The sequence below is a fragment of the Curtobacterium sp. MEB011 genome, assembly GCF_030209655.1.
Lineage (GTDB): Bacteria > Actinomycetota > Actinomycetes > Actinomycetales > Microbacteriaceae > Curtobacterium > Curtobacterium poinsettiae.
On the sequence record NZ_JARVRN010000007.1, the window covers coordinates 395,991 to 438,912 of the forward strand.

39 protein-coding genes and 1 tRNA gene are annotated in these 42,922 nt (G+C 70.7%); 31 read left to right on the top strand and 9 right to left on the bottom strand.

Annotated features, from left to right (window positions below; translation table 11 throughout):
• Positions 1-187 precede the first annotated feature (187 nt).
• From mtrA to secA, 6 genes are all read left to right on the top strand, one after another.
• Entirely contained in the window at positions 188-862 is a 675-nt protein-coding gene (gene mtrA, locus QRN30_RS11300; protein ID WP_017888813.1) for an MtrAB system response regulator MtrA, read from the top strand.
• Positions 863-867: 5 nt separating this feature from the next.
• Complete coding sequence (gene mtrB / locus QRN30_RS11305) at positions 868-2,574, top strand: MtrAB system histidine kinase MtrB (protein ID WP_017888814.1); 1,707 nt, start codon at positions 868-870, stop codon at positions 2,572-2,574.
• Complete coding sequence (locus tag QRN30_RS11310) at positions 2,574-4,256, top strand: LpqB family beta-propeller domain-containing protein (protein ID WP_052481756.1); 1,683 nt, start codon at positions 2,574-2,576, stop codon at positions 4,254-4,256. The genes mtrB and QRN30_RS11310 overlap by 1 nt, the downstream gene beginning before the upstream one ends.
• A 97-nt stretch (positions 4,257-4,353) precedes the next feature.
• Positions 4,354-5,016, top strand: a complete 663-nt coding sequence (locus tag QRN30_RS11315) for a ComF family protein (protein ID WP_259552770.1) — start codon at positions 4,354-4,356, stop codon at positions 5,014-5,016.
• 159 nt (positions 5,017-5,175) lie between these two features.
• Positions 5,176-5,892 carry a ribosome hibernation-promoting factor, HPF/YfiA family gene (hpf, locus tag QRN30_RS11320; protein ID WP_284761097.1) on the top strand — a complete coding sequence of 239 codons (717 nt, stop codon included), beginning with the start codon at positions 5,176-5,178 and terminating at the stop codon, positions 5,890-5,892.
• Between the two features lie 171 nt (positions 5,893-6,063).
• Positions 6,064-8,844 (top strand): preprotein translocase subunit SecA, encoded by a 2,781-nt coding sequence (secA, locus tag QRN30_RS11325; protein ID WP_284761098.1) that lies wholly within the window; start codon positions 6,064-6,066, stop codon positions 8,842-8,844.
• Positions 8,845-8,933: 89 nt separating this feature from the next.
• Here the strand turns inward: secA and QRN30_RS11330 are convergent, their stop codons facing one another.
• Entirely contained in the window at positions 8,934-9,374 is a 441-nt protein-coding gene (locus QRN30_RS11330; RefSeq protein WP_052481754.1) for an Rv3235 family protein, read from the bottom strand.
• Between the two features lie 118 nt (positions 9,375-9,492).
• On the opposite strand from QRN30_RS11330, the gene QRN30_RS11335 reads away from it, so the two are divergent.
• Positions 9,493-10,995 (top strand): sensor histidine kinase, encoded by a 1,503-nt coding sequence (locus QRN30_RS11335; RefSeq protein ID WP_042538784.1) that lies wholly within the window; start codon positions 9,493-9,495, stop codon positions 10,993-10,995.
• 173 nt (positions 10,996-11,168) lie between these two features.
• On the opposite strand, the gene QRN30_RS11340 is transcribed toward QRN30_RS11335, so the two are convergent.
• On the bottom strand, positions 11,169-11,417 hold the full coding sequence (locus QRN30_RS11340; protein ID WP_017888820.1) for a WhiB family transcriptional regulator: 249 nt from the start codon (positions 11,415-11,417) through the stop codon (positions 11,169-11,171).
• 261 nt (positions 11,418-11,678) lie between these two features.
• Between QRN30_RS11340 and QRN30_RS11345 the strand changes: the two genes are divergently transcribed.
• Positions 11,679-12,110, top strand: a complete 432-nt coding sequence (locus tag QRN30_RS11345; RefSeq protein WP_284761099.1) for a hypothetical protein — start codon at positions 11,679-11,681, stop codon at positions 12,108-12,110.
• A 79-nt stretch (positions 12,111-12,189) separates the two neighbouring features.
• Here the strand turns inward: QRN30_RS11345 and bcp are convergent, their stop codons facing one another.
• Positions 12,190-12,660 carry a thioredoxin-dependent thiol peroxidase gene (gene bcp / locus QRN30_RS11350; RefSeq protein WP_017888822.1) on the bottom strand — a complete coding sequence of 157 codons (471 nt, stop codon included), beginning with the start codon at positions 12,658-12,660 and terminating at the stop codon, positions 12,190-12,192.
• Between the two features lie 95 nt (positions 12,661-12,755).
• Between bcp and QRN30_RS11355 the strand changes: the two genes are divergently transcribed.
• Positions 12,756-12,828, top strand: a tRNA-Lys gene (locus QRN30_RS11355).
• A gap of 138 nt (positions 12,829-12,966) precedes the next feature.
• On the opposite strand, the gene QRN30_RS11360 is transcribed toward QRN30_RS11355, so the two are convergent.
• Positions 12,967-13,617: a YigZ family protein gene (locus QRN30_RS11360; protein ID WP_056071084.1), complete on the bottom strand. Its 651-nt coding sequence runs from the start codon at positions 13,615-13,617 to the stop codon at positions 12,967-12,969.
• Between the two features lie 100 nt (positions 13,618-13,717).
• Between QRN30_RS11360 and QRN30_RS11365 the strand changes: the two genes are divergently transcribed.
• The 7 genes from QRN30_RS11365 (at position 13,718) to QRN30_RS11395 (ending at position 18,846) form a co-directional block, all read left to right on the top strand.
• The gene (locus tag QRN30_RS11365; protein WP_017888824.1) at positions 13,718-14,158 is read left to right on the top strand and encodes a hypothetical protein; all 441 of its coding nucleotides are present in this window, start codon (positions 13,718-13,720) and stop codon (positions 14,156-14,158) included.
• Positions 14,155-14,616 carry an ImmA/IrrE family metallo-endopeptidase gene (locus tag QRN30_RS11370; RefSeq protein ID WP_159556636.1) on the top strand — a complete coding sequence of 154 codons (462 nt, stop codon included), beginning with the start codon at positions 14,155-14,157 and terminating at the stop codon, positions 14,614-14,616. The genes QRN30_RS11365 and QRN30_RS11370 overlap by 4 nt, the downstream gene beginning before the upstream one ends.
• Complete coding sequence (locus QRN30_RS11375; RefSeq protein ID WP_274008063.1) at positions 14,613-15,539, top strand: hypothetical protein; 927 nt, start codon at positions 14,613-14,615, stop codon at positions 15,537-15,539. The genes QRN30_RS11370 and QRN30_RS11375 overlap by 4 nt, the downstream gene beginning before the upstream one ends.
• 157 nt (positions 15,540-15,696) lie before the next feature.
• Entirely contained in the window at positions 15,697-15,909 is a 213-nt protein-coding gene (locus QRN30_RS11380) for an SCO4848 family membrane protein (RefSeq protein WP_017888827.1), read from the top strand.
• A gap of 149 nt (positions 15,910-16,058) precedes the next feature.
• A complete protein-coding gene (locus tag QRN30_RS11385; RefSeq protein WP_284761100.1) occupies positions 16,059-16,736 on the top strand; it encodes a response regulator transcription factor in 678 nt (225 codons plus the stop codon).
• On the top strand, positions 16,729-18,138 hold the full coding sequence (locus QRN30_RS11390; RefSeq protein WP_159556632.1) for a sensor histidine kinase: 1,410 nt from the start codon (positions 16,729-16,731) through the stop codon (positions 18,136-18,138). Before QRN30_RS11385 ends, QRN30_RS11390 begins: the two co-directional genes overlap by 8 nt.
• A gap of 48 nt (positions 18,139-18,186) precedes the next feature.
• On the top strand, positions 18,187-18,846 hold the full coding sequence (locus QRN30_RS11395) for a PepSY domain-containing protein (RefSeq protein ID WP_284761101.1): 660 nt from the start codon (positions 18,187-18,189) through the stop codon (positions 18,844-18,846).
• Between the two features lie 10 nt (positions 18,847-18,856).
• Here the strand turns inward: QRN30_RS11395 and QRN30_RS11400 are convergent, their stop codons facing one another.
• Positions 18,857-19,156 carry a hypothetical protein gene (locus tag QRN30_RS11400; RefSeq protein ID WP_284761102.1) on the bottom strand — a complete coding sequence of 100 codons (300 nt, stop codon included), beginning with the start codon at positions 19,154-19,156 and terminating at the stop codon, positions 18,857-18,859.
• 79 nt (positions 19,157-19,235) lie between these two features.
• A complete protein-coding gene (locus tag QRN30_RS11405) occupies positions 19,236-20,780 on the bottom strand; it encodes an amino acid permease (protein ID WP_284761103.1) in 1,545 nt (514 codons plus the stop codon).
• Positions 20,781-20,918: 138 nt separating this feature from the next.
• Between QRN30_RS11405 and QRN30_RS11410 the strand changes: the two genes are divergently transcribed.
• On the top strand, positions 20,919-22,088 hold the full coding sequence (locus tag QRN30_RS11410) for a mechanosensitive ion channel family protein (RefSeq protein ID WP_056070955.1): 1,170 nt from the start codon (positions 20,919-20,921) through the stop codon (positions 22,086-22,088).
• A 188-nt stretch (positions 22,089-22,276) separates the two neighbouring features.
• On the opposite strand, the gene QRN30_RS11415 is transcribed toward QRN30_RS11410, so the two are convergent.
• On the bottom strand, positions 22,277-22,465 hold the full coding sequence (locus tag QRN30_RS11415; RefSeq protein WP_042538771.1) for a hypothetical protein: 189 nt from the start codon (positions 22,463-22,465) through the stop codon (positions 22,277-22,279).
• A 93-nt stretch (positions 22,466-22,558) separates the two neighbouring features.
• On the opposite strand from QRN30_RS11415, the gene QRN30_RS11420 reads away from it, so the two are divergent.
• Complete coding sequence (locus QRN30_RS11420) at positions 22,559-23,710, top strand: SLC13 family permease (protein ID WP_042538770.1); 1,152 nt, start codon at positions 22,559-22,561, stop codon at positions 23,708-23,710.
• Between the two features lie 18 nt (positions 23,711-23,728).
• On the opposite strand, the gene QRN30_RS11425 is transcribed toward QRN30_RS11420, so the two are convergent.
• Together QRN30_RS11425 and QRN30_RS11430 are read right to left on the bottom strand one after the other, a co-directional pair.
• Positions 23,729-24,700 (bottom strand): magnesium transporter CorA family protein, encoded by a 972-nt coding sequence (locus QRN30_RS11425; protein WP_284761104.1) that lies wholly within the window; start codon positions 24,698-24,700, stop codon positions 23,729-23,731.
• 114 nt (positions 24,701-24,814) lie between these two features.
• Complete coding sequence (locus QRN30_RS11430; RefSeq protein WP_284761105.1) at positions 24,815-27,568, bottom strand: zinc ribbon domain-containing protein; 2,754 nt, start codon at positions 27,566-27,568, stop codon at positions 24,815-24,817.
• A 238-nt stretch (positions 27,569-27,806) separates the two neighbouring features.
• Between QRN30_RS11430 and otsA the strand changes: the two genes are divergently transcribed.
• The 13 genes from otsA (at position 27,807) to QRN30_RS11495 (ending at position 42,536) form a co-directional block, all read left to right on the top strand.
• Entirely contained in the window at positions 27,807-29,399 is a 1,593-nt protein-coding gene (otsA, locus tag QRN30_RS11435) for an alpha,alpha-trehalose-phosphate synthase (UDP-forming) (RefSeq protein ID WP_017888838.1), read from the top strand.
• Positions 29,392-30,174, top strand: a complete 783-nt coding sequence (gene otsB / locus QRN30_RS11440; RefSeq protein ID WP_284761106.1) for a trehalose-phosphatase — start codon at positions 29,392-29,394, stop codon at positions 30,172-30,174. The genes otsA and otsB overlap by 8 nt, the downstream gene beginning before the upstream one ends.
• 70 nt (positions 30,175-30,244) lie before the next feature.
• Entirely contained in the window at positions 30,245-31,939 is a 1,695-nt protein-coding gene (gene ilvD, locus QRN30_RS11445) for a dihydroxy-acid dehydratase (protein ID WP_017888840.1), read from the top strand.
• Positions 31,940-31,984: 45 nt separating this feature from the next.
• The gene (locus QRN30_RS11450) at positions 31,985-33,808 is read left to right on the top strand and encodes an acetolactate synthase large subunit (protein WP_262117723.1); all 1,824 of its coding nucleotides are present in this window, start codon (positions 31,985-31,987) and stop codon (positions 33,806-33,808) included.
• A complete protein-coding gene (ilvN, locus tag QRN30_RS11455; RefSeq protein WP_017888842.1) occupies positions 33,805-34,305 on the top strand; it encodes an acetolactate synthase small subunit in 501 nt (166 codons plus the stop codon). The genes QRN30_RS11450 and ilvN overlap by 4 nt, the downstream gene beginning before the upstream one ends.
• Before the next feature lie 70 nt (positions 34,306-34,375).
• Positions 34,376-35,401 carry a ketol-acid reductoisomerase gene (gene ilvC / locus QRN30_RS11460; protein ID WP_017888843.1) on the top strand — a complete coding sequence of 342 codons (1,026 nt, stop codon included), beginning with the start codon at positions 34,376-34,378 and terminating at the stop codon, positions 35,399-35,401.
• Between the two features lie 209 nt (positions 35,402-35,610).
• On the top strand, positions 35,611-36,801 hold the full coding sequence (locus tag QRN30_RS11465) for a mannitol-1-phosphate 5-dehydrogenase (RefSeq protein WP_017888845.1): 1,191 nt from the start codon (positions 35,611-35,613) through the stop codon (positions 36,799-36,801).
• A 73-nt stretch (positions 36,802-36,874) separates the two neighbouring features.
• Positions 36,875-37,339, top strand: coding sequence for a hypothetical protein (locus tag QRN30_RS11470; RefSeq protein WP_042538764.1), 465 nt, complete (start codon positions 36,875-36,877; stop codon positions 37,337-37,339).
• Positions 37,336-37,716 (top strand): hypothetical protein, encoded by a 381-nt coding sequence (locus tag QRN30_RS11475; protein ID WP_262159635.1) that lies wholly within the window; start codon positions 37,336-37,338, stop codon positions 37,714-37,716. Before QRN30_RS11470 ends, QRN30_RS11475 begins: the two co-directional genes overlap by 4 nt.
• Positions 37,717-37,933: 217 nt before the next feature.
• Complete coding sequence (gene serA / locus QRN30_RS11480; RefSeq protein WP_071252124.1) at positions 37,934-39,523, top strand: phosphoglycerate dehydrogenase; 1,590 nt, start codon at positions 37,934-37,936, stop codon at positions 39,521-39,523.
• A gap of 13 nt (positions 39,524-39,536) precedes the next feature.
• Positions 39,537-40,610 carry a 3-isopropylmalate dehydrogenase gene (locus QRN30_RS11485; RefSeq protein WP_284761107.1) on the top strand — a complete coding sequence of 358 codons (1,074 nt, stop codon included), beginning with the start codon at positions 39,537-39,539 and terminating at the stop codon, positions 40,608-40,610.
• Positions 40,611-40,625: 15 nt separating this feature from the next.
• On the top strand, positions 40,626-41,735 hold the full coding sequence (locus QRN30_RS11490; protein ID WP_284761108.1) for a branched-chain amino acid aminotransferase: 1,110 nt from the start codon (positions 40,626-40,628) through the stop codon (positions 41,733-41,735).
• 30 nt (positions 41,736-41,765) lie between these two features.
• A complete protein-coding gene (locus QRN30_RS11495) occupies positions 41,766-42,536 on the top strand; it encodes a fumarylacetoacetate hydrolase family protein (RefSeq protein WP_017888851.1) in 771 nt (256 codons plus the stop codon).
• The last annotated feature ends 386 nt before the right edge of the window (positions 42,537-42,922 follow it).

Genomic DNA, 42,922 nt, shown 5'->3' on the forward strand with positions numbered 1-42,922 from the left:
CTGCTGCCCACCGCCCGGTGTGTGCCAATCGGACATGACTCCAGCCCCCTCGTCGTGTCGGACCGTGCCAGCGATGCACGTCCCACCCCCATCCTGTCGGAAAACCCCGCGCGGCGGGGCCTCGGCTATCGTGTGGGGACACGTGCCGACCACGGCACTCCCGCACGCCACCCGGAGTCCAGATCACATGACACCGCGCATCCTCGTCGTCGACGACGACCAGGCCCTCTCCGAGATGATCGGCATCGTGCTCCGCTCCGAGGGGTACGAACCCGAGTTCAGCGCCGACGGCAACGACGCCGTCGACGCGTTCCACGCCACCAAGCCGGACCTCGTCCTGCTCGACGTCATGCTGCCCGGCATCGACGGCATCGAGGTGTGCAAGCGCATCCGTGCCGAGAGCGGCACGCCGATCATCATGCTCACCGCGAAGAGCGACACCGCCGATGTCGTCCTCGGGCTCGAGAACGGCGCCGACGACTACGTCGTGAAGCCCTTCAACCCGAAGGAGCTCGTCGCGCGCATCCGCACCCGGCTGCGGCCCAGCGCATCCGACGCCACCGTGCTGCACGTCGGCGACGTCACGGTCGACGTCGCCGGGCACGAGGTGCGCCGCGGCGACACCGTGATCGCGCTCACGCCGCTCGAGTTCGACCTGCTCCGGGCGCTCGCCGAGAAGCCCAACCAGGTCTTCACCCGCGAGATGCTGCTCGAACAGGTCTGGGGCTACCACTACAAGGCGGACACCCGGCTGGTGAACGTCCACGTGCAGCGGCTCCGCGCGAAGATCGAGCACGACCCGGACAACCCGAAGACCGTCACCACGGTGCGCGGCGTCGGGTACCGCGCCGGAGGAGCCTGAGCACCGTGCCGCCCTCGACGCGCCCGTCGGGCCCGGCCCGCGGTGTCAGCGGCGCCACGGTCTCGATCGGTGTCGTCGACCGTGGCCGTCGCCGGATGCGGCGCTGGCTCCGACGGGGCTGGCGCCCGATCGCGTACCTGTGGCGGCGCTCGCTCATGTTCCGCTCGGTCGCCATCACCGTGATGACGACGGGGCTCGCGGTGGGGATCATCGGCACCGCGGTCATGGTGAGCATCTCGACGAACGTCTACTCGCAGCGCCGTGACCAGATCGAGTCGGAGTCGGCCCGGGCCACCATCGTCGCCCAGGGGATCTTCGACGCGGCGACCGCGGCCGAGGACAACAACCAGTCCGAGCTCGAGACCCTGCAGAACGAGGCGCAGCAGGCGATCCTGTCGAACACGACGAGCCCCGGCGGGACGAGCATCGCGATCGAGCGGAGCCCGGGCCAGTCCACCCCGCAGACGCTGCAGACCATCGCCAGCCAGGACTTCCCGGACGCGGTGATCACCGACGACCTGCGGAAGGAAGTGGGGCAGAACACCGGTCGGCTCAGCCTGCAGCCCGTCCAGCTCGACGACGACGGGCGCCGCGTGCCGGGGCTCGCCGTCGGGTCAACCCTGCAGATCCCGAGCGCCGGGCAGTACGAGCTCTACCTGGTCTACGACCTCTCGGACGCGCAGCAGACCCTGGACTTCGTGTCCCAGACGCTGTCCATCGGCGGTGTGGCGCTCATGGTGCTCATCGCCCTGGTCACCTCGCTCGTCGTCCGGCTCGTCGTCGTGCCGATCCGCGGTGCCGCCGAGACGAGCCGGAAGATCGCCGCTGGTCGCCTCGACGAACGCATCCCGGTGCGCGGCCAGGACGACCTGGCGACCCTGGCGCGGAGCTTCAACGGCATGGCCGAGGCGGTCAGCCGCCAGATCACCCAGCTCGCCGAGCTCTCGCGCGTGCAGCAGCGGTTCGTCTCCGACGTCTCGCACGAGCTCCGCACCCCGCTCACCACGATCCGGCTCGCCGGCGACATGCTCTACGACTCCCGGCACGCGTTCGAACCGTCGGTCGGTCGGTCCGCCGAGCTCCTGCACGCCCAGGTGGAGCGCTTCGAACTGCTCCTCGCCGACCTGCTCGAGATCTCCCGCTACGACGCCCAGGCGGTCCAGCTCGACACCGCGCCCGTCGTGCCGGCGTCCATCGCCGCGGACATCGTCGACGAGTTCCGTCCGCTGGCCGAACGCGCCGGCATCGACCTGCAGCTCGCCACGCCCGGCGGCCACACCACCATGCGGCTCGACGCCAAGCGCGTCCGCCGGATCCTCCGCAACCTGGTCGGCAACGCGATCGAGCACGGCGACGCCAAGCCCGTGCAGGTCGTCGTCGACAGCGATGCGCGCACCGTCGCCATCGCCGTCCGTGACCAGGGGGTCGGCATGCCGCCGGAGGACGCTGGACGGGTGTTCGACCGTTTCTGGCGCGCCGACCCGAGCCGCAAGCGCACCATCGGCGGCACCGGGCTCGGTCTCGCGATCAGCCTCGGCGACGCCAAGCTCCACGGTGGCCGCATCGACGTGTGGTCCCGGCCGGGCGAAGGGTCGACGTTCGTGCTGACCCTGCCCCGCAACGAACAGGGGACGACCGCCACCTCGGCCATCCCGCTGCCCGAACTCGACGAGTCGTACGACGGCCCCCGCGCCGTGCGAGAGGAGTCCTGATGCGCCACCGGATCCGCCACGTCCTCGCCGTCGCGCTCGCCGCGGTCAGCCTGTTCGCGGTCACCGCCTGCGCAGCGATCCCCACCGACGGCGCCGTGCGCACCGGGCAGACCATCAAGGACGAGTCGCTCTCGGGCGTCGACTTCCGGCCGGACAAGCCGATCACCGGATCCGACCAGACGGCCATCCTCCGCGGGTTCATCGCCGCGGCCACCGGCGCCCAGGACAACTACGCGATCGCCCGGCAGTTCCTGGCGGACGACTTCGCCCAGCGGTGGAACCCGCGGCAGGGCGTCACGATCCGCGACGGCAGCGGCACCGTCGAGCGCGCCGACGACCGTGAGCTCACGTACACGATGACGGCCAGCGCCACCGTGGACGCCGAGGGGGAGTACACCCAGGCCGTCCGCCCCACCTCGTCGACGCTGACGTTCCAGTTCGTCCGCGAGGACGGCGAGTGGCGCATCGCCTACGCCCCGGACGGCATCATCCTGTCGCCGGTCAGCTTCGAGTCGGTGTTCCAGCCGCACGCGCTGTACTTCTACGACCCCACCTACCGCTTCCTCGTGCCCGACCAGCGCTGGTTCCTCGCCCGGTCCTCCACCAGCACCCGCATCGCCAGCGCCCTGCTCGCCGGTCCCGCCGACTGGCTGAAGGGCGCCGTCGTCTCGTCGTTCCCGGAGGGCACCCAACTGTCCCTCAACGCGGTGACGATCGACAGCGGCACGGCCCTCGTCGACCTGTCGAGGGACGCCCTGGGCGCGAGCACCATCGACAAGGTCCGGATGCGCGAACAGCTCAGCAAGTCCCTCGCCTCGGTCGCCACCATCTCGTCGGTGTCGATGACGATCGAGGGCGCGACGCTGTCGGTGCCGGACTCCGGGGGAGCGGACGCCCAGCAGAACCCCGACGTCGACCCCAGACCCCTGGTCGAACACGACGGCGTCGTCGGCTACGCAGCCTCGGGCACCGGCAAGGTCGCCGAACTCGGCAGCGGCGTCGGTGCGGCGATCGCCGGCCTCGACCCGACCTCGATCGCCCTGTCGGCATCCGGCACCACCGCGGCCGTCGGCAACCGGGACGGCGCCGTCGTCGTGCGCGGCAAGGACCGCCTGCGCGTCGACGCACGCGAGGACCTCGTCGCCCCCGCCGTCGACGACCTCGGCTTCGTGTGGGTCGGAGAACAGTCCGACACCCGCCGCATCACCGCGTACGGCCTCGGCGGCGACCCGCACGAGGTCCGCACCACCCTGCCGCGCGGCGACCTCGTGTCGTTCCAGGTGTCCCGCGACTCCACCAGGGCGCTCGCGCTCATCGAGACCGCCGACGGACCCGGCCTGTACGTGATGGCGATCATCCGCGGGTCCGACCGGTCACCCAGCTCGTTCGGTGCCCCCGTCCGGGTGCAGGCCGCCAGCGGCACCGCCGTCGACGCCACGTGGGTGAACGACACCGACGTCGCCTCGGTCGGACAGACCACCAGCGGCCCGAACATCGTGCGCACGACCATCGGCGGCAAGTCGAGCACCCTGCCGAAGCCCGACGGCCGCGCGACCGCGATCAGCGGGGGCAGCGGCGGGGCGCTGCTGCTCCGGATGTCGAGCGGTGACGTCCTGCAGTCCACCGGTGGTGGCTGGGACACGACGGGCGTCACCGCCGACGTGCTCGGCGTCCAGCGCTGACGGCACCCTCCTCCACACCGCACCCGGCCTGGAGGCCCGTCCACAGCCCGGCACACCGGCCCACCGCCGTCGTCCGGTCACCGCCACGATCGTGGTCGTGCCCCCTGACGACGCCCCCACCCCGTGGCGTGACGCCCTGCTCGCCGTGCTCGGACTGTTCCTCCCCGTCGCCTGCCTGGGCTGCGGCCGCCCGGACCGCGCACTCTGCCGGCCGTGCCGCGCGGCGCTCGACGCACGCCCCGGGCGCGTCCGGCTCGTCGCCGGCGTCCGGCTCGACGCCGCCTTCGAGTACGAGGGGCTGGTCCGCACCCTGGTCCTCGAGCTGAAGCTGCGCGGCCGGGTCGACGTCGCCCGTCCGCTCGGTGGCCGGTTCGGTGCACTCGTCCGGACGGCGCTCGCCGCGGCACCGGACGGCACCGTGGTGCTCCGCGTCCCGCCGTCCCGTGCGGGTGCCCGGCGCCGCGGGTTCGACCCGGTGGTGCTCCTGCTCGCCCGCGGCGGTGTCCGGCGGACGGGGCGGCTCGTCCGGACCCGGGCCGGACGCCGGGGTGCGGGGCCCGGGCAGAAGGAACGATCGGCGGTGGAGCGGGTCGCCGCCACCGTCGGCACCCTGCGCGCGGTCGGGGTCGCCGGCCGCCACGTGGTGCTCGTCGACGACGTCGTCACGACCGGCGTGACGATGGCCGAGGGTGTCCGCGCCGTGCGGTCGGCGGGTGGTCGGGTGGTGCGCTGCGTCGCCCTGGCGAGCGTCGACGACTGACGGCTCCGTGAACACCCGGTGTCCACTGTGCGTCCGGTGAGTGTCCGACAGACTCGCCGACGCCCCGTGACGCCGAGGGTGCGCCGGGTCTAGCCTCGCGGCAAGGCGTTCGGGTCGCCGGACGGAGGCGACGCGCCGACACTGGATGGGAGCCGCCACATGGACGTGACGATCACGGGCCGGAACGTCGGGGTCACCGACCGTTTCCGCACCTACGTCGAGCAGAAGTCCGAGAAGATCGACGTGCTCGCCGACCGCGCCCTCGCCTTCGAGGTGCGCATCAGCCGCCACCACGAGAAGTCGAGCGGCAGCCAGGGCGAGGACCGCGTGGAGCTCACGCTGATCGGGCCGGGGCCGCTCGTGCGGGCCGAGTCCGCGGCGTCGGACAAGTACGCCGCCTTCGACCTCGCCTTCGCGCGGATCATGGAGCGCCTCCGTCGGGCGCGTGACCGCCGCAAGGTGCACCACGGCCGCCACCGTCCCACCTCGGTCGCCGAGGCCGCCGGCAGTGCGTTCGACGGCATGGGTGTCGTCCCCGCCGACGGCAAGCTCATCGAGGAGGTCGCGACCGGTGCGGTCCCGGTCGTCGACCAGGACACCGCCGAGGACGAGAACGAGGTCTACAGCCCGGTCGTCATCCGGCACAAGGTGTTCGAGGCCGCCCCGATGACGGTCGACGACGCCCTGTACTACATGGAACTCGTCGGGCACGACTTCTACCTGTTCCTCGACGCGGAGACCCGTCGTCCGAGCGTCGTCTACCGACGCAAGGGCTGGGACTACGGCGTGATCGGGATCGACGAGGTGCCCGCCGGCCAGGCGCAGGCCTCGGCCACGGCGGACTCCGACGCGGAGCGCGCAGCGGCGATCGCCTGACGTCCTCGCGGAGCCTCCGGTTCCGCTCCGTGTGCGCGGTCCGTTCGCGGGCCGCGCACACCCGTGTCCGCGACAGCCGCGGCGCTCACAGCGCCGAGCGTTCGCGGGTTGCTAGCATGACTGGTCGATCGGGCGTGCAGGTCGCGCGCGACGACCCCGTAAGGAGTTCACGTGGCAAACGTGCTGGAGAAGGTCCTCCGCATCGGCGAAGGACGAACCCTCCGTCGGCTGAAGGCGTACGCCTCGGCCATCAACGACCTCGAGGACGACTTCTCGAGCCTCACCGACGAGGAACTCCACGACGAGACCAAGGAGCTGCGCGAGCGGTACGCCAACGGCGAGACCCTCGACGACCTCCTGCCCGAGGCGTTCGCCGCCGTGCGTGAAGCCGCGAAGCGCACCCTGGGCATGCGGCACTTCGACGTGCAGCTCATGGGTGGCGCGGCCCTGCACCTCGGCAACATCGCCGAGATGAAGACCGGTGAGGGCAAGACCCTCGTCGCGACGACCGCCGCGTACCTCAACGCGATCCCGTCGCGCGGCGTGCACGTCATCACGGTCAACGACTACCTGGCCTCGTACCAGTCCGAGATCATGGGCCGCGTCTTCCGCGCGCTCGGCATGACCACCGGCTGCATCATCGCGAACCAGAGCCCGCCCGAGCGTCGCGAGCAGTACGCCGCCGACATCACCTACGGCACGAACAACGAGTTCGGCTTCGACTACCTGCGCGACAACATGGCGTGGCAGGCCTCCGACATGGTGCAGCGCGGCCACTTCTTCGCCGTCGTGGACGAGGTCGACTCGATCCTCATCGACGAGGCCCGGACGCCGCTCATCATCTCCGGTCCGTCGTCGGGCGAGGCCAACCGGTGGTTCACCGAGTTCGCCTCGATCGCCACGCGCCTGACCCCGGGCGAGGACTACGAGGTCGACGAGAAGAAGCGCACCGTCGGCGTCCTCGAGCCCGGCATCGAGAAGGTCGAGGACTACCTCGGCATCGACAACCTGTACGAGTCGGCGAACACCCCGCTCATCTCGTTCCTGAACAACTCCATCAAGGCCGTCGCCCTGTTCAAGAAGGACAAGGACTACGTCGTGATGAACGGCGAGGTGCTCATCGTCGACGAGCACACCGGCCGCATCCTGATGGGCCGCCGCTACAACGAGGGCATCCACCAGGCGATCGAGGCCAAGGAAGGCGTCGAGGTCAAGGCCGAGAACCAGACCCTCGCCACCGTCACGCTGCAGAACTACTTCCGCCTGTACCAGAAGCTCTCCGGCATGACCGGTACCGCCGAGACCGAGGCGGCCGAGTTCATGTCGACCTACAAGCTCGGCGTCGTCGCCATCCCGACGAACAAGCCGATGCAGCGCATCGACCAGACGGACCTCGTCTACAAGAACGAGAAGTCGAAGTTCGAGCAGGTCGCCGAGGACATCGCGGAGCGTCACGAGAAGGGCCAGCCCGTCCTCGTCGGCACCACGAGCGTCGAGAAGTCCGAGTACCTGTCGAAGCTCCTCGCCAAGCAGGGTGTGAAGCACGAGGTCCTCAACGCGAAGAACCACGCCCGTGAAGCCGCGATCGTCGCCCAGGCCGGTCGCTTCGGCGCCGTGACCGTCGCGACGAACATGGCCGGTCGTGGTACCGACATCATGCTCGGTGGCAACGCGGAGTTCCTCGCCGTGCAGGAGATGCACGCCAAGGGCCTGTCGCCGACCGAGACCCCCGACGAGTACGAAGCCGCGTGGGACGACGTGTTCGCCCGCGTCAAGGCCGAGGTCGAGGAAGAGGGCGACAAGGTCCGCGCAGTCGGCGGCCTGTACGTGCTCGGCACCGAGCGCCACGAGTCGCGACGCATCGACAACCAGCTGCGTGGTCGTTCCGGCCGCCAGGGTGACCCGGGCGAGAGCCGCTTCTACCTGTCGCTGACCGACGACCTGATGCGCCTGTTCAACTCCGGTGCCGCCGAGAGCCTGATGGGCCGCTCGAACGTCCCCGACGACCTGGCGATCGAGAACAAGCTCGTCGGCCGCGCGATCCGGTCCGCCCAGGCGCAGGTCGAGGGCCGCAACGCCGAGATCCGCAAGAACGTCCTGAAGTACGACGACGTCCTGAACCGTCAGCGTGAGGCGATCTACAGCGACCGCCGCCACATCCTCGAGGGCGACGACCTGCACGACCGCGCGCAGGCCTTCCTCAAGGCGGTCATCGACGACGTCATCGACACCCACACGGGCGAAGGCTCCCCGGACGACTGGGACCTCGACGCCATGTGGACCGAGCTCGGCACCCTCTACCCGATCTCGATCTCCATCGACGAGGTCATCACCGAGGCCGGCTCGAAGGGCAAGGCGTCGCGAGACTTCCTGGCCCGCGAGATCCTCTCCGACGCCAAGCTGGCCTACCAGCGGCGTGAGGAACTCCTCGGCGACGAGGCGATGCGCGAGCTCGAGCGTCGTGTGGTGCTCTCGGTGATCGACCGCCGCTGGCGCGACCACCTGTACGAGATGGACTACCTGAAGGACGGCATCGGCCTCCGCGCGATGGCGCAGCGTGACCCGCTGGTCGAGTACCAGCGCGAGGGCTACGCACTGTTCCAGACGATGATGGGGCAGATCCGCGAAGAGTCCGTCGGCTACCTGTTCAACCTCGAGGTCCAGGTGCAGTCCGACGGCGAGAACGCGGTCATCGAGGCCAAGGGGCTCGGCGAGGACGAGGTCTCCGGCCTCGAGTACTCGGCACCGTCCATCGACGGCGAGGTCGAGGTCCGCGACGAGAAGGGGCGCCTCGAGCAGGCCGCCACCGCTCGTGCGCAGCGCGCCCAGGCCGAGGCCGAAGCGGCTGCCGAGCCGGAGCAGGGCTCCGCGTTCGGCAACGCGGCCACGGCCTCCGGTCAGGCCGCGGCGAGCAACCGCGCCGAGCGTCGACAAGCCACCAAGAAGAACTAGCGTCCCGCGCGCGAGCGCTGCGTGCCGCCTGCCGGATCGGAGGCCCGTGGCGGCGCCGCCACGGGCCTCCAGGTCGGCAGCGGGCGCGCCTACAGGACGCCGATGGCGGTCGCCTGCCACCGACCGTGCCGCGTCTCGAGCCGCATCGCGACCGCTCGCGCGTGGCTGCGCGTGTGCACGATGACCGTTGCCTCTGCGACGCCGTCCGCGGGGCGGCAGACCCGGACGCTGCCGACCCGGAGCACCGGGCGCCCTCGGGCCCGCTGGCCGGATCCCCGGGCGTGCGCCGCCACCGCGGCCCGCTGCTGCAGGTGTCGCTGCACGTCGTCGCTGATCCACCGGGCGATGCTGTCGACCTCGCGTGCCCCGGTGAGCACCTCGGCGACGCAGAGCCCGAGCGCCCGAGCGGTCGACTCGGGCTCCGGGGGACCGGACGCCGCGGCTGGTTCCGGTGCCGGTTCCACGATCCGCAGGGGCGGTGGGTGCACCGCCGTCGTCTCGTGATCGATGCGGCGTGCCTGCTCTGCCACCCCTGCCCCTTCCGTCGTTGGAGCGAGCGTATGGGGCGTACGACATACGAAATACAACGCTGTCTACCCTGTGGAGAGGGCGACGTTCTCCACAAGGCGGCGGACCTAGACTGGCTGGGTGTCGACCCTCAGTGACCTCGTCCTCGCGCAAGGCCGTTCCTCGGAAGCAGACGTGGAGTGGCTCCACCTGCTCGTGGGGGACTGGCAGCTCCTCGCCGACCTGTCCTTCGCCGACATGGTGCTCTGGGTCCCGACCGCCGAGGACGGCTCGTTCGTGGCCGTCGCGCACGCCCGCCCGAGCTCCGCGGCGACGCTGTTCTACCGGGACATCGTCGGGCAGGAGATCCGCGAGGAGTGGCGCGGCCAGGTGACCGAGAGCTTCGCTGGTTCCCGCGTCGTCGACTCCGCCGAGCCGGACTGGTACGAGGACACCCCGACCCGCGTCCGCGCGATCCCGGTGCTCCGCCGCCTGAGCCCGAAGAGCGCCGAGACCACCGAACGGCCGATCGCCGTCGTGACCCGGCACTCCAACCAGGACGAGATGCGGACCCCGAGCCGCCAGGAGCTCAACTTCACCGCGAGCGCGAACGACCTGTTCGGCATGATCGCGACCGGTGACTTCCCCGACCTCGGCGCACCGGCGGGCCCCCGCCGTGGGGCGCCCCGCGCCAGCGACGGCCTGCTGCGCCTGGACACCGCCGGCACCGTGACGTTCGCGAGCCCGAACGGCCTGAGCGCCTTCAACCGGATGGGCTTCGAGGGGGAACTCGAGCGGAAGTCCCTCGCCGAGGTCACCACCGAGCTCATCGGCGCCCAGCTCGACGTCGACGAGTCCCTGCCGCTCGTGGTCACCGGCCGGGCGCCGTGGCGGGCCGACATCGAGTCGAAGGGCGTCACGGTGTCGCTCCGCTCGATCCCGCTCCGCGACCACGGTGAGCGCATCGGCGCCATCGTGCTCTGCCGCGACGTGTCCGAGCTGCGGCACCAGGAGCGCGAGCTCATCACCAAGGACGCCACGATCCGCGAGATCCACCACCGCGTGAAGAACAACCTGCAGACCGTCGCCTCCCTGCTGCGGATCCAGGCACGACGCACACACTCGGACGAAGCGCGGACCTCGCTGCAGAACGCCATGCGCCGTGTCGCCGCCATCGCCGTCGTGCACGACACGCTGTCGAGCGGCCTCAGCCAGACGGTGGACTTCGACGAGGTGTTCGACTCGGTCCTCAAGTTGGTCACCGAGGTCGCCGCGTCGCACAACACGACCGTGCACCCGAAGAAGACCGGTGAGTTCGGGGTGCTGCCCTCCGAGGCCGCGACGCCGCTCGCCCTCGGCCTCACCGAACTCGTGACGAACGCCGTCGAGCACGGGCTGGACGGCCGCGACGGTGAGGTCGAGATCGTCGCCCGCCGTTTCGACGACCACCTGGAGATCGAGGTCCGCGACAACGGCGTCGGGCTCCCCGAGGGCAAGGTCGGGTCGGGCCTCGGGACGCAGATCGTCCGCACGCTCATCCAGGGTGAGCTCGGCGGCACCATCGACTGGCACACGCTGACGGGCAGCGGCACCGAGGTGACGATCAGCATCCCGTTCCGCTGGCTGACCGCCCCCGCCGCCTAGTCCGAGCGCCGCACAACACCGGTGTTCACCGGTCGAACACCCGTGTCCGGGTGTTCGATGCGTGAACACCGGTGTTTTGCATGACGACCCCCGCGCATGCCGATCCCCGCGCGCACGACGACGCCCGCCGTCCCCGAAGGGACGACGGGCGTCGTGGTGTCAGACGATCGGGGTCAGGACGCGCGGCGGGCGCGAGCGGCGCGACGCTTCAGCGCACGACGCTCGTCCTCGCTGAGACCACCCCAGACACCCGAGTCCTGGTTGTTCTCGAGTGCGTACTGCAGGCACATCTCGGTGACCGTGCAACGCGCACAGACCGACTTGGCCTTCTCGATCTGGTCGACGGCGGGCCCGGTGTTCCCGACGGGGAAGAAGAGCTCGGGGTCTGCGGTGAGGCAGGCAGCCTTGTCACGCCAGTCCATGTGTGGTGCTCCTTGATGTCGATGCTCGAACGGCAGGCCGGGGCCGTGGTTCGGGGGATCGGAACGCTGACCATGCATGCGGCATGGAGGGGACAACTGTGGGGAGGAGTCCGCATGAAGCGAATCTGACGCCCGCGAGACGCTCGGGGGAGGAGCGATGAACCACGGGAGACGCACACCACATCGTGCCGTCCAAACGACCTCCAATATCGTTCCATACTGGTAGGGCCAAATCAAGGGTTCCGATGCTGGAGGATCACTGTGCACGACGACACCCCGAACGACACCGAACCCTCCGCCCCCTTCGCGCGCCGGTCGCCGGCGATGCTGGGGTTGCTCGTCGTGGTCGGCCTCGAGTTCCTCGCACTGGCGGTCGTGACCGTCGTGTTGGTCGTCGAACTGCTCGTCGCGCCGGCCACGAGCATCGCGTCGGGCATCGCCCTCACCGTCCTCGTCGCCATCGCTGCGCTCTGGCTCGGTGCGCTGCTGAACGGCCTGTGGCACGGCCGGTCGTGGGTGCGCTCGGGCATCATCGTCTGGCAGGTCCTGCAGGGCGCCATCGCGATCGGAGCGTTCCAGGGCGTCTTCCGGGTCGCCGCGGTCGGCTGGGTGCTGCTCATCCCGGCCCTGCTCGGCATCACGCTGGTGCTGTCGCGGTCGGTGACGGCCGCGCTCGCGCGCCCGGTCGAGTAGACGGTCTGGTCCGCCACACACAGGAGGCCCGGTGCCGGTTCTCGGAACCGGCACCGGGCCTCCGGTGCGTGGCCGGCTCTCAGACCAGGCCGAGCTTCTTCCGCAGGCTCGCCACGTGCCCGGTGGCCTTGACGTTGTAGAGCGGCAGCTGCACGGCGCCGTCCTCGCCGACCACGATCGTGGAGCGGATCGTGCCGGTGACGATCTTGCCGTAGTTGTTCTTCTCGCCCCAGGCTGCGTACGCCTTGTGCACGGCGAGGTCGGGGTCGCTCAGCAGCGGGAAGGTCAGCGCCTGCTCGTGCTGGAACGTCTTGAGCTTCGCCTGGTCGTCCTTCGAGACGCCGAGCACCTCGTAGCCGGCGGCCTGCAGCGAGGACATGTTGTCGCGGAAGTCACAGGCCTCGGTGGTGCAGCCCGGGGTGGAGGCCGCCGGGTAGAAGTACACGATGACCTTCTTGCCGCGCAGGGCGGCCAGGGAGTGCTGGACGCCGTCCTGGTCGGGCAGCGTGAAGTCGGGGGCGGTGTCGCCGGGGACGAGACGGTCGGTCATGGTGCTCCTGTTCGCGTCGTGCGCCCGCGAGTGGTCGTGGGCGCGCGAAACCCATGCTATTGTTGATTCCCGTTGCGGCACGGAAGCCGGAACATGCACCTCTAGCTCAATTGGCAGAGCAACTGACTCTTAATCAGTGGGTTCTCGGTTCAAGTCCGAGGGGGTGCACCGCAGGACGAACGCCCCGGCTCATCGAGTCGGGGCGTTCGTGCGTTCCAGGGGTCTTCGCGCTCCGGCACCTGGACACGCCCGAGGTGCGCCGGAGCGCAGAAGTCAGTCCGGACCGGGCTTCGGTCGGACCGGACGTCAGCCGGTGGGGACGTTAACGATCCGTTCCTCGCCGACGACGGGTTCGAGCGCGCCGGCCGACGCCGCGGCGAGGTCGGCGGTCAGCGCCCCGAGCGCGTCGTGGGGGACCCACACCTCGAAGGTCGCCGCCTGCCCGTACTCGGTCGGGCCGAGCGTCGCGTGGTGGTGCCGGACCCAGTCGCGCAGCACGTTGTCGAGCCGCCCGGCATCGGCGTGGTCGACGTCGAAGCGCACCTGCGTCAGGGCCTCGCGACGAACGGGCACGGCGGTGTCGAGCGCTTCGGAGACCGAGGTCGAGTAGGCCCGGACGAGCCCGCCCGCGCCGAGCTTCACCCCGCCGAAGTAGCGCGTGACGACCACGACGACGTCGGTCAGGTCGCGGCGGCGCAGGACCTCGAGCATCGGGACGCCGGCCGTGCCCGAGGGTTCCCCGTCGTCCGAGGAGCGGGCCTGGTCACCGAGCACGCCCGTGACCATCGCCGTGCAGTTGTGCCGGGCGTCCCAGTACCGTCGGCGGACCTCGGCGATCACGCGGTCGGCGTCCTCGACGCCGGACACGGGCGCCACGGTGGTGATGAAGCGCGACTTCGTGATGACGATCTCGTGCTCGACGCGTGCCGCGACGGTGGCGGGGAAGCGGCGGGGCATGCCCACGAGGGTAACGGCGCGGTGTCGGGTGTCCGCGCTAGCATGGCGTCCACGCGCCGGACCGACACCCCGCGCGGACACGGCTGGGGAGGAGTCCGAGATGGACACGGGTGATCTGAAGGGCGGGGCGCTCGACGCCGCCGAGCTCGCGCGCCGCCTCAACCTGCTCCTCGACTTCGAGGAGTCCCAGCGCGGTGCCCCCGTGCCGTTCGCCTCGATCGAGGAGTACGTCGCGGCCCACGGCGGCTCCCTGTCCCGGGCCAAGTGGACCTACATGCTCTCCGGCGACGGCCGCCGCAACCGCGACACCGAGCTCCTGCGCCTGCTGGCCGGGTTCTTCGAGGTCGACGAACGCTTCCTGCTCGAGGACAGCGAGGTACCGGAACGCATCGGCGCCCAGCTCGCCCTCGTCCGGTCCCTGCGGTCCGCCCGCGTGAGCGGCTTCGCGGCGCGGACCTTCCCCGGCGAACTGTCGCCCGACGCGCTCCGACGCATCGCCGAGGTGCTCGAGGAGGAATCGCAGCGGGGGAGCGTCGCATGACCGACGCGCTCGTCGACGCGTTCTGGGCTCGTGGTGCGGCAGAGGGCTGGTCGGACGTCGACCAGGCCGTCGCTGCCGCGGCCGACGTCGTCGGCAAGCCGATCGTGGTGCGCGAGGAGTCGTTCCTGGCTGCCGAGCCCGTCTGCGGCTTCGTGGCCACGCTCGACCACGCGCACCTCGTGATGATCTCGCCGACCGCGTCGCCGACCTTCCGGTCGTTCGTCATCGGCCACGAGCTCGGCCACGTCCTGCACCGGCACCAGGAGCACGCCCCGCAGAGCGCCTACATCCGCGACGTCATCCCCGACCTGCCCGAGTACAAGGTCGAACGGGCGCTGGCCCGTGGGCTGTTCTCGAACACGTACGAGCACGAGGCCGAGGTCTTCGCCGACCGCCTGGCCACCGTGATCCGCCAGCACCGCGGCCGCCCGAGTGCCTTCCGCGGGGTCTTCGGGTGATCATCGCCGTCGTCCAGGCGGTGCTGCTCCTCGTCGGGACGATCGTGCTGCTGGTCCTGCAGCGCGGGCAGGACCGCACCCTCGCGTTCACGTTCCTGCTCTTCGCCGCCACCATCGTCACGAACGTCGACCCGCTGTACCGCTGGCTCGATCCGCGGCTGGGTGGGTTCAACGTCGTGACCGTGATCAGCGACTGCCTCATGGTGGCCGGCACGAGCACGCTGCTGTGGGGCGTGGCGAAGGCGGTCGGGGCGGCACGACCCTGGCTCCGGAACGCGGTCCTGGTGTCCTTCGTGGTGGTGATCGTGGTGGTCCTCGTCGCGTTCACCGTGCTCGACAAGCCCGCGACCACGACGACCTTCATGCTCGACGCCGGTTCGCACCCGGCGGCCACGGTCTACTCGATCGCGCAGACCGTCTACCTCGGTGTGGCACTCGGCGCGACGGGGTTCATCTGCGTGCTGCGCCTGCGTGAGGCCCGGACGACCACGGACCTGGTGGGGTTGTGGGTCCTGATCCTCGGCGGTGTCCTCGGGGTCGTCCGCATGGTCGTGGTCGTCGTGATGGACGTCGCCCACGTCGTCGGCGACCTGCAGGTCACGCACGCGCTCTCGCTGCCCTACGACGTCACCACGCCGGGAGCGGTGCTGTGCGTGGCGTCCGGGATGCTCCTGCTCGTGTTCGGGCACCGGATCTCGCGCCGACGCCGTGCCCGCAGGGTGGACGCCGCGCTGCAGCGTCTGGCGCCCCTGCACGAGCGGCTCGGGGTGGACAACGCCTACCCGCCGACCGACGACCCCGCGACGCTCCTCAGCCGCCGCATCGTCGAGATCAACGACGGGGTCCGCGGTGCACGGGCGTCCCTGACCGAGTCGGAGCGTGCCGTCCTCGCCGATGCCGAGGCCGCCCTCGAGACCGCGTAGCCGTTCGGTGCTCGACGCTGTGGGGCATGCCGTGTACAGTCTGTAGCAAGTGCTACAGATCCTGTGGCCTCGCCGGGTCGGGACTCGGCCGCGTTGGGGGCGGCCGAGCACCACCTGCCCGGTCTCGTCCCGGTCGTGGGTTGTCTAGGATCGGACCGTGCTCGTCTTCGCCGCAGTCGTCCTGTTCCTCGGTGCCGTGTTCAACGTCATCACCTGGCCGCGCTTCTTCCAGCGCGTCGCGAAGGACACGCGTGCCCGTGACGCCGCCGGCAAGCCGACGACGTTCTACACGGTGCACCTCGTGCTCCTGCTCGTCGCGCTCGCCATCGCCGTCGCCTCCGTCATCGCGGGGATCCTGCTGCTGGTCTGAGCCCGCGCAGGCGGGCCGCGCGGCCCTGGTCCGGACCACCGCCGGACAGGAGGCGCGTGGCGGTGCCGCCACGGGCCTCCCGTCCGCCCCTGGCCACCATCGCGGCCCGCTTCAGCCCTGCTTCAGCGGGACACGGCAGGATCGGTGCCATGCGTGTGCTGGTGGTCGACGACGAGGTCCGGCTCGCCGACGGGGTGCGCCGCGGGCTCGAGGCCGAGGGGTGGGCGGTCGACGTCGCGAACGACGGCGTGGACGGCGTGTGGCACGCGCGGGAGTTCCGCTACGACGCGATCGTGCTCGACCTGATGATGCCCGGCCTGAGCGGCTGGGCCGTGTGCGCCCAGCTCCGTGCCGACGGTGACTGGACCCCCGTGCTGATGCTGACCGCGAAGGACGGCGAGTGGGACCAGGTCGAGGCACTCGACGCGGGGGCCGACGACTACGTCACGAAGCCGTTCTCGCACCCGGTGCTCGTCGCCCGGCTCCGGGCGCTCGTCCGCCGCGGCGCACGGGAGCGCCCCACGGTGCTGACGCTCGGCGACCTGGTGGTCGACCCCGCGGCGCGCACCGTGGCCCGGGGCGGGACCCAGGTCGAGCTGACGAGCCGCGAGTTCGCCGTGCTCGAGTACCTCGCACGGCACCCGGGGCAGGTGCGGTCGAAGCGGGACGTCATCGAGAACGTCTGGGACGTCGACTTCGAGGGGGACCCGAACATCGTCGAGGTGTACGTCGGGCACCTCCGCCGGAAGCTCGACCGGCCCTTCGGGCGTGCCGCGATCGAGACGGTCCGCGGCGCCGGGTACCGGTTGGCGGCCGACGGTGGCTGACGGGTCGAGCCCGGGCACGCGTCCCGGCGCGCCGACCCGACCACGGCGCTTCCGGTCGGTCCGCGCCCGGACCACCCTCGGCGCGGGGCTCGTCGTGCTCGCGGCCCTGGTCATCGGCGCGGTGGCGTTCGTCGTCGTGCTGCGGCTCGTGCTGCTCGACGGCGTGCGCACCTCGGCCGAGGCCGGGCTCGAGCAGGTGTCCTCCCGGGTCGAGGCGGACGGCGCGTCCGCGGTCACCGACTACGAGGACGTCCTGGTGCAGGTGATCGGCGACGGCGGAGCGGTCCTGGCGCACGGCGAGGACGCCGACGGCGACGCCCTGCCCACCGCCGACGAGTCCCGGTGGTCCCACGACGGTGAACGGTGGCTGCTCGTCGCGGACGACGTGGACCTGCCGGGCGGCGGCGAGGCGACGCTCGTCTACGGCGCCTCGCTCGACCAGGCCGACACCGCGGTCCGCACCGCCGTCGCGCTCCTCGCCGTCGGGGTGCCCGTGCTCGTGCTGCTGCTGGTGGCGGTCACCTGGGCCGTCACCGGGCGGTCGCTGCGGCCCGTGGAGCGGATGCGCACCGAGGTCGAGACGATCCGTGCCGCCCACCCGGACGCCCGGGTCGAGGTGCCGGACACCGGTGACGAGGTCGCGCGGCTCGCGACGACGATGAACGCGATGCTCGACCGCCTCGACCGGTCCGCGGAGAGCCAGCGGCGGTTCGTCTCCGACGCCTCCCACGAGCTCCGGTCACCGATCGCGTCGATCCGGCAGCACGCCGAGGTCGCCGTCGCCCACCCGGAACGCTCCGACGTGGCCGACCTCGCCGACGTCGTCAGGTCCGAGGCGGTGCGCCTGCAGGACCTCGTCGCCGGGCTCCTCGAGCTCTCCCGCCTCGACGAGGGCGGGATCCGGGCACGGCGCCCCGTCGACCTCGACGACCTCGCCCTCGACGCCGTGGCCCGCGCACGAGCACGGGCCACGACCGGGGCAGAGGCCGGGGCCTGGTCCGGACCGGACGGCGCCGTGCGCGCGGTCCGGGTGGACGGCTCGGCGATCTCGGCGGCGCGGGTCCTCGGCGACGAGCGCGTGCTGGCCGGAGTGGTCCGGAACCTCGTCGACAACGCCGTCCGGCACGCGAGCACCCGCGTCGCAGTCTCGCTCACCGAGCACGACGGGTCGGCGGTGCTCACGGTGGACGACGACGGCGCCGGCGTGCCCGAGGGCGAGCGGGAACGCGTCTTCGAGCGGTTCGTCCGTCTCGACGAGGCCCGCAGCCGCGATGCGGGCGGCGCGGGCCTCGGACTCGCCATCGTGCGGGACGCCGTCCGTGCGCACGGTGGTGACGCGACCGTCGTCGCGTCGCCGCTCGGCGGCGCCCGGTTCGTCGTCCGCATCGCACTCGGCGGCTGAACAGGTCGCTTCAGGCCTGCTTCAGCACCCCGACGAGATGCTCGTCACATGAACTTCCGCACCCAGCACCAGAAGCCCGCCGCCCGCCGCATCGCCGCGTTCGCCGCCCTGCCGATCGTGGCGGCCCTCGCCCTCACCGGTTGCGCCAGCGACGACTCCGACGACGACACGGGCTCGGCCGGCTCCGGCTCGGTCGGCTCGTCGGCCACGGACTCCGCCGGCAGCGGCAGCGGCACCGGCTCGTCCTCGCCCGGCGCGGCGGCGGTCGGCTCGAACAAGGCCCTGCTCGCAGCGGTCGCCACCGCACGCGGCGAGGTCGGCTCGGGCACCGTCATCTCGGTCGAGCAGGAGCAGGGCGCCTCCGCCTACGAGGTCCTCGTCGTGACGAAGGACGGCACCGAGCACGAGGTGCACACGAACGCCGACGGCACCTCGGTCGCCGGCGCCCCGCAGACCGAAGCCGGCGACGCGGACGACACGGCCGAGCACGAGCGCTTCGTCGCAGCCGCCGACCTGAGCGTCAAGCAGGCCGTCGACGCCTTCCAGGACCTGCACGCCGGGACCGTCACCGAGCTCGGGCTCGACGACCACGTCGGCACGGTGGTCTGGGAGGGCGACGTGCTCGACTCGTCCGGCACGAAGCACAGCGTGCGCATCGACGCCGGCTCCGGTGACGTCGTCACCGACCGCGTCGACACCGACGACTGACCCTGCGGCCTCAGGACTCCAGCGGGGGCCCGAGCACCTTCCGGATCGCCAGCGCAGCGAGCTGCTCGTCCGGGGTGTCGAGCAGCACCCGGTAGGTCTCCTGCTCCGCGACGAACTCGACGCAGACCGCGTCCTCGTCGCACGGCCCGAGGCGCCACCCCTGCAAGGCGTCCATCGGCACCACCGTGCGTGCCTCGCGCTGGTAGTCGGTCTCGGCCTCGAGCCGGTCCGCGAACACCCGGAGGCGTCCGAACGCACCCCGCCAGCTGAGCTGCAGGTCGAGGGTGGGGGAAACAGAACGGTCCGGCACCCGCTGATGGTAGCGACGGGTGCCGGACCGTTCGTGATCGCGCGGTGCGGCCTTGCGTTCCGGGGACAACCGGGGCGTGCTAGACCCCGTCTCCGTTCCGGTCGTCGTCACGGCGGACCTGGGCAGCCGGGTTGCGGACGCCGATCGGGTACGGACCCGTGACGCCCTCGCGCAGGGCGGCGATGCGCAGGATGCGGTCGCGCTGCAGGAACCAGCCGACGATGAGCAGCGGGATGATGACCACGAGGGACGCGATCGTGTACGTGCCGACCGGGTAGTCGATCGCCATCAGGACGATGACCGAGGCGAGGAACGCCAGGGTCAGCCAGGCGGTGACCGGAGCGCCGGGCAGCTTGAACGAGGGTTCCTTCGCCAGACCCTGCTTGGCCCACTGGCGCAGCCGTATCTGGCACAGGATGATCGTGCCCCACGCGGTGATGATGCCGAGGCTGGCGATGTTCAGCGCGATCTCGAACGCCTGCTTCGGGACGAAGTAGTTGAGCACGACACCCGCGACGGTGAAGGCCGCCGTGAGCAGGATGCCGGCGTACGGCACACCGCCCTTCGACATCTTCGTGGTCCACTTCGGCGCGGACCCGTTCATGCCCATCGAGTGCAGCGCCCGGCCGGTCGAGTACAGGCCCGCGTTCAGCGACGACAACGCGGCGGTGAGCACGACGAAGTTCATGATGCCGCCGACGATCGCGCCGACGTGCGGGTTGCCGAGCGACGAGAAGAACGTCACGAACGGGCTCTCGCCGTCCTTGTACGAGGTGTACGGCAGCAGCAGGGAGAGCAGGACGATCGACCCGACGTAGAACACCGCGATGCGGAAGACGACGGAGTTGATCGCACGCGGGATGACCTTCTCGGCGTTCTGCGTCTCACCCGATGCCGTGCCGACGAGTTCGATCGCGGCGTAGGCGAAGACGACGCCCTGGATCACGATCACCGCGGGGAGCAGCCCCTTCGGGAACAGCCCGCCGTTGTCACCCCAGATCGTGAACCCGGTCCGGACGGCCTCGCCACCGGCCTCGACGGGGAACGCGAAGACGAGCCAGACGATCGCGACGACCAGGAACGCCACCAGCGCGGCGACCTTGATCAGGGCGAACCAGAATTCGAGCTCGCCGAACACCTTCACGGCGACCATGTTCGCCGCGAGGACGACGATCAGGGCGATCAGTGCGAGCAGCCACTGCGGCGCCGCGGTGAAGGCGGACCAGTACTGCAGGTAGATCGCGACGGCGGTGGTGTCGACGATGGAGGTCATCGCCCAGTTCAGGAAGTACATCCAGCCAGCCGCGTACGCGAACTTCTCGCCGTAGAACTCTCGGGCGTACGAGATGAAGGACCCCGAGGACGGCCGGTGCAGCACGAGCTCGCCGAGTGCACGCAGGATGAAGAAGGCGAAGACGCCGGCGACCAGGTACGTCAGCGCGAGCGCGGGGCCCGCGGTGTGCAGTCGTGCGCCGGCACCCAGGAAGAGCCCGGTTCCGATCGCGCCGCCGATCGCGATCATCTGCAGTTGCCGGGGCTTCAGACCGTGCTGGTAGCCCTCCTGCTCGTGCGAGAAGTCGTTCGCCGGCGCTCGGTTCACACCCGTGTCGTTCTGCGCTGTCATGCGCGACAACCTACATGCGCTCCGGACCGGGCCGTCACGCAAACCCCCGTTCCGACGAACGGAAGCTGCTGAACGTCCGCACAGCCGACGGCGGCCCGAACCTGAACGACGGCCGTCGTCCGTTGCTTGCATGGAGGGATGGACATCCTCCTCCGACTGCTCGTCGCGACCGGGTTCGCCCTGCTCGTCACCGCCGTCGTCGCCCTCGTCCTGCACCTGGTCCTGCGGGCGGTCGCGCGCCGGGAACGCTGGGCCGGCGTGCTCTCTCGCCGGACGAAGCACCCGTTCCGGACCGTGCTGCTGGTGGTGCTGCTCTGGATCGCGTTCACCTCGAGCATCCCGCGGGACCCCGACGCCTACCCGTGGCGGGACGAGGTCGTGCACGGCTTCCTCATCGTCACGATCGCGGTCGGCTGCTGGCTCGCGTGCCACGTCGCGATCTTCCTCGAGGACCTCGGGCTGCACCGCTTCCGCATCGACGTGCCCGACAACCGGCAGGCACGCCGCATCCGCACCCAGGTGCTCATCATCCGCCGGCTCACGGTCGCCCTGCTCGTCATCATCGCCGTCGGAGCGATCCTGCTGACCTTCGACGGGGTCGAGGCGGCGGGCGCGAGCGTGCTCGCCAGCGCCGGCCTCATCTCCGTCGTCGCGGGCCTCGCCGCGCAGTCCACACTCGGCAACGTGTTCGCCGGCATGCAGCTCGCCTTCTCCGGGTCGATCCGGGTGGACGACGTCGTCGTGGTCGAGCAGCAGTGGGGGCGGATCGAGGAGATCACGCTGACCTACGTCGTCGTGCACCTGTGGGACGACCGGCGGTTCGTGCTGCCGTCGACGTACTTCACGAGCACCCCGTTCGAGAACTGGACGCGGACCGGCAGCGAGCTCCTCGGCGCCGTCGAGTTCGACCTCGACTGGCGGGTGAGCCCGGCCGACATGCGCGCCGAGCTCGACCGGATCCTCGAGACGTCGACGATCTGGGACCGCCGGGTCAAGGTGCTCCAGGTCACCGACGCCGTCGGGGGACTGGTCCGCGTCCGCATCCTCGTGACGGCGCCGGACGCCGGCGGCCTGTTCGACCTGCGCTGCTACGTCCGCGAGGAGATGGTCGAGTGGATCCAGCGCACCCACCCGGATGCCCTGCCGGTCCAGCGGGTGCAGCTCACCGAGCCGACCGCACCGGCCCTGCGCCGACGCGGACGCGGTCGCGCGACCGAGGGCGACTCGCAGCTGTTCGGCGACGACGAGCGCGGAGCGCTCTTCACCGGACCGATCCAGACCTCCGGCATCCCGGATTCCGAGCGCTGACCCGGTTGCGGCACCGGTTGCCGTGGACGGCACGGAAGACGGACGGGAGGCCCGGTGCCAGCTGGCACGCCTCCCTCGCAGGCTCGGTCGGCGCGCCCCGCGCAACGCTTCGCGTCGCCGCTGAGCGGGGCGCGCCCGTCCGTCCGTCCGTCAGCGGGTCGCGACCGCGGCCCCTTCGGCCTTCCGACCTACTGGCGCGCCTTGACGGCGCGGTCGTCCTCGACGACCGTGCCGATGGCCACGATGGTGGTGGCGATCCACGCGACCCAGGTCAGCGCGAGCCGCCAGTCACGCGGTCCTTGTCGGGTGGTCTGCAGCACGCTGTAGCCGCTGATGAGCGAACTCCACACCGCACCGTTGAACATGAACTTGCGCACAGAGGCCTCCTGTCGTCGTGCTGACAACGCTACCGGCCCGTACATTGGAGCGCCGCCGGTCACCCGGCCGCGGCACCGGGTGAAGGAGCGTTCGTGCGTCAAGCGGTCATCGGAGCGGCCCTGCTCGTGGTCGGCGCGGTCTGCGTCGTGTTCGGGTTGCTGCCCCTCGACGACCTCGCCGTGCTCGCCGACCGGGTCCTGCCGGTCCTCGGGTTCGTGCTCGGGCTGACGATCGTCGCCGAGCTCGCTGCGGACGCCGGGGTCTTCGACCGCCTCGCCGACGTCGCCGCCCGGGTCGGTGGCGGGCGCACCATCGGCCTCTGGGGCGCGGTCGTCGTGCTCGCCGTCCTCTGCACCGTCTTCCTGTCGATCGACACCACCGCGGTGCTCCTCACCCCCATCGTGATCTCGCTCGCACGGCGCGTGGGTCTGCCCCCGATGCCGTTCGCGCTGACCACCGTCTGGCTCGCGAACACCGCGTCGCTGCTGCTGCCGGTGTCCAACCTGACCAACCTGCTCGCCGTCGACCGGATGGGGCTCGCCGGCCCGCTGGCCTTCGCCGGACTGATGGCCTGGCCCGCGGTCGCCGGTGTGGTCGTGCCGTGCGTCGTCCTGCTGGTGGTGTTCCGGGGCAAGCTCTTCGGCCGCTACACGCCGGTGTCCGTCCGCAAGCCGAGCGACCCGGTGTCCTTCTGGGCTGCCTCCGCCGTGCTCGTCGCGCTCGTCGTCGCCCTGACCGCCGGGGTGACCGTGTGGATCGCCGCGGTCCTGGCCGCCGTGGTGCTCGTCGTGGTCGCGGCCTTCCGGTCGCCGTCCGAGCTCCGGGTGTCCCGCGTGCCGTGGTCCACCCTGGTGTTCGCCGCCGGGCTCTTCGTGGTGGTCGAGGCGCTCCACACGACCGGCATCACCGACCCGATCGTGCACGCGCTGCAGGGTGGAACCGGCACGGGGCCGCTGCTGCTGCTCGGTGGTGCCGGCGCGGTGGCGGCCAACGGCATCGACAACCTGCCAGCGTACCTGGTGCTCGAACCAGCTGCCGGGCACGAGGCCCTGCGGTACGCGGCACTGCTGATCGGTGTGAACGCCGGTTGCCTCATCACGCCGTGGGCCTCGCTCGCGACGCTGCTGTGGCACGCACGGCTGTCGGCCGAGGGTGTGCACCTGTCGTGGGGCCGGTACATGGCGCTCGGGTGCATCGTGGCGCCGCTCACCGTCGTCGCCGGGGTCCTGGCGCTCGCCCTCTGACGCGGGCGGGGCCGTCGCTCAGAGCCAGTCGCGGGTCTTGAAGACGCGGTAGAGCACGAGCGACGACGCGGTGATGATCGCGAGCGACGCCCAGAGTCCGCTCCAGGCGCCCTCGCCCGGGAACGCGACGTTCTGCCCGAAGAAGCTCGTCACCCCGGTCGGGATCGCGATGATCGCCGCCCAGCTCGTGACCTTCTTCATCACGGTGTTCTGCCGGTTCGACGCCAGGTTCAGGGTCGTCTCCAGCACGCTCGACACGGCGTCGCGGAGCTGTTCGACCGAGTCGGCGATCGAGACGAGGTGGTCCTCGACGTCGCGGAAGTAGGGCCGGATGCCGTTCGAGATCGTCTCCGCGTCGCCGTGCAGCAACGACGCGACGCTGTCCCGCGTCGGCACGACCAGCCGCCGGAGCACCCCGAGGGTCTTGCGGAGCCGGAACGACCGTCGCTGGACCTGCTGCTCACGGGGATCGCCCGGCTCGAACAGGTCGTCCTCGAGCGCATCGATCTGCCGCTCCAGGTCCTCGACGGTGTCGGTGGCCCGGTCGACGACGGCGTCCAGCAGCGCCCACACCAGCCACGGCACGCCGTGTCCGGCCATGTCGGCGTTCGCGCTCAGACGGTGCTCCATCCGGACGGTGTCGACGTCGGACCCGTGGATCGTGACGAGGGCGCGTTCCGTCACGAACGCCTTGACCTCGTGCGTGATCAGGTCACCGGCGTCGTCCGTGCCGCCCACGTCGTAGACGACCAGGAACAGGCTGTCCCGGTACCGGTCGAGTTTCGGGCGTTGGCCGTGCTCGACGGCGTCCTCGACGGCGAGGGCGTGGATCCCGAGTTCTTCCTCGATCTGCTCGAGGTCGGCCGACGTCGGGTCGGTGTGGTCGATCCACACGAAGGCGTCCGGGTCGGCGACGAGGTCGGAGATCCGGTCGACGGGGAAGTCCCGCTCGACCGTGTCGCCCTTGCACCACGCCCGTGTCCTGACCATGTCCGTCAGCCTACTGAGACGGCCGACCCGCGAGGATCGCGGGTCGGCCGTCGTGGTGCCGGGGAGTCGGTGCAGCGACTCCCGTTCAGCCTGAGCCGATCAGTCGGCTCCTGCTCAGTACGCCGAGACGAGCTTGCCGTCCTCGACCTTCAGGTACTCGCTCACGCTGAACGAGTCCTCGCCGCGCTTCTTGTCACCGAGGTAGGACTTGTAGTCGTACGAGACGCTCCCGTCCTTCGTGCTCGTCACCATCACGGTGCCGGAGCGTGATGCCTCGACCTCCAGCTCGGGCATCGACGTGACGTCGTACCGCACGCCGCCGTCGGCGTCGTACGGTCCGTACCAGGGGCAGCCGCTCAGGGCGCGGAGCTCGGTCTTCTCGGCGCAGTCGTCGATCAGGTCGGACACGTACTGCTCGGCGTCCTGCTCGAGGGCCTTGGTGGCCTTCGGCGCGAAGTCGACGTAGCCGGACGAGACCGCCCCGACGCTCACCTTCTCGGTGCCGCCGGTGAAGTACTTCGACCCGCCGACCGAGACCTCGTAGCTGCCGGGGTAGGCGAGGGACGTGAACTTGCCGTCGCTGATCTTCCCGATCTCCTTGCCGCCGACGGTCACCGGTGCACCCTCGAGCACTTCGGACGCCGTCAGGGTCACCTGCTGGGCGAGCGGCTGCGTGACACGCCACTCGTCCTTCACCAGGAACGAGGTGCCGGTCCGGCGCAACGTCACCTGACCGGAGCGGTTCTTGCCGTCCTGCGTGTAGCTCAGGGTGGCGATCGCCGAGTCCCCGGTCTGGGCGACCCGCCCGACGTGGATGTCGGACGGACGGTCCTTCGCGCTCCGCAGCACCTTCGTGTCGAGCATCGCGGCGTCGTCCGGCACGTCGCTCAGGTCGGCGGCGGTGTCGGCGTCACCGCTGGCGATGGCCTGCACGTACGACTTGACCGTCGGGGCCGGGCCCCACACGTTGGCGCGGAGGACGCTCGTCGTGACCGCACCCGCGACGACGACCACGATCACGGCACCGCCGGCGATGAGCGAACGGACCAGGATCTTCTTGGCCCGCGGGGACATCGGGGCGGGGGCCGGGGCGCCGCCGCCGATGAACGGCTGCGACCCGTACGCCGGCTGACCACCGGACGCCGGCTGCGCCCCGTAGGGCGGCAGGTTGCCCGCGCCGTAGGGCGGCTGCGACCCGTACGCGGACTGCGGGGCGGACCTGGACGGCGGGTACGGCGCCTGCTGGTCGGCGGCCGGGGGAGTGGTCCACGCGGCGGCAGCCGGATCGCCGGCAGCCGCCGGAGCACCCGATGCACCGGGAGCATCCGGCACACCGGGCGCGGCAGGCGCACCGGGAACGGTCTGGTCGGCGGGAGCCGCCGGGGCAGCGGGCATGCCCGTGTCGGCGGGGGCTGCGGCCGGGAACGCCTGCGGCACCACGGGGCGGGGGTCCGCCCCGACCACACGCGACGTGCGGAGCACCACGGCACCGCCGAGACGGGGCAGGAGCACCGGAGCCAGGTACCGGGCGACGACCTCGATCGCGCCACCCCACAGGGCGAAGACGATCGGCGTCCAGGGCGCGATGCCGATCGACCCGGACCCGTCCACCGAACTCGTGCTGCTCACCTGGTACGAGACGACCCCGGTGCCGAGGACGAAGAACAGCAGGCCGAGGGCGAACCACACGAGCGGCGTGACGACCCAGTCCAGCGTCGAGCGCATCCGGTCGTTGCGGCGGACGGCGAGTGCGAGCCCGGCCACGATCGAGGTGACGACGACGAACAGCACGACGAGCCAGGTCCAGCCACCCGCTCCGCCGAACACCGAGGCGGTGTCGCTGGCGGACCCGAAGCCGGACGTGCCCACACCACCGAAGAACCCGAGCGCCGTGAGCCCGATCGCGACGTTGCCGAGCAACAGCGGCAGTGCGGAGCCGTAGGAGGGCTGGGCGATGAGCGCGACGACGATGACGACGACGGCGACCAGCACGACGAGGACCGTCAGCTGCGACGCGGCGACGCGGAGCGTGCCGAGCAGACGGACGGCGAAGACGCTGCGACCGGCGAGCACGGAGGGCCGAGCGAGGAGCGCCGCCAGGGCACCGATGACGAACGCCCCGAGGATGCTGCCGACACCGACGGCGTGCACCGGCTCGATGACCGCACCGGACACCGACGGGAACCGGATCGCGAACAGTGCGGCCGCGACGTTCGTGAGCACCGTGGTCACCAGACCGGAGACCACCGCGGTGACGAGCACCTGGGAGCGACCGAGTGCACGGCTGCGGATCCGCCGGGTGAGCACGACGGCCAGCACGACCTGCGCGGCGAGCACCAGCGCCGGCACCACGGCGAGCGAGCCCGATCCGGAACCGAGGAACCCGATCGACCCGGACAGGTGCAGCCGGCCGAGGTCGGCGAGGGCGACGAGCTGCGCCGGCGCACCGAGCAGGACGCTCACGCCGGAGAGCAGGGACTCCACGTCGGGGGCCTGACCCGCGCCGAGGTCGGTGCCGGACCCGGTGGACGGAGCGGCCGAACCGCTGCCGCCGGACGCGAGCAGCCCGACGGTGATGAGCAGGGAGAGCCCCGCGACGACGTAGGCCGCGACCCAGCCGCCGACGGCGGCGAGGACGGCCGCCAGCCAGTCGCGACCGGACACGGACCGCAGGAAGCGACCGAACGCATCGGACGGCTGCGCGGCGGGGGCGGGCTGACCCGGCCACTGCTGCGGGCCTCCAGGCTGCTGTTGCTGCTGCCAGGCGGGCTGGCCGTTCCAAGCCGGCTGGCCGGGGCCGGGCTGGCCGCCGGGCTGGCCGCCGGGCTGCGACGGCGGGACGGGCTGGTTGGGCGGGTTCTCGCTCACGGCTGGGGGTCCTCTCCGACCGGGAGGCCGGCGCCGCACTCCAGCACCCGTGTCCCCCCGACACGTGCCTGCAGCGTAGCGGAACCGCCGATCGCCCGTGAATGTGCTGTCCCCACGCTGGTAACTTCGGCAGCGCACCCGGCGCAGCACGCCGGACCCGGCACACCACGCCGGCCGACGCACCGACGCACCCGACGCACCCGGCTCCGGTCGGGCGGAACGGAGATCACACCACCCCATGCCTGCAGACCGCACCGAACAGACCCGCTACTCGTTCGTCGTCGCCTCCAACCGTCTCCCGGTGGACCGCGTCGTCGACCAGGACGGCAACGAGGGCTGGCGGCACTCGCCCGGTGGCCTCGTCACCGCCCTCGAACCCGTCATGCGCGCGAACGACGGAGCCTGGGTCGGCTGGGTGGGGCAGGCCGAGGTCGAGGTGGCACCGTTCGACAACGAGGGCATCCACATCGTGCCCGTGCCGCTCTCCGACGACGACGTCGAGGAGTACTACGAGGGCTTCAGCAACGACACGCTCTGGCCGCTGTACCACGACGTCATCGAGCACCCGAGCTACCACCGCGACTGGTGGAACGCGTACAAGCGGGTCAACGAGCGCTTCGCCGAGCAGATCGCCGAGATCGTCGAGCAGGACGGCATCGTCTGGGTGCAGGACTACCAGCTGCAGCTCGTGCCGGCCCTGCTCCGGGCGAAGCGTCCCGACCTGACGATCGGCTTCTTCAACCACATCCCGTTCCCGCCGGTCGGCATCTACGCACAGCTGCCGTGGCGTGCGCAGATCCTCGACGGGCTGCTCGGCGCCGACGTCATCGGCTTCCAGCGTCACGACGACGCCAGCGACTTCCTGCGCGCGGTGCGGCACATCAAGGGCTACACGACCAAGGGCACCACGATCGACGTCCCCGTCGACGACCCGGCCGCCCCGCGCAGCCGCAAGGGCATCACGGTCCGTCACGTCGAGGCACGGCACTTCCCGATCTCGATCGACGCCGAGAGCTTCGAGGCGATCGCCCGCAAGCCCGAGGTGCAGGAGCGTGCGCGGGAGATCCGCGCGAGCCTCGGCAACCCCAAGACGGTGCTGCTCGGCGTCGACCGGCTCGACTACACCAAGGGCATCCGGCACCGCATCAAGGCCTTCGGTGAGCTGGTGGAGGACGGCCGCATCGCGGTCGAGGACGCCACCCTCATCCAGGTCGCGAGCCCGAGCCGCGAGCGTGTCGACTCGTACGCGGCGCTCCGCGACGAGATCGAGCTGAGCGTCGGCCGCATCAACGGCGACCTCGGTGTCATCGGCCACCAGCCGATCTCGTACCTGCATCACGGCTACCCGCGCGAGGAGATGGTGGCGCTGTACCTGGCCGCCGACATCATGCTCGTCACGGCGCTGCGGGACGGCATGAACCTCGTCGCGAAGGAGTACGTCGCCGCCCGGTTCGACAACGACGGCGTGCTGATCCTGTCCGAGTTCGCCGGGGCAGCCGACGAACTCAAGCAGGCCGTGATCGTCAACCCGCACGACATCGGTGCGCTCAAGGACTCGATCGAACGTGCGATCCAGATGCCGCGTCGCGAGCGGTCGACGCGCATGCGTGCGCTCCGCAAGCGGGTCCGCGACAACGACGTTGCGCGCTGGTCGCGCTCGTTCCTCGAGGCGCTCGACCGCCACGCGCCGCGGAACGCCCAGATCGACCCGTCCGCCGCCGACCCGCGCGAGCAGCACCGTGAGGCGCAGACCGACAACATGTCGATCTTCGACCAGGACGCCCAGTCCGCCAGGGCTGCCGAGGACACCCGGGAGGCACGTGATGACTGAGACCACCACCGACCAGTCCGCCATCGACGCGGCCCTCGAGACGCTCGCGGCTGCGCCGCGACTCATCGTCGCCCTCGACTTCGACGGCACGCTGGCCCCCTTCGCCGACGACCCGTCGCAGGTCGGGGCGCTGCCCGGCTCGTGGGCGGCGGTGCTGACCCTGCACCGCGCGAAGGACACCGAGGTGGTGCTGGTGTCCGGGCGTCCCCTCGGCAGCCTCGCCGAGGTGACCCACGCGCCCGAGGACATGGCGCTCGTCGGCTCGCACGGCGTCGAGTGGCGCGTGGACGGCCACGACGAGGCCGCGCTGACGGACGACGAGGTCGATCGTGTCGCACGGATCGGTGCGGCGCTCGACGAGGTCGGGGCACGGTTCCCGGGCGTCGTCATCGAGCACAAGCCCGCCGGGCACGGGGTGCACACCCGACGTGTCTCCGCCGAGGTCGCAGCCGAGGCGGACGCGGCGGCGAGCCGTGCTGCGCACGAGGCCGTCCCCGAGGTGCTCGAGCGCGGTGGCAAGGACATCGTCGAGTTCGCGGTGCGGCACGTCACGAAGGGTGACGCCATCGCCCGGCTCCGCGACCTGCACGGCGCCGACGCGGTGTTCTTCGCCGGCGACGACGTCACCGACGAGGACGCCTTCCGCGTGCTCGGCGACGGCGACGTCGGGGTGAAGGTCGGACCGGGCGAGACCCGGGCCGGGTACCGCATCGCCGACCCGGCGGCACTGACCGGGGTCCTGAAGCAGCTGGCGAGGCTGCGCGCCACCCGCTGATAACGGCCCCCGAGCATGAGAAAGCACGGGGGTGGACGGCTGGTATCCCAAACCGTCCTAGACTCATCCCATGCCTGATATCGACGTCAAGCCGCGCAGCCGGGTCGTCACCGACGGGATCGAAGCAACCACCTCGCGTGGCATGCTGCGGGCCGTCGGTATGGGAGACGAGGACTGGAGCAAGCCGCAGATCGGCATCGCGTCCTCGTGGAACGAGATCACGCCCTGCAACCTGTCGCTCGACCGTCTCGCACAGGGTGCGAAGGAGGGCGTGCACTCCGGTGGCGGATACCCGCTGCAGTTCGGCACCATCTCCGTCTCCGACGGCATCTCGATGGGCCACGAGGGCATGCACTTCTCCCTCGTCTCGCGGGAGGTCATCGCGGACAGCGTCGAGACCGTCGTCAACGCCGAGCGCCTCGACGGCACGGTCCTGCTCGCGGGCTGCGACAAGTCGCTGCCCGGCATGCTGATGGCCGCCGCACGCCTCGACCTGGCGAGCGTCTTCCTGTACGCGGGTTCGGTCATGCCGGGCTACGTGAAGCAGGCCGACGGCACGATGAAGGAAGTCACGATCATCGACTCCTTCGAGGGCGTCGGCGCGTGCAAGGCCGGCACCATGAGCGAGGAAGAGCTCAAGAAGATCGAGTGCGCCATCGTCCCCGGCGAGGGCGCCTGCGGTGGCATGTACACCGCGAACACGATGGCCTCGGTCGCCGAGGCCCTCGGCATGTCGCTGCCGGGTTCGGCTGCTCCGCCGAGCGCGGACCGTCGCCGTGACTACTACGCGCACCGCTCCGGCGAGGCCGTGGTGAACATGCTCGAGCACGGCATCACCGCACGCCAGATCCTCACGAAGGAAGCCTTCGAGAACGCGATCGCCGTCGCGATGGCCCTCGGCGGTTCCACCAACGTCATCCTGCACCTGCTCGCGATCGCCTACGAGGCCGAGGTCGAGCTGTCGCTGGACGACTTCAACCGCATCGGCTCGAAGGTCCCGCACCTGGCCGACATGAAGCCCTTCGGCAAGTACGTCATGGTCGACGTCGACCGCAACGGCGGCATCCCCGTGATCATGAAGGCGCTGCTCGACGCGGGCCTGCTGCACGGCGACTGCATGACCGTGACGGGCAAGACCGTCGCCGAGAACCTCGCCGAGATCGACCCGCCGGCACTCGACGGCGAGGTCTTCCGCACCCTCGACAACCCGATCCACGAAACCGGTGGCCTGACCGTCCTGCAGGGTTCGTTCGCACCCGAGGGCGCAGTGGTGAAGACCGCGGGCTTCGACGCCTCGGTCTTCGAGGGCCCGGCTCGTGTGTTCGACCGTGAGCGCGCCGCGATGGACGCCCTGACCGAGGGAGGCATCCAGAAGGGCGACGTCGTCGTCATCCGCTACGAGGGCCCCAAGGGCGGCCCGGGCATGCGCGAGATGCTCGCCATCACGGCGGCCATCAAGGGCGCCGGCCTCGGCAAGGATGTACTACTCTTGACCGACGGTCGATTCTCAGGCGGCACAACCGGCCTCTGCATCGGCCACATCGCACCGGAAGCAGTGGACGCAGGTCCAGTCGCTTTCGTTCGTGATGGCGACCGCATCCGTGTCGACATCGCGGCTCGTTCGCTCGACCTACTGGTCGACCCGGCCGAGCTGGAGGCCCGCCGTGACGGCTGGGCCCCGCTGCCCCCGCGCTACACCCGCGGAGTCCTCGCGAAGTACGCCAAGCTCGTCAAGTCCGCTGCCCAGGGCGCGGTCACGGGCTAGCGTCCGACACCCGCACCACCGCCACCACTCAGGCAAGGACCACTCATGCCCACGGAAGCAACTCCGTTGTCCGCGGCCGCCGGTGCACGCCGGTCGCCGGAGATCCTGACCGGCTCGGGAGCCGTCCTCCGGACGCTCGAGCACCTCGGGATCACCGACGTCTTCGGCCTGCCCGGCGGAGCCATCATCCCGTTCTACGACGAGCTGATGGCGTCCACCACGATCCGGCACATCCTCGTCCGTCACGAGCAGGGCGCCGGCCACGCCGCCGAGGGCTACGCCTCGTCGTCCGGCAAGGTCGGCGTCGCCATCGCCACGTCGGGTCCCGGCGCGACGAACCTCGTCACCGCCATCGCCGACGCCTACATGGACTCGGTGCCGTTCATCGCGATCACCGGCCAGGTGTTCTCGACGCTGATGGGCACCGACGCCTTCCAGGAAGCGGACATCGTCGGCATCACGATGCCGATCACGAAGCACTCGTTCCTGGTGACCGACCCGGCCGACGTGCCGGCGACCCTCGCCGCGGCGCACCTCATCGCGACGACCGGTCGCCCCGGCCCGGTGCTGGTGGACATCACCAAGGACGCGCAGCAGAAGTCCGCGCCCTACGTGTGGCCGCCCAAGCTCGACCTGCCCGGCTACCGCCCGGTCACCAAGGCGCACGGCAAGCAGATCACCGCGGCCGCCCAGCTGCTGTCCGAGGCGCAGCGTCCGGTGCTCTACGTCGGCGGCGGCGTCATCCGCTCCGGTGCGACCGCCGAACTCCTCCGCTTCGCCGAGGCGACCGGTGCGCCGGTCGTCACGACGCTGATGGCGCGCGGCGCGTTCCCGGACTCGCACCCGCAGCACCTCGGCATGCCCGGCATGCACGGCACGGTGCCGGCGGTGCTCGGCCTGCAGGACAGCGACCTGATCGTCGCCCTCGGTGCCCGCTTCGACGACCGTGTCACCGGCAAGGCCGACGAGTTCGCGCCGGACGCCAAGGTCGTGCACGTCGACATCGACCCCGCCGAGATCTCGAAGATCCGCTTCGCCGACGTCCCGATCGTCGGCGATGCCCGCGAGGTCCTGGTCGACCTGCTCGACGCCTGGGGTGGCATCGCGATCGAGGACCGCGCCTCGACGGAGGAGTGGTGGGCGAAGCTCCACCAGCTCAAGACCGACTTCCCGCTCGGGTACGCCGAGCCGACCGACGGGCTGCTCGCCCCGCAGGGCATCATCAAGCGCATCGGGGAGCTCTCCGGCCCCGAGGCCGTGTACGCCTCCGGTGTCGGGCAGCACCAGATGTGGTCCGCGCAGTTCATCAAGTACGAGCGGCCCAACGCCTGGCTCAACTCCGGCGGTGCCGGCACCATGGGCTACTCGGTCCCCGCGGCGATGGGGGCGAAGGTCGCCCAGCCCGACCGCGTGGTCTGGGCGATCGACGGCGACGGCTGCTTCCAGATGACGAACCAGGAACTCGCGACCTGCGTCATCAACGACATCCCGATCAAGGTCGCGATCATCAACAACTCGTCGCTCGGCATGGTCCGGCAGTGGCAGACGCTGTTCTACGACGGCCGGCACTCGTTCACCGACCTCGAGACGGGGCACGCCTCGCGCCGTGTGCCGGACTTCGTGAAGCTGGCCGACGCGTACGGTGCCCTCGGCATCCGCGTCGAGAAGGCCGACGAGGTCGACGCCGCGATCGAGCTCGCCCTCGCCACCAACGACCGTCCGGTGGTCATCGACTTCGTCGTGAGCCGTGACTCCATGGTCTGGCCGATGGTCCCGCAGGGCGTCAGCAACTCGTCCATCGAGTACGCCCAGGCACTCGCGCCCACCTGGGACGACGAAGACGCCGACATGACGGGAGAAACCGCATGAGCCACGTCCTCTCCCTCCTCGTCGAGGACAAGCCCGGTCTGCTGACCCGTGTCGCGGGACTGTTCGCCCGACGCGGGTTCAACATCGAGTCGCTCGCCGTCGGCAACACCGAGGTGGACGGCCTCAGCCGGATCACGGTCGTCGTCGACGTCGAGGACCTGCCGCTGGAACAGGTGACGAAGCAGCTCAACAAGCTGGTGAACGTCATCAAGATCGTCGAACTGGACTTCTCGCAGTCGGTCCAGCGCGAGCACATGCTCGTGAAGGTGCGCGTCGACAACCAGACGCGTTCGGCGGTGCTCGAAGCAGTGAACCTGTTCCGTGCCCAGGTCGTCGACGTGGCGACCGACTCCCTGATCGTCGAGGTGACCGGCGACCCCGGCAAGATCCAGGCGATCCTCCGCGTGCTCGAGCCCTACGGCGTCAAGGAGCTCGCCCGTGCGGGTCTCCTCGGCATGGGCCGCGGACCGAAGAGCATCACCGATCGGGTGCGCTGAGCGCCCGTCACACCCTTCCCGGGCGCCGACGGTGCCCGGCACTCCCACAGAACCAAGGAGACACACCCTCGTGACTGACATCGTGTACGACGCTGACGCCGACCTGACGCTCATCCAGGGCAAGAAGGTCGCGGTCATCGGCTACGGCTCGCAGGGCCACGCCCACGCACTCAACCTCCGTGACTCGGGCGTCGAGGTGAAGATCGGCCTCAAGGAGGGCTCGAAGAGCCGGCAGAAGGCCGAAGAGGCGGGCTTCGAGGTCCACACGCCGGCCGACGCCACGGCCTGGGCCGACGTCGTCGTCATCCTCGCGCCGGACCAGGTCCAGCGCATCGTCTACGCCGAGGACATCCGCCCGAACCTCAAGCCGGGCGCGACGCTCGTCTTCGGCCACGGCTTCAACATCCGCTTCGGCTACATCGAGGCCCCCGAGGGCGTCGACGTGTCGCTCGTCGCGCCGAAGGGTCCCGGTCACACCGTCCGCCGCGAGTACGAGGCCGGCCGTGGCGTCCCCGTCATCGTCGCCGTCGAGGTCGACGCGTCCGGTTCCGCCTGGGACCTCGCGTGGTCGTACTCCAAGGCCATCGGCGGGCTCCGCTCCGGCGGCATCAAGACGACCTTCACCGAGGAGACGGAGACCGACCTGTTCGGTGAGCAGGCCGTCCTCTGCGGTGGTACCTCGCAGCTCATCCAGTACGGCTTCGAGACCCTGGTCGAGGCGGGCTACCAGCCGCAGATCGCCTACTTCGAGGTCCTGCACGAGCTCAAGCTCATCGTCGACCTCATCTGGGAGGGCGGCCTCACCAAGCAGCGCTGGTCGATCTCCGACACCGCCGAGTTCGGTGACTACGTCTCCGGCCCCCGCGTGATCTCGCCGGACGTCAAGGAGAACATGAAGGCGGTGCTCGCGGACATCCAGAACGGGGCCTTCGCGAAGCGCTTCATCGACGATCAGGACGCCGGCGCCCCCGAGTTCAAGGCACTCCGCGCCAAGGGCGAGGGGCACCCCATCGAGGCCACCGGCCGTGAGCTCCGCGCGCTCTTCGCGTGGAAGCAGAACGACGGTGACTACGTCGACGGCTCGGCCGCGCGGTAGTCTTCCGAGAACACTCGACGACGAGGCGGCGGTGCACCCTGCACCGCCGCCTCGCGATGTGACCCGAACGTTATGCAGCAGCTCTTCTCCAGCCCCCACGCCGCGGACCGGCATGCCTCCGCGCTCCCCGCGGCCGATTCCCGACACTCGTCGGCCGTGCTGCGCTCCGGCGGTCAGGACCGCCCCGACCAGCATGGGATGATCGTCGGATGGCGGTGACGAAGCGAGCGGTCCACATCGGCGCCGGCAAGATCGGGCGCGGGTTCGTGGGCCAGTTCCTCGTGGCGAGCGGCTACGAGCTCACCTTCGTCGACGTCGACGAACGCGTGGTCTCGGCCCTCAACGAAGCCGGACGCTTCGTGGTGCACGAGGTCGGCGAGATGCCGGTCGAGCACCTCGTCTACGGGTTCCGTGCCCTGAACAGCAAGACCGACCGCGAGCGCGTGGTCCGGGCCATCGCCGAGGCCGACGTCGTGACCACCGCAGTGGGGGCCCGCACGCTCCCGCTCGTCGCGCCGCTCATCGCCGAAGGGCTCGCGGCACGACCGCTCGAGCACGGCGACGTCACGATCGTCGCGTGCGAGAACGCGTTCAACGCGACCGACTCCCTGCACGCCAGCATCCGCCGCGCTCCGATCCTCGAAGACCGCGACATCGCCGCCGTCTTCGCGAACTGCGCCATCGACCGCATCGTGCCCGACCAGTCCGGCGTCCTCGGCCAGTCGGGTGGCCTCGACGTCGTGCTCGAACCGTTCTACGAGTGGGTCATCGAGCGCACCCCGTTCCTGGGTTCCGACGCCGAACCGCCGACGATCGAGGGCGTCACCTGGGTCGACGACCTGCAGCCGTTCGTCGAGCGCAAGCTCTACACGGTGAACACCGCCCACGCCACGGCCGCCTACCACGGGTACGTGCGGGGCATCCGGCTCATCCGTGAGGCCCTGGAGGACGACGCCGTCCGCGCCGAGGTCGACGGCGTGCTCGCCGAGACCACCGCGCTGCTCATCGCGAAGCACGGCTTCGACCCCGAGGACCACGCGCGCTACGTCGCCGCGAACCTGTCCCGCATCGCGAACCCGCACCTGCCGGACTCCACGGCGCGCGTCGGACGCAATCCGCTCCGCAAGCTCGGCCGTCGTGAACGCTTCGTCGGCCCGGCATCGCAGCTCGCCGAGCGCGGCCTGCCCGTCGAGCACCTGCTCGGGGCCGTCCGTGCGGCACTCGCCTTCGACGACGAGAACGACCCGGAGTCGATCGAGCTGCACGCGCTCCTGCGTTCCGGGGCGACCGCGCACGCGCTGACCGAGATCCTCACGGGCCTGATGGAGAGCCACCCGCTCTTCCCGGCAGTCCGTGACGTGGTCGCCGGGGTGCTCGCGACGCAGCCTGCCGACGTCTGACCGCCGCCGCCGCCGCGCCACTCGCCGACACCCGCTGGTCCGCCCGACGTCGCGTCCCTCGTAGAATCGGGGCATGACCACGGCAGCATCCCCACCAGACGGGTCGATCGACCCGGACGTGCCGAACGCCGTCGACACCGACGACGCCGCCCTCAGCTGGGGTGACGCCGACGACGCCACGCACGTCGACGCGGCGCACAACCCGGTGGCGGTCCGCGACCGCGGAGCGCGCGACCCCGAGGCCCCCGAGACCTCCGGTGCACTCGTCGGGTTCGGCATCTTCGGTGGCCTCTACCTGCTCTACACGGTGGCCTGGCTCCTCACCGCGTCGACCGCGTACGTCTCCGGCGTCGACACGGTCCTGACGCTCTTCGTCGAGGTGCTCCGCTTCCTCGCGATCCTCGCGCCGGCACTCTGGTTCACGGTGGTGCTCTGGGCGGCGCGCAGCAGCCGCACGCGGACCCGCCTGCTCTGGATGCTCCTCGGCGCCGTCGTGCTCTTCCCCTGGCCCTTCCTCCTGACCCGGAGCTTCGGGTGACCGGGGCCGTCCCGACGACCCGTCGGGCCACCGCTCCCGTCGTCGCGAAGCTCGTGGTCTGGGTCGTGTTCGCGGCGCTGTTCGCGTACATGACGGTGCAGGCCGTCGGCAACCTGACGCAGATCAACCAGCGAGTGGACGCCTTCAACGCGTTCCTCCAGACGACCTCCGGTGGCGACTCGCTGCAGACCAGCACCCCGTGGCTGTGGCTCGTGCTCGACATCCTCATCGCGCCGGTCGCGTTCGTCGCGGCGATCGTCATCACCCGGCGTTCGAGCATGCCCGTCACGATCGCGGTGTTCGTGGTCGCCTTCGCGGGCGCCGGCGCCCTCTGGCTCGACCTCCAGCTGTTCGTCCCGACGCTGCTGGACTTCTGACGCGACCCGCCGACGGCCAGGAGGCGCGGTGCGGCACCGCCCCGCGCCTCTCCCCACCGGCACGGCCGGACCGCCGCTGGCGCGGCGCTCCGGAACCGGCGGCGTGGGCCCTGGCCGTCGTGTGGTTCTCCACAGGACCGCTCCCGCGGTCGTCACCACCGGCCCGCGTCGATAGCATGGTGGGATACCAACCGTCTCGAGTGAGGAAACAGCTGCTGTGTCGAAGCCGGTCGTCCTGATCGCCGAAGAACTCTCGCCCGCAACGGTCGACGCCCTCGGGCCCGACTTCGAGATCCGGAACGTGGACGGCACCGACCGTCCGGCGCTCCTGGCGGCGCTGTCCGACGCGCACGCCGTCCTCGTGCGGTCCGCCACCAAGATCGACGCCGAGGCGATCGCCGCGGCACCGAGCCTCAAGGTCGTCGCCCGTGCCGGTGTCGGCCTCGACAACGTCGACATCAAGGCGGCGACGACCGCCGGCGTGATGGTCGTGAACGCGCCGACCTCGAACATCATCTCGGCGGCGGAGCTCACGGTCGGACACATCCTGTCGCTCGCGCGGCACATCCCGGCCGCTCACGCCTCGCTGGCCGCCGGTGCGTGGAAGCGCTCGTCGTACACCGGTGTCGAGCTCTACGAGAAGACCGTCGGCATCATCGGCCTCGGCCGCATCGGCGCGCTCATCACCCAGCGGCTGCAGGCCTTCGGCGTGACGGTCATCGCGTACGACCCCTACGTCACCACGGCACGTGCGCAGCAGCTCGGGGTCGAGCTCGTCTCCCTCGACGACCTGCTGCGTCGGGCGGACTTCACCACGATCCACATGCCGCGGACGCCGGAGACGCTGGGCATGATCTCGGACGCCCAGTTCGCGCTCATGAAGCCGACCGCGTTCGTCGTGAACGTGGCCCGCGGCGGCCTGATCGACGAGGACGCCCTGCACCGGGCCCTCACGTCGAACACCATCGCCGGTGCCGGTCTCGACGTCTTCGTCGCCGAGCCCCCGAAGGACTCGCCGCTCCTGGCGCTGCCGAACGTCGTCGTGACGCCGCACCTCGGCGCCTCCACCGACGAAGCGCAGGAGAAGGCGGGCGTCTCGGTCGCCAAGTCGGTCCGTCTCGCCCTCGGCGGCGAGCTCGTCCCCGACGCCGTGAACGTCGCCGGCGGGGTCATCGACCCGTACGTGCGCCCCGGCATCCCGCTCGTCGAGAAGCTCGGCCAGGTCTTCACCGCGCTCGCGACCTCGCCGGTCACCAGCATCGACGTCGAGGTGCACGGCGAGCTGGCCGAGTACGACGTCAGCGTGCTGAAGCTCGCGGCACTCAAGGGTGTCTTCACCGACGTCGTGAGCGACCAGGTCTCCTACGTCAACGCCCCGCTCATCGCGGAGCAGCGCGGGGTCACCGTCCGCCTGATCACCGAGACCGACAGCCCCGAGTACCGCAACGTGCTCACCATCCGCGGCGCGCAGTCGGACGGCCCGGCGATCAGCGTGTCCGGCACGCTCACCGGCCCGAAGCAGGTCGAGAAGCTCGTCGAGATCAACGGGCACGACGTCGAGGTGCCGCTCGACCGGCACCACGTCGTGATGGAGTACACCGACCGACCGGGCATCGTCGCGGTCTACGGCAAGGAGTTCGGCCAGGCCGGCATCAACATCGCCGCGATGCAGATCTCGCGCGAAGCCGCGGGCGGCCAGGCGCTGAGCGTCCTGACGGTCGACTCACCCGTCCCTGCCGAGATCCTCGAGCACGTCCGCTCGGCGATCGACGCGTCCTCGCTCCGCGAGATCGACATCACGCTCTAGGGGAGTGGCGGACATGAGCACTGCGCAGACGATCCGACTCGCTGTCATCCGTGGCGACGGCATCGGCCCCGAGGTCGTCGCCGAGGCCCTGAAGGTCCTGCACGCGGTCCTGCCGGACGACCTCGTGGTGCGGGAGACCCCGTTCTCCCTCGGTGCCGCACGGTACCTGGAGACCGGGGACATCCTGACCGACGACGACATGGCGGCCATCGCGCAGCACGACGCGATCCTGCTCGGTGCGGTCGGCGGCGACCCGCGTGACCCGCGGCTCGCCGGCGGCATCATCGAGCGGGGGCTCCTCCTCAAGCTCCGCTTCGCGTTCGACCACTACGTGAACCTGCGCCCGACGACGGTGCACCCGGCCGTCCCGACGCCGCTCGCCGACCCCGGCGAGGTCGACTTCGTGGTCGTGCGCGAAGGCACCGAAGGGCCGTACGTCGGCAACGGCGGTGCGATCCGGACCGGTACCCCGCACGAGATCGCGACCGAGGTCTCGTTGAACACCGCCTTCGGTGTCGAGCGGGTCGTGCGGTACGCCTTCGCGTTGGCGGACCGACGCCCGCGTCGGCACCTGACCCTGGTCCACAAGAGCAACGTCCTGGTGCACGCCGGAGCCCTCTGGCAGCGCACCGTCGCGGCTGTCGGCGCCGAGTACCCGGACGTCACCGTCGACTACCAGCACGTGGACGCGGTCACCATCCACATGGTCCGTGACCCCGCACGGTTCGACGTCATCGTCACCGACAACCTGTTCGGCGACATCATCACCGACCTGGCCGGCGCGATCAGCGGCGGCATCGGTCTGGCGGCCTCGGGCAACATCAACCCGGACGGCACCTTCCCCAGCATGTTCGAGCCGGTCCACGGTTCCGCACCGGACATCGCAGGCCAGCAGCAGGCCGACCCCACTGCCGCGATCCGCTCCGTCGCCCTGTTGCTCGACCACCTCGGTCGCGGTGACCTGGCGGCGGCGGTGACGGCTGCGGTGGAGTCCGACCTCGCAGACCGGGGCACCACGCCGCGTCGCACGGCCGAGATCGGCGACGCGATCGCCGCCGCGGTCACGGCACGCACCACCACCGCCTGAGAAGGAGTCCTCCCCATGAGCACCGACACCGCCTTCGGACTCGAGTTCGCCAGCACCCCGTCCGCCGACCGCCGCGCAGCCGCGGAGCGGGAGCAGATCCTCGCCGACCCGGGCTTCGGCAAGCACTTCACCGACCACATGGCCACGGTCGAGTGGACGCTGGACGACGGCTGGCACAGCGCGTCGATCCACCCGTACGGCCCGCTGTCCCTCGACCCGAGCGCGAGTGTCCTGCACTACGCCCAGGAGATCTTCGAGGGGCTCAAGGCCTACCGGCACGCAGACGGCTCGGTCTGGTCGTTCCGGCCGGACGCCAACGCGAAGCGCTTCCAGCGGTCCGCCCGACGCCTGGCGCTCCCGGAGCTCCCGGTCGAGGCGTTCGTCGAGTCGATCCGGCAGCTCGTGCAGACCGACGTCGACTGGGTGCCCTCGGCGCCCGAGACGAGCCTGTACCTGCGGCCGTTCATGATCGCGACGGAGTCGTTCCTCGGGGTCCGCGCCGCCCAGGCCGTCGCGTACCACTGCATCGCGAGCCCCGCCGGGGCGTACTTCACCTCCGGCCCGAAGCCGGTGTCGATCTGGCTGTCGACGCAGTACGCCCGAGCCGGCAAGGGCGGGACCGGCGCCGCGAAGACTGGCGGCAACTACGCTTCGTCGCTGCTGCCCCAGCAAGAGGCCTACGAGCACGGCTGCCAGCAGGTCATGTTCCTCGACTCGGTGGAGGGCAAGTACCTCGAAGAACTCGGCGGCATGAACGTCGTCCTGGTCAAGTCCGACGGCACCCTCGTGACGCCCGACTCCGAGTCCATCCTCGAGGGGATCACGCGTGACTCGATCCTGCAGCTGGCCGAGGACCGCGGCCTGACGGTCGAGAAGCGCCGGGTGACGCTCGACGAGTGGCGTGACGGCGTCGCCGACGGCTCCATCACCGAGGCCTTCGCGTGCGGTACCGCCGCCGTGGTGACCCCGATCGCCGAACTCCGGGGCGAGGGCTTCGCGATCGGTTCGCCGACCGTGGGGGCCGGGGAACTCACGATGGCGCTGCGCGACGAGCTCACCGACATCCAGTACGGCCGTCGTCCCGACCCGCACGGGTGGATGACCAAGCTGACCGACGCGTCCTGATCGACCGGTAGGCGTGGGTAGGGTCGAACGGTGAAGATCGCACGGTTCAGCAGCAAGGGTGAAGACCCCCGGTACGGAATCCTCGACGAGCGGCACCTGGTGGTGCTCGCCGGGGACCCGATGTACCAGGGGTTCGAGACCACGGGGGAGCGCGTCGCACTCGCCGACGCCAAGCTCCTCGCCCCCGTCATCCCGCGGTCGAAGGTGATCGGCGTCGGGCTCAACTACTCGGAGCACGCCTCCGAGATGGACGAACGTGCCGGTGACGACCCGGTGGTGTTCCTCAAGCCGAACACCTCGGTGATCGGTCCGGACGAACCCATCCGACTGCCGGCGGACATCGGCCGCGTCGACCACGAGGGCGAGCTCGCGATCGTGATCGGGTCGCTCGCCAAGAACGTCCGGCGCGAGGACTTCGCGAGCGTCATCCTCGGCTACACGATCGCCAACGACGTGACGGCCCGTGACCTGCAGGCGCGGGACGGGCAGTGGACCCGATCGAAGGGCTTCGACACGTTCTGCCCGCTCGGCCCGGTGATCGAGACCGAGATCGACCCGTCGGACATCCGCCTCGAGACCCGCGTCGACGGTGACCTGCGACAGGCGGCGTCGACGAACGAGATGGTGCACGACATCCCCTCGCTCGTCGAGTTCGTGTCCTCGATCTGGACCCTCCTGCCCGGCGACGTCATCCTGACCGGCACCCCGGCCGGCGTCGGCCAGATCCGCGACGGTGAGATCGTCGAGGTCACCATCTCCGGCATCGGCACGCTCAAGAACCCGGTCATCGCTCGGCACTGACAACGCTCTCGGACGGCCCGTTCCCCAGGTGGGGAGCGGGCCGTCCGTCGTTGTCGGGGGAGCCGTCGTCCCGGGCGGGATGACCGACACGCCCGGGATGTGGCCCGGCTTGGCGCTGCCGTTCACCTCTGCGTAAAGTAATCACTCGTTGCCGCTGAGGCGGAGAACGGAACGGCCGAGACGATCACCGGGTTGAACACCTGGAGATGCAGTCCGGACGGGGTCCCGCTCAGGCAACCAGCCCTCGGATCCATGACCTTCTGGTCGTGAGCCCGGGTGTTGTACAAGACGAATGCCTCTCTGGCGGAATCCTTTTGTGGGTCGAGCGGGGAGTGCGTCTGGTCCTTGAGAACTCAACAGCGTGCACATTGTCAATGCCAATTTAT

What these genes read in the sequence shown, in the direction of transcription:
- bcp (WP_017888822.1), bottom strand. Translation starts at nt 12,660, where the DNA reads ATGACCGACCGTCTCGTCCCCGGCGACACCGCCCCCGACTTCACGCTG.
- mtrA (WP_017888813.1), top strand. Translation starts at nt 188, where the DNA reads ATGACACCGCGCATCCTCGTCGTCGACGACGACCAGGCCCTCTCCGAG.
- QRN30_RS11470 (WP_042538764.1), top strand. Translation starts at nt 36,875, where the DNA reads ATGACCACGGCAGCATCCCCACCAGACGGGTCGATCGACCCGGACGTG.
- QRN30_RS11365 (WP_017888824.1), top strand. Translation starts at nt 13,718, where the DNA reads ATGGACACGGGTGATCTGAAGGGCGGGGCGCTCGACGCCGCCGAGCTC.
- QRN30_RS11425 (WP_284761104.1), bottom strand. Translation starts at nt 24,700, where the DNA reads ATGGTCAGGACACGGGCGTGGTGCAAGGGCGACACGGTCGAGCGGGAC.
- hpf (WP_284761097.1), top strand. Translation starts at nt 5,176, where the DNA reads ATGGACGTGACGATCACGGGCCGGAACGTCGGGGTCACCGACCGTTTC.
- otsA (WP_017888838.1), top strand. Translation starts at nt 27,807, where the DNA reads ATGCCTGCAGACCGCACCGAACAGACCCGCTACTCGTTCGTCGTCGCC.
- QRN30_RS11385 (WP_284761100.1), top strand. Translation starts at nt 16,059, where the DNA reads ATGCGTGTGCTGGTGGTCGACGACGAGGTCCGGCTCGCCGACGGGGTG.
- ilvD (WP_017888840.1), top strand. Translation starts at nt 30,245, where the DNA reads ATGCCTGATATCGACGTCAAGCCGCGCAGCCGGGTCGTCACCGACGGG.
- QRN30_RS11450 (WP_262117723.1), top strand. Translation starts at nt 31,985, where the DNA reads ATGCCCACGGAAGCAACTCCGTTGTCCGCGGCCGCCGGTGCACGCCGG.
- QRN30_RS11370 (WP_159556636.1), top strand. Translation starts at nt 14,155, where the DNA reads ATGACCGACGCGCTCGTCGACGCGTTCTGGGCTCGTGGTGCGGCAGAG.
- QRN30_RS11310 (WP_052481756.1), top strand. Translation starts at nt 2,574, where the DNA reads ATGCGCCACCGGATCCGCCACGTCCTCGCCGTCGCGCTCGCCGCGGTC.
- QRN30_RS11405 (WP_284761103.1), bottom strand. Translation starts at nt 20,780, where the DNA reads ATGACAGCGCAGAACGACACGGGTGTGAACCGAGCGCCGGCGAACGAC.
- QRN30_RS11340 (WP_017888820.1), bottom strand. Translation starts at nt 11,417, where the DNA reads ATGGACTGGCGTGACAAGGCTGCCTGCCTCACCGCAGACCCCGAGCTC.
- QRN30_RS11395 (WP_284761101.1), top strand. Translation starts at nt 18,187, where the DNA reads ATGAACTTCCGCACCCAGCACCAGAAGCCCGCCGCCCGCCGCATCGCC.
- QRN30_RS11485 (WP_284761107.1), top strand. Translation starts at nt 39,537, where the DNA reads ATGAGCACTGCGCAGACGATCCGACTCGCTGTCATCCGTGGCGACGGC.
- ilvN (WP_017888842.1), top strand. Translation starts at nt 33,805, where the DNA reads ATGAGCCACGTCCTCTCCCTCCTCGTCGAGGACAAGCCCGGTCTGCTG.
- otsB (WP_284761106.1), top strand. Translation starts at nt 29,392, where the DNA reads ATGACTGAGACCACCACCGACCAGTCCGCCATCGACGCGGCCCTCGAG.
- QRN30_RS11410 (WP_056070955.1), top strand. Translation starts at nt 20,919, where the DNA reads ATGGACATCCTCCTCCGACTGCTCGTCGCGACCGGGTTCGCCCTGCTC.
- QRN30_RS11360 (WP_056071084.1), bottom strand. Translation starts at nt 13,617, where the DNA reads ATGCCCCGCCGCTTCCCCGCCACCGTCGCGGCACGCGTCGAGCACGAG.
- QRN30_RS11465 (WP_017888845.1), top strand. Translation starts at nt 35,611, where the DNA reads ATGGCGGTGACGAAGCGAGCGGTCCACATCGGCGCCGGCAAGATCGGG.
- QRN30_RS11490 (WP_284761108.1), top strand. Translation starts at nt 40,626, where the DNA reads ATGAGCACCGACACCGCCTTCGGACTCGAGTTCGCCAGCACCCCGTCC.